61 protein-coding genes and 1 other annotated feature (2 of these 62 running past the window's edge) are annotated in these 57,671 nt (G+C 34.7%); of the genes, 41 read left to right on the top strand and 20 right to left on the bottom strand.

The window, feature by feature from the left end; all coding sequences use genetic code 11:
- The 3 genes from NBE98_RS11910 to NBE98_RS11900 form a co-directional block, all read right to left on the bottom strand.
- Positions 1-311, bottom strand: the 5' portion of a protein-coding gene (locus NBE98_RS11910) for a DUF3021 family protein (RefSeq protein WP_250815206.1). Its footprint begins 133 nt before the window's first position; the window shows 311 of its 444 coding nt (coding positions 1-311); the start codon lies at positions 309-311; its stop codon lies off the left edge, out of view.
- A gap of 19 nt (positions 312-330) precedes the next feature.
- Entirely contained in the window at positions 331-768 is a 438-nt protein-coding gene (locus tag NBE98_RS11905; RefSeq protein ID WP_250815205.1) for a LytTR family DNA-binding domain-containing protein, read from the bottom strand.
- Between the two features lie 166 nt (positions 769-934).
- Positions 935-1,636 (bottom strand): VanW family protein, encoded by a 702-nt coding sequence (locus NBE98_RS11900; protein WP_250815204.1) that lies wholly within the window; start codon positions 1,634-1,636, stop codon positions 935-937.
- Positions 1,637-1,909: 273 nt separating this feature from the next.
- Here NBE98_RS11900 and NBE98_RS11895 point away from each other — a divergent pair, with 273 nt between their 5' ends.
- From NBE98_RS11895 to NBE98_RS11865, 7 genes are all read left to right on the top strand, one after another.
- Positions 1,910-2,527, top strand: a complete 618-nt coding sequence (locus tag NBE98_RS11895; RefSeq protein ID WP_250815203.1) for a histidine phosphatase family protein — start codon at positions 1,910-1,912, stop codon at positions 2,525-2,527.
- Positions 2,528-2,568: 41 nt separating this feature from the next.
- On the top strand, positions 2,569-3,381 hold the full coding sequence (locus NBE98_RS11890) for a ZIP family metal transporter (RefSeq protein ID WP_250815202.1): 813 nt from the start codon (positions 2,569-2,571) through the stop codon (positions 3,379-3,381).
- A 191-nt stretch (positions 3,382-3,572) separates the two neighbouring features.
- Positions 3,573-4,232, top strand: a complete 660-nt coding sequence (locus NBE98_RS11885) for a potassium channel family protein (RefSeq protein ID WP_250817563.1) — start codon at positions 3,573-3,575, stop codon at positions 4,230-4,232.
- Between the two features lie 15 nt (positions 4,233-4,247).
- On the top strand, positions 4,248-5,234 hold the full coding sequence (locus NBE98_RS11880; protein WP_250815201.1) for an HD-GYP domain-containing protein: 987 nt from the start codon (positions 4,248-4,250) through the stop codon (positions 5,232-5,234).
- Positions 5,235-5,562: 328 nt separating this feature from the next.
- Positions 5,563-7,077, top strand: a complete 1,515-nt coding sequence (locus NBE98_RS11875) for a sodium-dependent transporter (RefSeq protein ID WP_250815200.1) — start codon at positions 5,563-5,565, stop codon at positions 7,075-7,077.
- 1 nt (position 7,078) lies between these two features.
- The gene (locus NBE98_RS11870) at positions 7,079-7,180 is read left to right on the top strand and encodes a MetS family NSS transporter small subunit (RefSeq protein WP_250815199.1); all 102 of its coding nucleotides are present in this window, start codon (positions 7,079-7,081) and stop codon (positions 7,178-7,180) included.
- Positions 7,181-7,324: 144 nt separating this feature from the next.
- Positions 7,325-8,419, top strand: coding sequence for an NAD(P)/FAD-dependent oxidoreductase (locus NBE98_RS11865; protein WP_250815198.1), 1,095 nt, complete (start codon positions 7,325-7,327; stop codon positions 8,417-8,419).
- Between the two features lie 76 nt (positions 8,420-8,495).
- On the opposite strand, the gene NBE98_RS11860 is transcribed toward NBE98_RS11865, so the two are convergent.
- Together NBE98_RS11860 and NBE98_RS11855 are read right to left on the bottom strand one after the other, a co-directional pair.
- On the bottom strand, positions 8,496-9,287 hold the full coding sequence (locus NBE98_RS11860; protein ID WP_250815197.1) for a VIT1/CCC1 transporter family protein: 792 nt from the start codon (positions 9,285-9,287) through the stop codon (positions 8,496-8,498).
- Positions 9,288-9,398: 111 nt separating this feature from the next.
- Positions 9,399-10,400, bottom strand: coding sequence for a sensor domain-containing diguanylate cyclase (locus NBE98_RS11855; protein WP_250815196.1), 1,002 nt, complete (start codon positions 10,398-10,400; stop codon positions 9,399-9,401).
- A 201-nt stretch (positions 10,401-10,601) separates the two neighbouring features.
- Positions 10,602-10,832, top strand: a binding site (T-box leader).
- Positions 10,833-11,162: 330 nt separating this feature from the next.
- Here NBE98_RS11855 and thrS point away from each other — a divergent pair.
- From thrS to NBE98_RS11815, 8 genes are all read left to right on the top strand, one after another.
- Positions 11,163-12,926 (top strand): threonine--tRNA ligase, encoded by a 1,764-nt coding sequence (gene thrS, locus NBE98_RS11850; protein WP_250815195.1) that lies wholly within the window; start codon positions 11,163-11,165, stop codon positions 12,924-12,926.
- Between the two features lie 744 nt (positions 12,927-13,670).
- Positions 13,671-13,982 carry a CD3324 family protein gene (locus NBE98_RS11845; protein ID WP_250815194.1) on the top strand — a complete coding sequence of 104 codons (312 nt, stop codon included), beginning with the start codon at positions 13,671-13,673 and terminating at the stop codon, positions 13,980-13,982.
- 163 nt (positions 13,983-14,145) lie between these two features.
- Positions 14,146-14,658 (top strand): DUF1648 domain-containing protein, encoded by a 513-nt coding sequence (locus tag NBE98_RS11840; RefSeq protein ID WP_250815193.1) that lies wholly within the window; start codon positions 14,146-14,148, stop codon positions 14,656-14,658.
- 84 nt (positions 14,659-14,742) lie between these two features.
- Positions 14,743-14,976 carry a hypothetical protein gene (locus tag NBE98_RS11835; protein ID WP_250815192.1) on the top strand — a complete coding sequence of 78 codons (234 nt, stop codon included), beginning with the start codon at positions 14,743-14,745 and terminating at the stop codon, positions 14,974-14,976.
- Between the two features lie 185 nt (positions 14,977-15,161).
- Positions 15,162-16,304: a glycerate kinase family protein gene (locus tag NBE98_RS11830; RefSeq protein ID WP_250815191.1), complete on the top strand. Its 1,143-nt coding sequence runs from the start codon at positions 15,162-15,164 to the stop codon at positions 16,302-16,304.
- Positions 16,305-16,413: 109 nt separating this feature from the next.
- Positions 16,414-17,448, top strand: a complete 1,035-nt coding sequence (locus NBE98_RS11825; RefSeq protein ID WP_250815190.1) for a CdaR family transcriptional regulator — start codon at positions 16,414-16,416, stop codon at positions 17,446-17,448.
- A gap of 40 nt (positions 17,449-17,488) precedes the next feature.
- On the top strand, positions 17,489-18,094 hold the full coding sequence (locus tag NBE98_RS11820; RefSeq protein ID WP_250815189.1) for a DNA-3-methyladenine glycosylase family protein: 606 nt from the start codon (positions 17,489-17,491) through the stop codon (positions 18,092-18,094).
- 152 nt (positions 18,095-18,246) lie between these two features.
- Positions 18,247-18,675, top strand: coding sequence for an N-acetyltransferase (locus NBE98_RS11815; protein ID WP_250815188.1), 429 nt, complete (start codon positions 18,247-18,249; stop codon positions 18,673-18,675).
- 98 nt (positions 18,676-18,773) lie between these two features.
- Here the strand turns inward: NBE98_RS11815 and NBE98_RS11810 are convergent, their stop codons facing one another.
- The 4 genes from NBE98_RS11810 to NBE98_RS11795 form a co-directional block, all read right to left on the bottom strand.
- Complete coding sequence (locus tag NBE98_RS11810) at positions 18,774-19,127, bottom strand: hypothetical protein (protein WP_250815187.1); 354 nt, start codon at positions 19,125-19,127, stop codon at positions 18,774-18,776.
- A 13-nt stretch (positions 19,128-19,140) separates the two neighbouring features.
- Complete coding sequence (locus NBE98_RS11805; RefSeq protein WP_250815186.1) at positions 19,141-20,055, bottom strand: ABC transporter permease; 915 nt, start codon at positions 20,053-20,055, stop codon at positions 19,141-19,143.
- A gap of 12 nt (positions 20,056-20,067) precedes the next feature.
- Entirely contained in the window at positions 20,068-21,024 is a 957-nt protein-coding gene (locus NBE98_RS11800) for an ABC transporter permease (protein ID WP_250815185.1), read from the bottom strand.
- Positions 21,025-21,135: 111 nt separating this feature from the next.
- The gene (locus NBE98_RS11795) at positions 21,136-22,863 is read right to left on the bottom strand and encodes a peptide ABC transporter substrate-binding protein (protein ID WP_250815184.1); all 1,728 of its coding nucleotides are present in this window, start codon (positions 22,861-22,863) and stop codon (positions 21,136-21,138) included.
- 282 nt (positions 22,864-23,145) lie between these two features.
- On the opposite strand from NBE98_RS11795, the gene NBE98_RS11790 reads away from it, so the two are divergent.
- From NBE98_RS11790 to NBE98_RS11780, 3 genes are read left to right on the top strand one after another with little or no spacing between them, the layout of a single operon-like run.
- Positions 23,146-23,523 carry a GntR family transcriptional regulator gene (locus tag NBE98_RS11790; protein ID WP_250815183.1) on the top strand — a complete coding sequence of 126 codons (378 nt, stop codon included), beginning with the start codon at positions 23,146-23,148 and terminating at the stop codon, positions 23,521-23,523.
- Positions 23,524-23,540: 17 nt separating this feature from the next.
- Positions 23,541-24,401, top strand: coding sequence for an ABC transporter ATP-binding protein (locus NBE98_RS11785; RefSeq protein WP_250815182.1), 861 nt, complete (start codon positions 23,541-23,543; stop codon positions 24,399-24,401).
- Positions 24,401-25,069 (top strand): ABC-2 transporter permease, encoded by a 669-nt coding sequence (locus NBE98_RS11780; RefSeq protein WP_250815181.1) that lies wholly within the window; start codon positions 24,401-24,403, stop codon positions 25,067-25,069. The genes NBE98_RS11785 and NBE98_RS11780 overlap by 1 nt, the downstream gene beginning before the upstream one ends.
- A gap of 118 nt (positions 25,070-25,187) precedes the next feature.
- Here the strand turns inward: NBE98_RS11780 and NBE98_RS11775 are convergent, their stop codons facing one another.
- The 9 genes from NBE98_RS11775 to NBE98_RS11735 are packed head-to-tail and all read right to left on the bottom strand — an operon-like array spanning position 25,188 to position 33,654.
- Complete coding sequence (locus tag NBE98_RS11775; RefSeq protein WP_250815180.1) at positions 25,188-25,823, bottom strand: V-type ATP synthase subunit D; 636 nt, start codon at positions 25,821-25,823, stop codon at positions 25,188-25,190.
- A 2-nt stretch (positions 25,824-25,825) separates the two neighbouring features.
- The gene (locus NBE98_RS11770; protein ID WP_250815179.1) at positions 25,826-27,205 is read right to left on the bottom strand and encodes a V-type ATP synthase subunit B; all 1,380 of its coding nucleotides are present in this window, start codon (positions 27,203-27,205) and stop codon (positions 25,826-25,828) included.
- A complete protein-coding gene (locus NBE98_RS11765) occupies positions 27,198-28,970 on the bottom strand; it encodes a V-type ATP synthase subunit A (RefSeq protein ID WP_284703633.1) in 1,773 nt (590 codons plus the stop codon). Before NBE98_RS11765 ends, NBE98_RS11770 begins: the two co-directional genes overlap by 8 nt.
- A gap of 21 nt (positions 28,971-28,991) precedes the next feature.
- Positions 28,992-29,300: a V-type ATP synthase subunit F gene (locus NBE98_RS11760; protein ID WP_250817559.1), complete on the bottom strand. Its 309-nt coding sequence runs from the start codon at positions 29,298-29,300 to the stop codon at positions 28,992-28,994.
- The gene (locus NBE98_RS11755) at positions 29,293-30,282 is read right to left on the bottom strand and encodes a V-type ATP synthase subunit C (protein ID WP_250815178.1); all 990 of its coding nucleotides are present in this window, start codon (positions 30,280-30,282) and stop codon (positions 29,293-29,295) included. The genes NBE98_RS11760 and NBE98_RS11755 overlap by 8 nt, the downstream gene beginning before the upstream one ends.
- A gap of 12 nt (positions 30,283-30,294) precedes the next feature.
- Positions 30,295-30,876: a V-type ATP synthase subunit E gene (locus NBE98_RS11750; RefSeq protein ID WP_250815177.1), complete on the bottom strand. Its 582-nt coding sequence runs from the start codon at positions 30,874-30,876 to the stop codon at positions 30,295-30,297.
- A 16-nt stretch (positions 30,877-30,892) separates the two neighbouring features.
- A complete protein-coding gene (locus NBE98_RS11745; protein WP_250815176.1) occupies positions 30,893-31,378 on the bottom strand; it encodes a V-type ATP synthase subunit K in 486 nt (161 codons plus the stop codon).
- A gap of 28 nt (positions 31,379-31,406) precedes the next feature.
- Positions 31,407-33,341, bottom strand: coding sequence for a V-type ATP synthase subunit I (locus NBE98_RS11740; RefSeq protein ID WP_250815175.1), 1,935 nt, complete (start codon positions 33,339-33,341; stop codon positions 31,407-31,409).
- On the bottom strand, positions 33,328-33,654 hold the full coding sequence (locus NBE98_RS11735) for an ATPase (RefSeq protein ID WP_250815174.1): 327 nt from the start codon (positions 33,652-33,654) through the stop codon (positions 33,328-33,330). The genes NBE98_RS11740 and NBE98_RS11735 overlap by 14 nt, the downstream gene beginning before the upstream one ends.
- 302 nt (positions 33,655-33,956) lie before the next feature.
- Here NBE98_RS11735 and NBE98_RS11730 point away from each other — a divergent pair, with 302 nt between their 5' ends.
- The 9 genes from NBE98_RS11730 to NBE98_RS11690 all read left to right on the top strand — a co-directional run bounded on the left by NBE98_RS11730 (position 33,957) and on the right by NBE98_RS11690 (position 40,187).
- Positions 33,957-34,475 carry a DUF6241 domain-containing protein gene (locus tag NBE98_RS11730; RefSeq protein ID WP_250815173.1) on the top strand — a complete coding sequence of 173 codons (519 nt, stop codon included), beginning with the start codon at positions 33,957-33,959 and terminating at the stop codon, positions 34,473-34,475.
- A 268-nt stretch (positions 34,476-34,743) separates the two neighbouring features.
- On the top strand, positions 34,744-34,941 hold the full coding sequence (locus NBE98_RS11725; RefSeq protein WP_250815172.1) for a hypothetical protein: 198 nt from the start codon (positions 34,744-34,746) through the stop codon (positions 34,939-34,941).
- A 127-nt stretch (positions 34,942-35,068) separates the two neighbouring features.
- The gene (locus NBE98_RS11720; RefSeq protein WP_250815171.1) at positions 35,069-35,653 is read left to right on the top strand and encodes a restriction endonuclease; all 585 of its coding nucleotides are present in this window, start codon (positions 35,069-35,071) and stop codon (positions 35,651-35,653) included.
- Positions 35,654-35,664: 11 nt separating this feature from the next.
- Entirely contained in the window at positions 35,665-36,249 is a 585-nt protein-coding gene (locus tag NBE98_RS11715) for a restriction endonuclease (RefSeq protein ID WP_250815170.1), read from the top strand.
- A gap of 155 nt (positions 36,250-36,404) precedes the next feature.
- Positions 36,405-37,088, top strand: coding sequence for a TraX family protein (locus tag NBE98_RS11710; protein WP_250815169.1), 684 nt, complete (start codon positions 36,405-36,407; stop codon positions 37,086-37,088).
- A 164-nt stretch (positions 37,089-37,252) separates the two neighbouring features.
- Complete coding sequence (locus NBE98_RS11705; protein ID WP_250815168.1) at positions 37,253-37,792, top strand: sigma-70 family RNA polymerase sigma factor; 540 nt, start codon at positions 37,253-37,255, stop codon at positions 37,790-37,792.
- Positions 37,773-39,089 carry a DUF4179 domain-containing protein gene (locus tag NBE98_RS11700; protein ID WP_250815167.1) on the top strand — a complete coding sequence of 439 codons (1,317 nt, stop codon included), beginning with the start codon at positions 37,773-37,775 and terminating at the stop codon, positions 39,087-39,089. Before NBE98_RS11705 ends, NBE98_RS11700 begins: the two co-directional genes overlap by 20 nt.
- A gap of 79 nt (positions 39,090-39,168) precedes the next feature.
- Positions 39,169-39,654, top strand: coding sequence for a permease (locus NBE98_RS11695; protein WP_250815166.1), 486 nt, complete (start codon positions 39,169-39,171; stop codon positions 39,652-39,654).
- Positions 39,651-40,187 (top strand): permease, encoded by a 537-nt coding sequence (locus NBE98_RS11690; protein ID WP_250815165.1) that lies wholly within the window; start codon positions 39,651-39,653, stop codon positions 40,185-40,187. The genes NBE98_RS11695 and NBE98_RS11690 overlap by 4 nt, the downstream gene beginning before the upstream one ends.
- An 80-nt stretch (positions 40,188-40,267) precedes the next feature.
- On the opposite strand, the gene NBE98_RS11685 is transcribed toward NBE98_RS11690, so the two are convergent.
- Positions 40,268-40,981, bottom strand: a complete 714-nt coding sequence (locus NBE98_RS11685; protein WP_250815164.1) for an HAD family hydrolase — start codon at positions 40,979-40,981, stop codon at positions 40,268-40,270.
- 197 nt (positions 40,982-41,178) lie between these two features.
- On the bottom strand, positions 41,179-42,555 hold the full coding sequence (murC, locus tag NBE98_RS11680; RefSeq protein ID WP_250815163.1) for a UDP-N-acetylmuramate--L-alanine ligase: 1,377 nt from the start codon (positions 42,553-42,555) through the stop codon (positions 41,179-41,181).
- 353 nt (positions 42,556-42,908) lie between these two features.
- On the opposite strand from murC, the gene purR reads away from it, so the two are divergent.
- From purR to NBE98_RS11610, 14 genes are all read left to right on the top strand, one after another.
- Positions 42,909-43,724, top strand: a complete 816-nt coding sequence (purR, locus tag NBE98_RS11675) for a pur operon repressor (RefSeq protein WP_250815162.1) — start codon at positions 42,909-42,911, stop codon at positions 43,722-43,724.
- A gap of 101 nt (positions 43,725-43,825) precedes the next feature.
- Positions 43,826-44,107, top strand: coding sequence for a septation regulator SpoVG (gene spoVG / locus NBE98_RS11670; protein ID WP_250815161.1), 282 nt, complete (start codon positions 43,826-43,828; stop codon positions 44,105-44,107).
- A 192-nt stretch (positions 44,108-44,299) separates the two neighbouring features.
- Entirely contained in the window at positions 44,300-45,670 is a 1,371-nt protein-coding gene (glmU, locus tag NBE98_RS11665; RefSeq protein ID WP_250815160.1) for a bifunctional UDP-N-acetylglucosamine diphosphorylase/glucosamine-1-phosphate N-acetyltransferase GlmU, read from the top strand.
- Between the two features lie 25 nt (positions 45,671-45,695).
- Positions 45,696-46,655, top strand: coding sequence for a ribose-phosphate diphosphokinase (locus NBE98_RS11660; protein WP_250815159.1), 960 nt, complete (start codon positions 45,696-45,698; stop codon positions 46,653-46,655).
- A gap of 171 nt (positions 46,656-46,826) precedes the next feature.
- Positions 46,827-47,825: a GNAT family N-acetyltransferase gene (locus tag NBE98_RS11655; protein ID WP_250815158.1), complete on the top strand. Its 999-nt coding sequence runs from the start codon at positions 46,827-46,829 to the stop codon at positions 47,823-47,825.
- Positions 47,826-47,903: 78 nt separating this feature from the next.
- Complete coding sequence (locus NBE98_RS11650) at positions 47,904-48,605, top strand: PIG-L deacetylase family protein (RefSeq protein ID WP_250815157.1); 702 nt, start codon at positions 47,904-47,906, stop codon at positions 48,603-48,605.
- A gap of 73 nt (positions 48,606-48,678) precedes the next feature.
- The gene (locus NBE98_RS11645; protein WP_250815156.1) at positions 48,679-49,743 is read left to right on the top strand and encodes a serine hydrolase domain-containing protein; all 1,065 of its coding nucleotides are present in this window, start codon (positions 48,679-48,681) and stop codon (positions 49,741-49,743) included.
- Positions 49,744-49,758: 15 nt separating this feature from the next.
- Positions 49,759-50,910, top strand: coding sequence for an exo-beta-N-acetylmuramidase NamZ family protein (locus NBE98_RS11640; protein ID WP_250815155.1), 1,152 nt, complete (start codon positions 49,759-49,761; stop codon positions 50,908-50,910).
- Positions 50,900-52,474, top strand: a complete 1,575-nt coding sequence (gene nagZ / locus NBE98_RS11635; RefSeq protein ID WP_250815154.1) for a beta-N-acetylhexosaminidase — start codon at positions 50,900-50,902, stop codon at positions 52,472-52,474. The genes NBE98_RS11640 and nagZ overlap by 11 nt, the downstream gene beginning before the upstream one ends.
- Before the next feature lie 27 nt (positions 52,475-52,501).
- Positions 52,502-53,476, top strand: a complete 975-nt coding sequence (locus NBE98_RS11630) for a hypothetical protein (protein ID WP_250815153.1) — start codon at positions 52,502-52,504, stop codon at positions 53,474-53,476.
- 190 nt (positions 53,477-53,666) lie between these two features.
- Positions 53,667-55,346, top strand: coding sequence for an ABC transporter substrate-binding protein (locus NBE98_RS11625; RefSeq protein WP_250815152.1), 1,680 nt, complete (start codon positions 53,667-53,669; stop codon positions 55,344-55,346).
- Positions 55,347-55,490: 144 nt separating this feature from the next.
- On the top strand, positions 55,491-56,432 hold the full coding sequence (locus NBE98_RS11620; RefSeq protein WP_250815151.1) for an ABC transporter permease: 942 nt from the start codon (positions 55,491-55,493) through the stop codon (positions 56,430-56,432).
- A gap of 14 nt (positions 56,433-56,446) precedes the next feature.
- Positions 56,447-57,346, top strand: coding sequence for a carbohydrate ABC transporter permease (locus tag NBE98_RS11615; RefSeq protein WP_250815150.1), 900 nt, complete (start codon positions 56,447-56,449; stop codon positions 57,344-57,346).
- A gap of 78 nt (positions 57,347-57,424) precedes the next feature.
- Positions 57,425-57,671 carry the 5' portion of a GNAT family N-acetyltransferase gene (locus NBE98_RS11610; RefSeq protein WP_250815149.1) on the top strand. Its footprint extends 944 nt past the window's final position, so the window shows 247 of its 1,191 coding nt (coding positions 1-247); it begins with the start codon at positions 57,425-57,427; its stop codon lies beyond the right edge, outside the window.

The raw sequence follows: 57,671 nt of genomic DNA, 5'->3' as shown, positions 1-57,671 counted from the left end.
AGGTCCTTAAGCTTTTTCATATCAAGCCAATGAAAAAGCTGACAGAAAATAAGCAAGGTTACATAGCATAATATTAAATGCATAAATATCTTAAGCTTGATACCAACAGAATTTAATATAAGTTCACCAAAGAATAGGTAATGATAAAGCGAGATAATCATTGATAAACCTACAAGCTGCCAAATAACCATAAGATTCATAGATTCATTTCCAAGTATCATACTTACTATGGTGTATATCATAATTGCTGCAGTGAAAAACACACTCCATACAAATTTAAATTGAGTTGTTATTTCAATAAAATTTTTCAATCTTATCTCTCCTTTACTTTTATAAGCCTAATATTTCTTTGATGATAGGCACGTACTGCCTTGATATAATTAATTTTTCATGATTTTCAAGAAGTGCTTCAAGTCTACCGTTGAACTTCGGGGAAAGCTTTTTAATTTTTGAGATATTAATTATTGTGGATTTGCTGGCTCTAAAGAAATCTAGATTGCCAAGCTTTTCTTCTAATTCATAAAGTCGGAAAGGGGTTTCCAGCACCTGTTTTTCGGTATACATAAAAGTTTTCTTATCCACGCTCTCAAAATAAAAAATATCCTTTGGCTCTATGAATTGATTTGCATTGTCCATGATGCCAAGAATTCTCTCCTCTGAGCTTTTGAGCAGAAGGATAAGTCTTTGGATTTCTTCATTAACTGCTTTGCACTTTATTACTATTTCTGTTTCTAAGTTGTCTTGTGCTTGGTCTATTATTATTTTCATCCTAAGACCACCTCCTGTTCTATCGTTACTCAAAAGAAAAATAACCTTTAATAACAATATAAGCTTTAGTACTTATTAAGTAAATAAGTATAATACTAAGCTGCATTTTGGCAATACTAAGTTGCAAAAAAATAGTTTGACGCAAAAGTAAAGCGTCAAACTATTTTTATCTTGCTTTATATATATAAACCTTAAGTTTTTTATCTTCAACCTTAGCTTTTAACTCAACAGTATACTTTTTGCTATTTTTAAATTTTAAGTCTAAATATCCATAGCTTACAGCAGCATCTTTACCTTGAGGAACATATCTCACGCTCCTGCTATGAGAATGTCTTTCTAAGATTTCCATACCAGCTCGCTCTGCAGCGTTAAAAATTGTGCTGCTCAGCTGGCATACACCGCCACCCATATCTTCTCCATATTCTCCATTTACTATTATCGCAGCAACCTTAAAACCATTACTTGCATCTCTCTTACCTACTACATCGTTAAAGGAAAAAGTATCTCCAGGTTTAAGTTTATATCCATTTATTTTTTTAATTGCCAGACCTATATTCTCCATTCGCTCTTTATCTCTATTTAAAAGAGGTGTTTGATAGCTTCCTATTGGCTTTGGTTCGGAGGACTTTTTTTGTGTTTTTGGTGGCGAAGAAGCAGGTGGTGCTGGCTGAACGGGAAGTGTTTGTTCTGTAGAAGCATCTTCAGGTATAGAATATTTTGGTTCCTGAGCATTATATATTTGCTCTGTTCTTTGAATTTGTGGTGATGCTTCGTTTTTAATTGGGCTTGGAGTTTGTCTAGTTCGGCAGGAATTTAAGAAGCTTAAAATAATAACTGAAGCTAATAAAACAGAAAACTTTCTTTTCATTCTCTCCCTCCTTTTAACCATTTAGGTTTTAGTAGTTCATATGTAAATAGTATTTGTTGTTTTAAGTCAAACATCCTAAGAAATATATTAAAGTATTGGTAGTTTTTTTAAAATAAATAATAATAATTTTCTGTTAAAACTATATATTAACAAGCTAAAATATCATATAATAAAATAGACAAAGTAGATTTGTAAAAATATATAGAGTTGATTTTGGCTGATGTGGTATTATATACATATTGATTTAATAATTGGCTTACATGGGAGGATTTTATGCTTAGACTTTATATAACTAGACATGGAGAAACTGAGTGGAACATTCAAAAACGTATGCAGGGTTGGAAAAATTCCAATTTAACGAATAGAGGCATTAGGAATGCAAAAGCGCTTGGAGATGCTTTGAAAAAGGTTGAATTTAAAAGAGTTTACTGCAGTCCTTTAGATAGAACAAGACATACCACAGAACTTATTTTAGATGGAAGAGATATAGAAGTTGTGTATGAAGAAAACCTTAGAGAGATACACTTAGGCGAAATTGAAGGAAAGAATCAGGAGGAAGCAAATATAATATATCCTGATTTTAGCACCCACTTTTGGGAAAAACCTCATTTGTATAAAGCAAAATCAGGAGAGGACTTCTATCAAGTTAGGGAAAGAGTTTTAAAGGCCTTGGAGAGAATAATAAAAGAGAATCCATCAGGAAATGTACTTATAGTAACTCACGGAGTTATTCTAAAAACAATACACTCCTATTTCAAAAATCTCTCTATGGAAAGACTTTGGGACCCGCCATTTATATACGATACAAGCTTAACTATTGTTGAAATAGAAAATGGTGAGTTTAATATAGTGGTTGAAGGGGATGTTTCCCATATTAAAGATATTGAATAGCAAGGTAGCTTTAGAAATGTAAGAAAGGAAGGATGTTTAGAATGGATTGGTTTACAAATTTAGATCCAGTTCTTCAGGCGCTTTTAGCCACACTCTTTACTTGGTTTGTGACAGCTTTGGGCTCAGCTTTGGTATTTCTTTTTAAAAGCATAAATAAAAATGTTTTAAATGGAATGTTAGGCTTTGCGGCAGGCGTAATGATAGCTGCAAGCTTTTGGTCTCTTTTAGCTCCGGCCATAGAAATGGCTGAGGAGGCGAATATGATAGCCTGGGTTCCAGCGGTTATAGGATTTTTAGCCGGAGGAGCCTTCTTATGGCTAGTAGACGTACTTTTACCTCACCTTCATATTGGAGCGCCCATGGAAGAAGCTGAAGGGGTTAAAACAAGCTGGCAGAGAAGTGTTTTACTTGTGTTAGCTATAACCCTTCATAATATACCAGAAGGTTTAGCTGTAGGTGTTGCCTTTGGTGCCGCAGCAGCTAATTTTCCAGCAGCATCCTTGGCAGGGGCAGCGGCTCTTGCTATGGGTATTGGACTTCAAAATTTTCCAGAAGGTGCAGCAGTTTCAATACCTCTGAGAAGAGAAGGTTTTTCAAGAACTAAAAGCTTTTTATACGGTCAGGCTTCAGGAATAGTAGAGCCTATAGCAGGTGTGCTTGGTGCTGCAGCCGTTATAGCAATGAAGCCTATTCTTCCCTATGCATTATCCTTTGCTGCGGGAGCGATGATATATGTTGTAGTTGAAGAACTAATACCTGAATCGCAACAGGAAAAGCAGCACTCAAATATAGGAACTATAGGTGCAATGCTTGGGTTTGCTGTTATGATGTTATTAGATGTAGCTTTTGGCTAATATAAAGAAATAGCGGGAATGAAGTATATTGCCCTTCATTCTCGCTATTTTTATTTTGAAAAAAATACCTAGGCTATGACTTAACCTCTTCTATAAAGAAAAATGAGGGGAAGTAACTTTAGAATTTTTAATATTATTCGTTTAGACAATCTATACAAATGATGATAAAATAATTTAAAAGAAAGGAAGCGATAGGAATGAAGCAGTTTGCTGTTATAGGACTCGGAAGGTTTGGTTCAAGCATAGCTAAAGTACTTAGCTCATCAGGATATGAGGTTTTAGCTGTTGATAAGGATATGGAGAGAATTCAGGGAATATCTGATGAAGTTACTCATGCTATTCAAGCAGATGTAACCAGTGAAAGTTCAATAAGATCTCTTGGTATTAGCAACTTTGATGTAGTAGTTGTATCCATTGCTTCGGATTTAGAAGCTTCTATACTTGTAACTTTGATGGCAAAGGAATTGGGAGCAAAATATGTAGTTGCTAAGGCTAGAAGTGAATCACACGCAAAGGTGCTTTCAAAAATTGGTGCAGATAAAATTGTGTTTCCAGAAAGGGATATGGCAGAAAGAATTGCTCATAATATAATATCATCCAATATACTTGATTATATTGAGTTATCTCCTGAGTACAGCATAATGGAGCTTGCTGCTTTAGAGGAGTGGCAAAACAAGTCTCTTGGACAGCTTACTATGAGAAGACGATACGGAATTAATGTGCTTGCAATAAAGCATAATGATAAAATAAATGCTTTCCCAAATGCAGATGATATCATTAGAGAAAAGGATGTTATAATAGCTGTTGGGCACAATGATGACTTAGATAAGATTAGAGACAGAAGAAAATAGAAGGATGTGCATTAAATGAGGCTTATGGTGCTTTCTAAAAAACTAGTAGGCAAAATTCTTGCAATGCCTATTTATACGCATATAGGTACAACACTTTTAAACAAAGGAAGCATGCTTACAGAAGGTGCGATCGAGAAGATTCAAAACAGAGGAATTGCAACTGTATATATTGAAGATGATTCCTGTGAAATTGAACTTCAGGAAATGTTAGACTCAAAGATAAAATTAAAGGCTATATTTGATATTAAGGTTTTATTTGATGAGGCTGAAAAGAATAGAAAGCTAAATACTGTTTTGGCAGAAAATATTGTAAAAAATATTATGGAAAATATAAACCTTTCAGAAAATGCTTTTTTATATAATAACGTAAGCTTTGGAAAAGAAACAGGGCTAGAACTTGCTATGCACTCTTTTGAGGTTTTAATTTACTCCTTAATTGTTGGACTTAATAGAAAATATGATGCGAAAAAGGCGCTCAACCTAGGCCTCGGCGCACTTCTTCACGATATAGGTAAGGTTTTTGGAAGTGGCAGGGAGCATGCTATTCTAGGATATAATTTTGCAAAAGCTCAGATGGATATACCAACGACAACTTATTTATGTATATTGCAGCATCATGAATATGAAGACGGAAGCGGCTTTCCTAAGCAGTTAAAAGGTAATAATATATATGAGTTTTCAAAAATAGTTGCAATGTGCAATGATTATATTAACCTTCTGCATAACCAGGAGTCGCATCTTCCAAGTCAAGCTATTGAAACAATGATTGCTAGAGCTGTAACAAAGTTTGATAAAGATATATTTAAAACCTTCATAAATTCGATATACTGTTATCCAAATGGACTAGAAGTGAAAATGGATAGTGGAGCAAGAGGAATTGTTATAAGGCAAAACAAGGAGCTGCCAACAAGGCCTGTTGTAGGAGTTATTCGAGAGAACACACCAATTTTAATAGACATGACCAAGGAATTAACTGCTTCTATAGAAGAGATTGTTTGGTAGATATTAGCTAGGAAGGTTGCAAAACAAACTTAAAGAATGTTAAGAAATATGCAATTTCATGTTATGAAAGTTGCAAAAAAATATTGTAAACCTATAAGAAGCCTGATATAATGATAGATAAGAAATTGAGTTATTCAGAATCTTTGGTTATGGGGAATCGGGAGCAAGCACCACAAAGTCTCTCGTCTCTAGAACATATAATTGTATTGTGTTTTAGAGACGGGAGATTTTTATATCTCTTACAATTTAGTACAAGCTATTTATTTTAAAGGGGGCTTTTCTTTAAAAAATGGCAGAACAAAATTAATTAAAAGGGAGAAGTGATGTCATGGAACAAAAAAGAGACCAGTGGGGATCAAAAATGGGATTTATTCTTGCAGCGGTAGGCTCGGCAGTTGGCCTCGGAAACATATGGAGATATCCTTATCTTCTATACTCTAATGGTGGGGGAGCATTTCTAATACCATATTTCTTTGCTATCATAACAGCTGGTATACCTCTAATGATACTTGAGTATGGAATGGGACATAAGTTTAAAGGCTCAACACCTATTGCAATGTCTAGAGCAAACAAAAAGTTTGAATGGCTTGGCTGGTGGCCTAGCATAAATTCCTTCATAATTTTAACATACTATTCTTTAATACTAAGCTGGGCTACAATTTATATGTTTAAAAGCGTTAATCAAGCCTGGGGAGCAGATCCGAATGCATACTTCTTTAAAACTTTCTTAAAACTATCAGATGGACCTTTTAATATTGGTGGAATAAATTGGATGGTATTTATTGGGATAACAGTAATTTGGTTAGTCAATTGGTTTATATGCTTTAAAGGTGTATCAGGTGGAATAGAAAAGTTAAACAAGGTATTATTACCAACACTTATCGGTATTATGATTATTATAGTTATTAGAGGTGTAACTCTTCCGGGAGCAAGCCTAGGATTAAATAAGCTTTTCACACCTGATTGGTCTATGGTTATGAAACCAAAGGTTTGGATTGCTGCTTACGGTCAAGTTTTCTTCTCCTTAAGCTTGGCAATGGGAGTTATGATGACTTATTCAAGCTATCTTCCAGAGAAAACAGATATAAACAACAGTGCTTTCATGACTGCTTTTGCAAATTGTGGTTTTGAATTCTTAGCTGCTATAGGAGTATTTGGTATTTTAGGCTTTATGGCAAGCAGTCAAAACATACCTATAGATCAAGTAGCAACGCAAGGTATAGGGCTTGCCTTTGTAGCTTTCCCTAAGGTGTTTGGTTTGATGGGTTCTTTAGGAACGGTATTTGGAATACTATTCTTCGCGTGTTTAGTTTTCGCAGGCTTAACTTCATCAGTTTCTCTTGTTGAGGCGTTCTCAGCTGCAGTGATAGATAAAACAGGAATGAACAGAAAGAAAATGGTGACTATTGGAGCCATAGTAGGTTATCTAATAAGCGTGCTCTATGCGACAGGAGCTGGCTTGTACTTCTTAGATATCATTGATAACTTTGTTAATTCCTATGGAATAGTTGTTGTTGGTCTTCTTGAAGCTGTTGCCATTGGGTGGTTCTATGGTACAGAAAAGATTAGAAATCATACAAACTCCATGTCCTATTTCACTATAGGAAAGTGGTGGGATGTTATGATTAAGTTTGTTACTCCTGTTATCTTAACCTTCATGCTTGTTCAAAATATAATAAATGAGATACAAAAGCCTTATGGAGATTATTCAAGAACTGCACTTTTAGTATTTGGTTGGAGTGTTATCATAATAGGAATAGGAGGTTCTCTGCTATTAAGTAGGAGACGCTTAGGAGAAAGAGATTTTATTGCTCCTATAAATACAGTAGGGGAGGTGGATTAATATGACACCTACTGCAATAGCATTTTTTCTATTTGGTGCATTATTCTTGTGGGGCGGCTTAGCTGTTACCTTAAGAATAGCAATTAAAGGCGATAAAAAATAATATAATTATTATAATTAAGAGGATAGATTTTGTTCTCTTAATTTTTGCTTTTAAAAATTAGGTTGTCTTTTATAAACATTAATCATAGTATAACTATGTTTTGCTAATAATACTAAATAGCAAAACATGAAGGGAAGAATTAGAATGAAGGTTGCTATAATGGGAGCTGGATTAGCTGGACTGACCTGCGCAGTTACCTTGGAGCAGAACGGAATAGAACCTGTTATTGTTGAAAAAAGAAGGATGCCTGGAGATAGGTTTATTAATGGTGAAGCTATTTTCAATATTTCTGATAGACCGATTAACAACAGTTTGGATTTTTTAAAAGAAAAGTATAGTATTGAACTTGAGCCTATAAACAGGATAAGAGAGATAACTCTCTATTCTCCTAATGAAAAAACAATACTTAGAGGGGAATTAGGCTATACAAATTATAGAGGAAGGCATCAGGATTCATTTGATAATCAGCTTGCAAAGCGAGTGAAAACTAAGATTGTTTATAACTCTGAATATAAATATGAAGAACTAGTAAAAGAGTATTCTCATGTAGTCCTTGCAACAGGTGATGCTGCATATGCTGAAAAGTTAAATAACTTTAGGATTGATCTAAAAGTAAATCTTAAAGGTGCTATTGTGAGAGGAAGCTTTAATACTGGTCGTATCGCCTCCTGGTATAATAATGATTTTTCACCTATGGGATATTCATATTTAATACCTCTTTCAGGGCGAGAAGCAAATATATCCATCGGTTATCCTTACTATGATGAAACAAAGGATAAAAATATAGAGATACTATGGGAAAAATTCTATAGGAGAGCTCAAGAAGACTTAGGTCAAGAATTAGATATAGTTGACAGCTTTGAAATAGAGCATTATTTGCTGGGCATATGCAATAAGGCTAAGATAGGAAATACATATTTTGTTGGTAATAACTTTGGCTGCATCATGCCGGCGTACGGATTGGGACAATTTGTTGCAATACTGACGGGAATTTATGCAGCACTTGATATATGTGGAATAGGAGATTATGAAAAATTAGTAGAACCTTTAAAAATATCCTACGAAAATTCTTTAACTATTAGAAGAGCTCTTGAAAAGCTAGATAATGATAAATTAGATATGATGGTTAAGATGCTAAACACAAAGCTTGCAAGTAAGATATTTAGCGATGACACTGAGTTCGATTTGTTTAAATTAGCAAGCAGCTTACTAAGGCCATTTATAGATACAAAGGAATAGTCTATTATATATGAAAATAGACTGGGCATATAGAAGATAAATTCTAATGAACCAGTCCATTTTGTTATATATTTATTTATGCAATTCCGCCAAGAAGTATACCCACGCCATAAGCAGCACCTGCAGCAAGCCCGCCTACAATAAGCATTTCAAGCCCAGATTTGAACCAGTTTTTGCCTGTAACTTTAACCTTTAGTGCTCCTAAAGCGAACAAAGTCAGCGAAGTCAGTATACAGGAAAGTGTAAAGGTATCTATAGGCATATTAGGTATAAATCTAGAAACTACGTAAGTAACTACTGGAATAAAACCAAAGGTTATAAAGGAAAAGAAGGTGACTAAAGCGTTTTTAAGAGGAGATTCGTCCTCTTGAATTATTCCTAACTCTTCTACCATCATTATATCAACCCAAGCAGTCTTGTTTTTTGCTATTATATCTACCACTGTTTTTGCATCTTCTTTGTCCATGCCCTTATTTATATAAAGCTCCATAAGTTCATGTTTTTCTCCTTCAGGATAGTGTTCAACCTCCCAAGCTTCTCTAACCCTCTCCGCTTGTTGAAACTCTGTCTCAGCTTTTGTACTTAGATAGTCGCCGATTGCCATAGAAAGCCCGTCTGCAATTAGATTTGCAAAACCTAATATAAGTACAACTCCAGGAGATAAAGCTGCACCAGCAACTCCTGCAACTACAGCAAAGGTAGTAATAATCCCATCTAGACCACCGTATATAAGACTTTTTATGTATTGCCCAGCAGAGCTGTGAGCTTCCTCAGCTTTTGATATATCAATTTGGTGGGCTTTTATAGAAGCCTGTATATCTTTATTTTTGTAGGCCTCTCTCGCTTTATCTAAATTTCTTGATAACATATTTAATCCTCCTATCTATAAAACTATTGCATACTATATTCTAGTTTATTGTTATATGTATTGCAGGTATTTGTTAAATATAACAAACTGCGAGGGATTTAACAATATTCCTTAATAAACGCAGTTTATATTATATACACTATACCTGTCCCTGCCTTGCTGCTTAGCCATATACAATGCCTTATCAGCCTTGCCTATAAGTTCGTTAAGGTTTGAATGCTTTCTTGGAATCATAGTAGTAACCCCTAAACTTATAGTTATAAAATTATCTACCTTAGAAGATTTGTTAGGAATTTTAAGGCTTTTTATTCCAGTTCTTAAAATCTCGGCTATATATTCAGCACCAGACTCATCAGTATTTGGAAGAATCACAGCAAACTCCTCGCCACCATAGCGGGCTGCAAAATCCCCAGGACGCATTAGTAGATTATCTATTTCACTAGCCACCTTTTTTAAGGCAGCATCTCCATATTGATGTCCATAAGTATCGTTATATCTTTTAAAATAATCAATATCTATAAGGATTAAAGATATAGGCTTACCTTCTCTATAGCTTCTTTTCCACTCTTTTTCTAAATATTCATCAAAGGAACGTCTGTTATTTAAGCCAGTTAAGCCATCGCATAGAGATAAGTGCTCAAGCTTCTCGTTAAGCTTTCTTAGCTTTTCGTTTATATCCAACACGGTTTCTCGTGACTTTTCCAGCTCTTCCATAGCTTTTTTAGCTTCAGTTATATTTTCTATCATAGCCACAACATATTGAGGATTGTTAGAGGCATCTCTAATTAAGGATACAGTAAGCTTGGCCCAAATAATTTTATTAAACTTTGTAATATATCTTTTTTCCAGTGTATAAGAGTTTATTTTATTATCTATAAGATCCTTAATTAATGCTAAATCTTCATCAATATCTTCTGGATGCGTAAATTCTGCAAAGCTATGATGTATTATTTCTTCTTGTGTATAACCTAACATATCAAGCAAGGCTTTATTACAGTCTATGGGTATCCCGTTTAAGTCTGATATACCGATTCCTATTGCAGCATTATCAAATATAGCCTTAAAAAATATATTTTGTTGATCTGAAAATTTCATGAAATCAGGTTGCTGCATATTCCTTCATCTCCTGTATAACAACAAGTTACTTAATTTGTGTTTACATATTATTCTAGCATAAAACATGTGTTAGTAGAATATTTAAAGAGGTAATTGGAGTACAAATATTTATTGATAAGAAATGACAAAATTCTAATTTTAAGAAAATTTTTAATATAGTATTGACAATATTGTTTTAGGGGAATATAATATCAATAAATAAAGACTGTGAAGAGGAAGAGTAGATAAACAACTGTTTAACAGAGAGAGGAGCCCACCGGCTGAAAGGCTTCTTAAAATAAGTGTTATTGAAAACCACCTCTGAGTTGAAGGCTGAAGTCCCATAAGGATATAAGCTTATCCGTTTGCCAGCGTTATTGGTTTTGAGTGACAGTGATAGTAATTTATTTGCTGTAATTTGGGTGGAATCGCGATAATCTCGTCCCTTGCTTAGGGAGGAGTTTTTTTATTTTAGATTGCATTTTAAATTTGGGCAATGCTTTATTTGCTATACCTGTAATTTGGGTGGAACCGCGAGTTAACTCGTCCCATGTTTAGGCATGAGACGAGTTTTTTTATTTTTCAAATTTTACAAAAAGATAAATTTATAAAAATATAAAAAGTTAACAATAAAAAAAGTTAACAATTTGTAGTTGTTATGTATTATTAAAGAATACAGGAGGCGTAATAATTAATAATTATTACGTACTATAAAGGAATACAGGAGGCGTGACAATTAATAATTGACACGTACTATAAAGGAATACAGGAGGGTTTAAAATGTTAAAGGTTATATTAAAAGATGGAAGTGTTGTAAGTGCTGCAAACGAGGAAGATGGAAGAAGAGCGTTAAGACATACTGCTGCTCATATACTTGCTCAGGCTGTAAAGAGATTATACCCAGAAGCACAATTAACTATAGGACCTGCAATAGATACTGGTTTCTATTACGATTTTGATATAGATGAACCATTTACTTCTGAGATGCTTGAGAAGATTGAAGAAGAAATGATGAAAATTGTTAAAGAGGACTTGAAGCTTGAACGCTCCGTACTTTCAAGAGAAGAAGCCTTAAAGCTTATGGAAGAAAGTAGTGAAAAATATAAAATAGAGCTTATTAATGATTTGCCAGAGGACGAAGAATTAAGCTTTTTTAGACAAGGAGAGTTTATAGATTTATGTGCCGGCCCACATGTGCTTTCAACTGGCAAGGTTAAAGCTATAAAGCTTTTATCAGTTGCAGGTGCCTATTGGAGAGGCAGCGAAAAAAATAAAATGCTTCAAAGAATATACGGAACAGCCTTTGCTAAGAAGAGTGAGCTTGACGAATATTTAAATATGCTTGAAGAAGCTAAAAAAAGAGATCACAGAAAGCTTGGAAAAGAGCTTAAGTTATTTGCACTTATGGAGGAAGGACCGGGTTTCCCATTTTTCCTACCTAAGGGAATGGTTCTGAAAAATATTCTTATAGATTACTGGAGAGAGCTTCATAGAAAAGCTGGCTATGTTGAAATAGAAACTCCAATCATACTAAATAAACAGCTGTGGGAAACTTCAGGACATTGGTATCACTATAAGGAAAATATGTACACTGTCAATATAGATGAGGAAGAATATGCAATAAAGCCAATGAACTGTCCAGGGGGAATGCTTGTTTATAAATCAGAAACTCATTCCTATAGAGATTTGCCTATAAGAGCAGGAGAACTTGGAAGGGTTCACAGACATGAACTGTCTGGAGCACTTCATGGACTAATGAGAGTTAGAGCCTTTACACAGGATGATGCTCATATATTTATGCTTCCTGAGCAGATTAAGGATGAGATTAAAGGAGTAGTTAAGCTTATAGATGAGGTTTATGGAAGATTTGGCTTTAAGTACAGCGTAGAGCTTTCAACTAGACCAGAAAACTCAATGGGAACTGATGAGGAATGGAAGATGGCTGAGGAAGCACTTCAAGGAGCGCTTGAGGATATAGGAATGCCTTTTAAATTAAATCCTGGCGATGGCGCTTTCTATGGTCCAAAGATAGACTTTCATCTTGAAGATAGCTTAGGAAGAACTTGGCAGTGTGGAACTATTCAATTAGATTTCCAGCTTCCTCAAAGATTTGATTTAAACTATATAGGAAGAGATGGAGAAAAGCATAGACCTATAGTAATTCACAGAGTTATATTTGGAAGTATTGAACGCTTTATTGGAATATTGATAGAACACTTTGCAGGTAAATTCCCAGCTTGGATAGCTCCAGTTCAGGTTAAGGTACTTCCTATTTCCGATAGGTTCAACTCCTATGCTGAAAGCGTAATTAAAGTACTTAAGGATAAAGGTATTAGAGTTGAGCTTGATGACAGAGCGGAAAAGATAGGCTACAAGATTAGAGAAGCAAGAAATGAAAGAGTACCTTATATGATTATCCTTGGGGAGAAAGAGCAGCAGGAGGCTACTATTTCTGTTAGAAGCAGAAAAGGCGATGAGGGCAGCTTTGTATTATATGAGTTTATTTCAAAAATCAGAGAAGAAATAGAAAACAAAACTTTATAAAAAGCACTAAGACTTATAGTCAGCTCTTCAGATAGAAGAGCTGATTTTTTTGGGAAAAATTAATTATAACTATTCTTTACCTTGAGAGTAAAAGGATATTTATGGGATAATAAACTTGACCGGTCAATATGGTAGTAAAGGAGTTGATTGTTTTGATCATAACTAAGAGGTGGCTTAGAGCCTAAATACAAAGTATAAGCTGAGGAGGCCTAAAAACCTCCTCTTTAACAGAGGGATTTATAGAGGTGAATATTTATGGTTGACAATAATAGTATGTTTCTATATTATATAATTAGAGGAAAATTATTCAAGAAACAAGATGTGATGAGAGGTGGGGTTAATAATGATTACAATACTAGAGGTTTACGATTACTAACTAAATATTGGGTAAAATATTAACCATCATCTGAATTTTCGTATATGATTTTATGAAACAGCAGGAAGATGTCCTGTTTTTTTAATGTCTTTTTTTAAAGATAATCTTGTAGTAAAGCTGCAAGTTATTTATCCCGCAGATGGTTACCTTCTGCGGGACTTTTGCGTTGTTAAATAAACATATATTTATATGTTTAAATATTTAAATATTTATAAGGAGGTTAAAGTCCTGAATGGACTTTAACGAGCAATCTTTAATTGCTCCGTGCTCCGACAAAAAGGAGGAGTAATAATGATTAATCAAGTTTTTAAGGGATTTTATGAGGTAGTAAATAAAGGTGAAGTAGTGAGTTTAGGGAGGGCAAACAATTGCAGTACAAAAACGGAAAGGAAATTTTACCTGCGGAGTTACTGAAGGAGCTTCAGAAATATATACAGGGTGAATTAGTTTATATACCAACCTTAGATACGGAGAGAAAGGGTTGGGGCGAAAATAATGGGACTAGAGAAAGCATTAAGAAAAGAAATGCTGAAATATACAGATTTTATAAAGAAGGCTTTACAGTATATGAGCTTGTAAGTAAATATAACTTGTCTGAGGATAGTATAAGAAAAATTATATGTAAGCTTAACAAGGATATGAACCGACATAGCTTTGAGGGAGAAGTAGCTGTTATATAAATTAATAGATATATGTTTTAATACCGCTGTTTAGATTAAGCCAGCGGTATTTATTTTAAGGTATAAAGACTATAGAGTAAGAAATATGTAAGGAATGTATTTTGTAAATATATTCAACGTATGGTAATATATTAATATAATATTACAGATGGGGGATTAAAAAATGTATAATGTAAATGGGTATAAAAATCCTAAACTTAAAATACCGTTTACTAGATTGGAAAAGCTGATTGAAATTGTTGCAGCTTTAGGAATAATCATAAACGTGATTTTGCCAGCTGTTTATTGGAGCAAGCTGCCGGTTAGGTTTGCAACACATTTTAACATTGAGGGAAATCCAGATGGATGGGGTGGGCGCGGCACTCTGCTGCCAATACCGATAATATTAATGATTTTATACTCTTTACTATCTCTCTTGGAAAAGTATCCAGAGATATATAGTTATGCTAGAGAAATAACGGAAAAAAATGTAGAAGCTCAATATAAAAATGCAAGAAAGATGATAATTTTTTTAAAAGCTGAATTGGTCTATTTGTTTGTATATCTCCAATGGAGCATTATTCAGGGAGCTTTTAATAATCACTTTCCAATGGGGCCGGCTTTTATATTTGTGGAACTAAGCGTTATATTTGGCACAATAGCATATTTTATATATAAATCTATAAAATTAAAGTAAATTATAGATTTTTGTTGGATTAACAAATATGCACCATTTTGCATTTAATATATTATAACAAGTTAATTCAAGGATTGAGGCTAAATGGGATTTACGAACTCTGTTTCTCCAGGTGAGCTTACTATACTTGCTAATGCTGTTGCTTTGATACTTTCAAGCGATAGAACAGCGGATGAAGTAAATGTGCTTGGAAATTTTATTACTGCTGTAGGGGCACTTATGCTGGTTATTGCAGCTCAGCAGGCATCTTTGGAAAGTATCCAAAATAATCAGCAGCAAGCACAAAGCTCAAACAAACAGTCTGTGAAAAGCCGATAACTGTTAGAAACAAAAACAACTGTAGAAAAAAATCTGCAGTTGTTTTTGTTTCTAAATTTAAAATTGTGCATTTGAACAAAAAAATACATTAAATAGACAGTATTAGTAATATAATAAAAATATTATTATGTATTATATAAGGCAGGAAAATAGTAATCTTTCTATAAATATAGGGGGGATAAGCAATGAAAAAAGATTTTGTTATTGTATTGGCGCCGGATTCCTTTAAGGAAAGCATGACTGCAAAAGAGGCTTGCGAGGCTATGGAAAAAGGGATAAAAAAGGCTAGCAGCAGCATAACTTGCATACATGTACCAATGGCTGATGGTGGAGAAGGAACTATGCAGTCTTTAGTAGATGCAACTGAAGGTAAAGTATATTCACTAAAGGTAGTTGGACCGCTTGGCAATGAAGTAGAAGCGAAGTATGGTATTCTTGGCGACGGTGAAACTGGAATACTTGAAATGGCCAGCGCAAGTGGAATTCATTTGGTTCCGCCTGAAATAAGAAACCCTTTAATAACAACAACTTATGGTACGGGTCAGTTAATTAAAGCTTGTCTAGATCATGGAGTTAAAAAGCTTTTAATAGGAATAGGCGGAAGTGCCACTAATGACGGTGGTGTTGGGGTTGTTCAAGCATTAGGCGGAATGCTTCTAGACAAGGAAGGAAAAGAAATTGGCTTTGGGGGTGGAGAACTAGGGAAGGTAGCAAAGATAGATTTATCAAGTTTTGATGCAAGACTAAAGGAAGTCTCCATAGAAGTTGCCTGCGACGTTACAAATCCACTTTGTGGAGAAAAAGGAGCATCAAGAGTGTTTGGACCGCAAAAGGGTGCTACTCCTGAAATGGTTGAAGCTTTAGATAATAATTTAAGTCATTATGCGTCAGTTATAAAAGAACAGCTTGGCAAAGATGTTTTAGAAACTCCTGGTGCTGGGGCAGCAGGGGGGCTTGGTGCTGGTCTTATGGCCTTTTTAAACGGTACTCTTAAGAAGGGTATAGATATGGTTATAGAGTACTCAAAGCTTGAAGAAAAAGTTCAGGCTGCTGATATGGTTTGGACAGGAGAAGGAAGTATAGACTTCCAAACTCAATATGGTAAAACTCCTCTTGGGGTTGCAATTGTAGCTAAAAAGTACAATAAGCCTGTTATAGCTTTAGCTGGTAGAATTGGCGAAGGAATTGAACCGGTATATGAAAAAGGCATTGATGCCATATTCGGAATTATGAAGGGTGTTAGTCCTATAGAAGAAGCTCTAGCAAAAGGTCCGGAAAATATTGAAAAGACTGCAGAAAATATAATAAGATTAATAAATATATTGTAGTAGAAAATATCCGTATAAGCTTGCTTGTACGGATATCTTTTATTATCATTAAATAAGTATAGATAAACAGAATGAAAAAAATATTTATTGTTTATCAAGTAGGTGTGAGATGATGAAATTATCAAAAAGGACTGCACAAAAAATTGCAGAAGAAATGATGAAGGTTATTCCTTATAATATAAACGTTATGGACGAAAAGGGAATTGTAATAGGAAGTGGAGATAAAAGTCGTATTGGGATTATTCATGATGGAGCAATAAGAGCAATTGAGAGTGGTGTTATAAATGAGATATACCAGGAAGCTGAAGGGGTTAAGCCAGGGGTTAATGAACCTATCATTGTAAATGATAAGGTGATTGGGGTAATTGGAATTACAGGTAATCCTGATGAGGTTAGAAAGTTCAGCAAGCTAGTGGGTGTCACTGCGGTTCTTCTTATTGAGCAGGCAAAGAAGGATTTAGAAATTCAAAATAGTAAATTAGATAAACAGAAGTTTTACAACGAGCTTGCCCACAGGAAAACAGATTATGATACGGACTTTATTCAAAAGGCAAAGAATTATGGTATTGATCTTTTAAAGAAAACAAAGGTTGTACTTGTTGAAGGTAATATAAGGACGAAGACGTTTAAAACACTCTCTGAGCAGTTTGGCAATTATTGCGAGTTGGAGTGCAATAAAATTATATTTTTTATTTCGAATACCTACAGCTATAGTACCTTAATTGAGAAATTAAAGGAAAGCAGCGATGTTGAAAAAATAGCCTTGGGACAAGAACACGAAAATGCTGCTATAGCTCTTGAAAAAGCAGAATTAATCTTGAGATGTGGTAGTAAATTAAAGCCTTTTACAAAAATATATAGCTATGAAGAATTAGAGTTTTTTATAAACTTATCCAGCAAAAATAAAGAGTCGTTTGTTTCGCTATTTTCTAATCTTGATACAGCTGGAAACAAAATTGAGCTGCTACAAACTTTGCAGATTTATCTTGAGGAAAATGGAGATATTAATGCAATAGCACGAAGGATGAATATACATAGAAATACTTTAAACTATAGGCTCGAGAGAATTCAGCAGCTTACAGGTAAAAATCCTAAGGTGTTTTTTGACTTGTTTGAGCTATTATGCGGGCTTCTCTGGAGATAATTATTGAGGTACATTAAAACAACAATAGGAGCGTAAAAATATGATAATATTTGAATATGGGGAAAAAGAAATAAATTATTTGAAAAAGAAGGATAAGAGGTTGGCTGAAGCTATAGACAGAATTGGAAGGATAGAACGGGAGGTAATGCCTGATTTATTTACGTCCCTCATAAGAAGTATAGTAGCTCAGCAGATTTCATCTAAGGCTGCGAGCACGGTATGGAATAGAATAATGGAGCGTTTTGGAGAGGTTACTCCTGAAAGGCTTGCCAAAGTTTCAATAGAAGAGATACAGCAATGCGGTATTTCTACGAGAAAAGCAGGCTATATAAAAGGAATAACTGAAGCTGTAATTAGTAGAGAGCTTAATCTAGAAGAACTTTTTGAGCTTCCTGACGATGAGGTGTGCAAAAGATTATCTTCTCTAAATGGGATTGGCGTTTGGACAGCTGAGATGCTTATGATTTTTTCAATGCAAAGACCTAATATAGTGAGCTGGGGTGATTTAGCCATAAGAAGAGGTATGATGATGCTTTATCACCATAAGGAATTAACTAAGGAAAGATTTGAGAAGTACAGAAAAAGATATTCTCCCTATGGTTCGGTGGCTTCTCTCTATCTTTGGGCGATATCTGCTGAAAAGTAAATTATTTGAGCATATATACAATGCGAAAGTTCTAATACATTAATGATGTCCTAAAAATCCTTGAGGACTGGATATTTTATGACATCATTAATGTAAGAATTTTATTGCATTGTATATATATAAATAAGATCTTTGTGAAAGAGGGATGAAATATGATTAAGAAACTAGAGGTTTCACATATAAAAGATATTATGGATATTTGGCTTAAAACCAATATTACTGCTCATAGCTTTATACCTGAAAAGTATTGGATTAACAATTATGAGGTGGTTGAAAATGAATATCTACCTATTGCTCAAACCTTTATATATGAAGAAGATGAAGAGGTAAAAGCTTTCATAAGTATAATTAATGATTCTTTTATAGGAGCATTGTTTGTTTCAGAGAAGCATCAAGGGCAGGGAGTTGGAAAGAAACTAATTAATTATTGCAAGGATAAATATGCAAGTATGGAATTATGCGTATATAAGGAAAACACTAACGCAGTTAATTTTTATAAAAGCTGCAGCTTTGACATTGTGAAGGAACAGCCTAATGAGGATTCTGGTTTTACTGAATATGTAATGAAGTGGGAAAAATGATGAATTATTTAGTGTATTAATAAAAATAATCGTAGTTATATAAGCCATAGCCTATATAACTACGATTATTTTTTCGGTGGACTATAGGTTTTCTTATTTTAAAACAGCTTGTATATTAAAGAGTCTAGAACACCACCGGTAATAATAATTCCTATAAAAAGTATCAGCAGCACATATCTAAAGCTTAGCGACTTAAAATGCTTTTTCCATCCAGCTTCATTTTCTAGGGGAGTTTCACCATTCTTTTTTATGAAAAATGCTGATGAAACCAGAAGCCCTAAGCTGCCAACAATAAGAATAGAGGCTCTGCCAACATACAGAGCGTCTAGCAGCATACCCTTATGGGACAGTAAGCCTATTAAGGTGAATATAAGCCCTGTTATACTTCCAGATAAAATTCCTATTGAAAGTGCTTTTATTATATCCATTATTCCAAGCGTAACCTTTTTCATGTGAGGCCTCCTGTTAGCGAAGTTTTGGATCAAGTGCATCTCTTAAGCCATCACCTAATAAGTTAAAGGCTAGAACCATTATGCAAAGCACTAGTGATGGGAAAAATACCTGATAGGGGAAAAACTCCATGCTTTGCTGCCCTATTGATATAAGAACTCCTAAGCTCGTATTTGGGGGCTGAAGACCCATTCCTAAAAAGCTTAAGCCTGCTTCTGTAAATATATAGCCTGGAATGCTTGAAGCAGTATTTAATAACAATATTCCCATAGTATTTGGAATTAAGTGCTTAAATATGATTCTTCCAGGGGAGGCTCCAAGAGAGGCCGCAGCAAATACGTATTCTGATTCTCTAAGCTGTAGAATTTGCCCTCTTATTTGCCTTGCTATACCGCACCAGGAGGTTACACTCATGGCAACAAGAAGAGCAAACATGCCATTGCCTAAAACCAGCATTAATAATATTGTAATAAGAAGGGAGGGAATAGAATTTATAACTTCAATAATTCTCATTAAAAGCTCATCAACCCATCCACCGAAGAAGGCCATAATGCCTCCATAAATGCACCCAATAACCACCTGTATAGCCGTACAGACTAATGCAACTGTTATTGAAGTTCTGCCTCCGTACCATACCCTGGAAAATAAGTCTCTGCCTAAATTGTCTGTTCCGAACCAGTACTTTGAGTTAGGAGCTATATTCTTTTGCGTTGGATTTATGGTTATAAAATTATAACCTCTTATATAAGGACCTATGATAACTAAAAGGATAACAATTACGAGAGTAACTAAAGAAACTATAGCTGTAGGATTCTTTTTTAATCTTCTCCAAGCATCCTGCCAATAGGTTATGATGGGCCTTACTATAAGATTAGAATCAGCATCGTCGGAGCCGATGATTTTAAACATATTACTATTTAGTTCTGTCATAGCCTATCCCCCCTATCTATTTTTCCCATGAACTCTGATTCTTGGATCTACAACTGTATATAGAAGGTCGGTAATAAATATTAGTCCTATATACATAGCGGCAATTATCACTGTCTGTCCCATTATTATAGGCAAGTCTCTTCCGTTAACAGCATTTATATAGTACATTCCAATGCCGGGTATGGAAAAAATCCTTTCAATAAAAAAAGATCCGGTTATACACATACCTATGCTCATAGGGAGAATTGTAATGACAGGTATAAAGGAATTTCTCAGTACGTGTTTTAGTATAACCTGCTTTTCAGATAAACCCTTGGATTTTGCAGTTAAAATGTAATCTTGGTTTACAACATCCAGCATGGAAGTTTTTAAAAGCCTTGCATAGGAAGCTATATATCCGAAGCAGCCTGTTAATGTAGGAAGAACGGTATATTTCCACCCTCCAAGCCATAAGTCCTTTCCTTTTGGCCAGCCTATTACAGGGAATAATCCAAGCTTTCCTGCAAGTATTTTTTGAAGTCCAAGTCCAAAGATTAGATGTGGTATAGAAATAAGAAGGATAGAGAGGGTAACAATGGAATAATCTATCCAGGCACCTTTCTTCATAGCTGCAATTATCCCAAGCAGCAAGCCTATAGAAACACCTAGTGTCATCTGTTGAAGACCAAGCCTTGCTGAAGCTGGCAGCTTGTCTCTTATTATGCTTTGTACTGTTTGTCCAGGATACAAAATGGACTCCCCAAAATCTCCCTTAGTCAGACCTTTCATTGTAATAACATATCTTTCTAAAAGTGGTTTATTCAAGCCGTATTTTTTATACAGATTTTCTCTTATTTGTGGAGGAAGCTTCTCCGCTCTTTCTACCAGAGGATCACCAGGAACTGCAGCCAGCAGAAAGAAAGTTGCCGTAGCTACTATAAACAAAGTAAAAAGCATTTCGAAGAATCTTCTTACAACATATTTTCCCATACCGTACCTCCTTGTTTTAAATTTCAAGCAATATATTGCTAAGTTTATACAGTATTGAATAGTGCCTTTAAAATCCGTTCAATACTGTATAAACTATAGTAAGGCTATTGTTTATCTTCCTGCAGTATATGCTCTGCTAAATTCAATAGGAGGACCAAACATTGGTATGCTTAAATTCTTAACGTAGTTGTGAACAAAGTTTCTTGAATCTTCATACATGTATGGTGCTATACCAGCATCTTTAACTACTAATTGATTTTCAAGTTCTGCATAAAGTGCATCTCTCTTTTTAAGATCAGCTTCACCATCCAGCTTCTTAAATAATTCATCATACTCTTTGCTGCCATATCCACCGAAGAATTTTGCAAAACCACTGTTAGTTATCCATAAGTCTGCAAAAGTCATTGGATCGTTATAATCTCCATGCCAGCCATTAGTGAGAATATCATACTGACCTGCATTTCTTGCAGCTGCAAAGGTTTTTGAGTCTCCAAAAACTTGCATGTCTATTTTTATGCCTAGCTTATTTTCCCAGGTTTGCTTCCAATATTCCTGAGTTGACTTACTTAAGGCTGAACTTCCTGTTGTTATAAATATTAATTTTACTTGGCTTATGTCTTCGCTCTTTCCTAGTTCCTTTAAACCTTCTTTAAATAAGCCTTGGAGTTTTTCTTTGTTACCTTTATATTGATCATATTCAGCTTTAAGGGCTTCTTTGTGAACAGCTCTGAATTCATCATTTCCAATAGAAATTCCCTTTGGAATTAAACCGTACCCAGGATAATTTTTACCATATAGTGTATTTGCAAATTCCTCTCTGTCTATTGAAAGAGATAATGCCTTTCTTATTTTTGCATTTCCCATCATGCCAGAAGCACCATTTGTTTTTTGGTTGAAGCCTACAAAGCTCATAGTAGGAACATTGCTTTGTATATACTGTAGCTCGCCCTTATCAGCCATTGCCTTCCACTTAGCTGAGTATTCCTGCTGAGCCTCTATAACATCCATTTGCTTTGATTCAAAAAGCTGAGCTTGAGTTGAAAATTCATCAACTATAGTCATGTTAACCTTTTGAAGGCTTATATTTTTCTCGTCCCAGTAGTTTGGATTTTTCTCAAGAACTATGCTGTGCTCCTTTACCCATTCTTTTATAATGAATGGACCATTAAATACATGCTTAGTATGGTCTGTAGCCCAAGTTTCTCCACCAGCCTTTATAACGTCAAGTCTTATTGGGAACAAGCAAACAAAACCTAATTTCTTTTCGAATTGAGGAGCAGGTTTCTCCAATGTTATTTGAAGTGTTTTTTCATCTACTGCTTTTGCTCCAACCTCTTCAGCTTTTGCTTTCTTATTGTAGTAAGCTTCAGCATTTTTTATATCATAGGCAAAAAAGGCATAGGAAAAGGCTTTTTCAGGATCTAGAAGCCTTATAATAGAGTCAACATATTGCTGAGCTGTAACTGGCTTTCCGTCTGACCATTTATGATCTCTTATATGAAAGGTCCAAACTAATCCGTCTTTGGATACTTCCCACTTTTCCGCACCTGCTGGTTCTAATTTTTCATTTCCGCTCTTATCTGTAAACACTCTTGCAAGGCCTTCTTGAGTTTCAGTAATTATTTGAAACTCGCTTGTGTTTCTAGCATCGTTAGGATCTAAGGTAAGTGGATTTAGTAAAAATAAATTCAGATACTGATCCTTGTCCTTTTCTACAGTTGTTGGTTTTGTTTCTTCTGGTTTATTAGAGGAACTACTGTTGCACCCCGCAAGCGAAATAGCGCTTGTAAATGTAAGTGCAACTGCCAGTAAAGCGCCTAATAATCTTCTAGATTTCATCAAATGTACCCCCTTTTAAAATGTAATTTGATAATAAAGATATATAAATATTCATATATTTTTATTCTTATTCATTTAGAAGGAGATAAATGACAGAAATAGTGATAAAGGACTGCTTTTCAAGTTTGGAAGTGCATCTATTCTGAGAGAAGGTTAGCTTGTATTTAGTATTAGATTTAATACTACAATTTTTTATATCTATTGTTGACAACTGTGTATGTGGAGTATATACTGTATATATAGTACATATACAGTATGTACTCCATGAAGAAGGAGCTAGCTATGAATATTATTATTTCAAATTCAACCGGCGAACCTATATATGAGCAAATAACAAATCAAATCAAAAGCTCAATTATGAAAGGTGAATTAGAAGAGGGAGAGCTTCTACCTTCCATTCGTCTTTTGGCAAAGGAACTTCAAATTAGTGTTATTACTACAAAGCGGGCTTATGAGGAACTTGAAAGAGAAGGCTTTATAGAAACAATGCCTGGTAAAGGTTCTTATGTGTCAGGACAAAATAAAGAGCTACTAAAGGAAAAAAGATTAAAAGAGCTTGAAGGTAAGCTGATTGAAGTGATTACAGAGAGTAAGTTAATTGGACTAAGTATTTCAGAGCTAGAAGAAATGCTTAGACTACTTTTTAATGAAGAAAATTAATATGGGGAGGGATTAAATTGGAAAACATACTAGAGCTTAAAAATTTAAATAAGCAGTATAAAGAATTTTCACTTAAAAATGTAAGTTTTTCTTTAAAACCTGGTTATATAATGGGATTTATCGGACCTAATGGGGCAGGGAAAAGTACTACTATTAAGCTTATTATGAATTTAATTAAAAGAGATAGCGGAGATATTAAGATTTTTGGTAAGGACAACATTAAGCATGAAAAAGAAATAAAATCTAGAATTGGCTTTGTATATGATGAAAATTTTTATTATGAAGATTTAACAGTTAATGCAATGAAGGGTATTATAGCCCCTTTTTATAAAAATTGGGACAATAATGTTTTTTCAAAGTATATAAAGGAGTTTAATTTGCCAGCGAACAAGAAAATAAAGGAGTTATCCAAAGGAATGAAGGTTAAATTCTCATTAGCAATAGCACTTTCCCACAAAGCTGAGCTTATAATTATGGATGAGCCAACAGCGGGATTAGACCCAGTGTTTAGAAGAGAGCTTCTAGATATTCTTTATAACATAATCCAGGATGAAAGTGTAAGTATATTCTTTTCCACTCATATAACTACTGATTTGGAAAGGATAGCTGATTATATAACTTTTATTAATGAAGGTCAGATTATATTTTCAGAAGCTAAGGATGAGATTTTTGATAACTATGCTATTGTTAAAGGAAAGAGGGAAGTCTTAGATTTTGATTTAAGAAATGAACTAATTTCTGTACGAGAAAACAGCTTTGGATTTGAAGCCTTAACAAAAAGGGTAAATGGTGTAAAAAGACTTTTTAATCAAGATGTTATAATTGAAAGGCCAACCTTAGAAGATATTATGGTATATACAGTAAGGGGGAATGCTTAATGTATAATTTAATTCTAAAGGAATTTTTAGTACAGAAGAAAACTTTGCTTTATGGTATTGTCTATACTATTGTTTGTGCCTATGCTTTTGGTGATATAGTGCCAAATGGAGGCGCTATATATACAGTCGCACCTTTTGCTGTAATCTATCTGTTTGTTAACTATTCGGGCGGCTTTGATGATAAGAGTAAGGCAGATATTGTGTTTAACAGCCTTCCAATAAAGCGGGAAGATATAGTTATATCAAAGTATCTAGCTATTGTTTGCTTTGGTACCTTTGGAATTTTATGCTCTGCATTGCTTAGGTTAATTGGCTTTTATACAGGTTTTCCAAGGGTATCAAGACTTATTTCAGTTAATGATATTATAACAGTATTAGTTGGGGGAGGTATTTTTGCAGCTGTATTTTATCCTCTTTACTTTAAGTATGGTATGGTTAAAATGAAATTTGCAAATATAATTTTATTTTTGATTTTTATGTTTCTTCCTAGCTATATTGTAGAATATGCAGAAAAGAATCCTAATAGTGTAGTGGTAAAGCAGGTTATATCAGTGGTTGCTAACGCATCTGAGTGGAAAATTAATATGCTTCTAGCCGTTGTTGCCTGTATTATTGTACTTATATCTCTATTGGTATCCATGCGTATATATAAAAATAAAGATTTTTAGTAATTACAATTGTTTTATAAGGAAAAACAAAATAATAAAAATAATAAAATAAGAAAGTCAGCAGCCATAAACTGCTGACCTTTTTATTGGTTTAATTTTGACTTACAAGTCGATAGCACTATTTTTGAATTATGTCCTTAACCTTCATAAGTCTTACTAAGGCTCCTCTTTCATTCTCATCAAGCTTCATTCTAATGTACTTGATGGTTTCCTGAAGCTGAGGAATTGTCATGTATTCAAGAGCATTAACTCTTCTTCTTGTCTTTTCAATTTCATCTGCCATAAGCTGAGTGGATTTCTCTACTTCAGCTAGCTCAAGAAGCAGAGGAAGGGTTTTATAAAGTCTTCCAACTACATGATCAAGCTCTGGTGATGTATTGGCAAAACCATAAGGGTATATGCTGCCTTCGTCACCTTCAAGCTTTCTCTTAAATTTCATGACAGGAACGTTAACGCTCATTACATTTTTAGTATCAATTTCAACTGATATGCTTTCCTTTGGGAAGCTTAAGGCTTCTTCAACGACCTCAGAGCTTAGGATTGCTCTTGTGAGCATAAACTCCTTAAGAGTGTCATCAAGGTTTTCTTCAACCTTAGCTCTAAGTTCATTGTTGTGCTTAACAAGGGCTATAAACTGTCTTACAAGCTCATCCTGCTTATCTTTAAGGAGCTTATGACCTCTTACAGCTGTAGCAAGCTTTTTCTTAAGCCTTGAAAGCTCCATTCTAGTAGGGTTTACATTTAGCTTAGCCAAGGTTACTCACCTACTTTGTTAAGATACTTTTCTAAATACTCATCTCTAATTCTCTTAAGCTCTGTCTTTGGAAGTATTCTTAGAAGCTCCCATCCAAGCTCAAGAGTTTCTTCAATATTTCTATTTGTAGTGAAGCCTTGATTTACATATCTCTTCTCAAACTTTTCAGCAAACTCAGCAAACTTCTTATCTGTATCTGAAAGTGCTGATTCACCAAGGATTGCAGCAAGCTCTTTTGCCTGTTTACCTTGAGCATAAGCTGAGAACAGCTGGTTCATTGTATCAGCATGATCCTCGCGAGTCTTTCCTTTGCCTATACCCTTATCCTTAAGTCTTGATAGAGAAGGAAGAACGTCTATTGGAGGAGTTATTCCTTTCTTATAAAGCTCTCTAGAAAGAATTATCTGTCCTTCTGTTATATAACCAGTAAGGTCAGGAATTGGGTGAGTCTTGTCATCCTCAGGCATTGTAAGGATAGGAATCTGAGTTATAGAACCCTTCTTGCCTTTAATTCTTCCTGCTCTTTCATATAAGGTTGCAAGGTCTGTATACAGATATCCCGGGTATCCACGTCTACCTGGAACTTCCTTTCTTGCTGCAGAGATTTCTCTTAGCGCATCAGCGTAGTTTGTCATGTCTGTCATAATAACAAGCACGTGCATATCTTTTTCATATGCAAGATACTCTGCTGTTGTAAGCGCCATTCTAGGGGTTGATATTCTCTCAATGGCTGGGTCATTTGCAAGGTTTAAGAACAGAACAGATCTATCTATAGCACCTGTTCTATTAAATTCATCTATGAAGAAGTTAGCTTCTTCGAAGGTTATTCCTATAGCTGCAAATACAACTGCAAATTTTGAATCAGAGGATAAAACTTTTGCCTGTCTTGCAATCTGTGCTGCAAGCTCAGAGTGTGGAAGTCCTGAAGCTGAGAATACTGGAAGCTTTTGACCTCTAACAAGTGTGTTAAGATGGTCTATAGCTGAAATACCAGTTTGAATAAACTCTGATGGATAGTCTCTAGCATAAGGGTTTATTGCTTCTCCAGTTATATCAAGCTTTTTTTCTGGAAGTATTTTAGGACCGTTGTCCTTTGGTCTTCCCATACCATCAAAGGTTCTTCCAAGCATATCTTCTGATACACCTATTTGAAGAGGTCTTCCAAGGAAGCGAACCTTGGTTTCAGCAAGGTTTATTCCAGAAGAACCTTCAAAGATCTGCACCATGGCCTTGTCGCCGTTAACTTCAAGCACCTGGCCTCTTCTTTTTTCTCCGGTTTGAAGTTCAATATCAACAAGCTCGTTGTATTTTACTCCTTCAACACCGTCTACAACCATAAGAGGGCCTACAACTTCTCTAACTGTTTTGTATTCCTTAAGCATGCTTTTTTAGCCCTCCTTCTTCAATAAGTTTATCTACGGCTTCTACAAGTTCAGCTTGTATAGCATCTATCTTAGCTAATTCTTCTTCAGCAGTATATTTGCTTCTTGCTATTCTGTCTCTAACTTTAAGGTCTAAAATGCTCTTTAGGTATACGCCTTTTTCAAGAGCTCTTTCACCCTCTCTGTAGAAGGAAACTATAAGTTTAAGCATTTTATACTGCTTATTAAGTGAGGTGTAGGTGTCAATTTCATGGAAAGCATTTTGCTGAAGATAGTCTTCACGAATAGACTTTGCAGCTTCAAGCTTTAATCTGTCTTTTTCAGATAAGGCATCTATACCTACAAGTCTAACTATTTCATCAAGACTGGCTTCTTCTTGAAGAAGTGTCATTGCTTCAGTTCTAAGCTCTGACCAATCCGCAGCAGCGTGCTCGTTTATATAGGCATCAATTTTATCTTGGTATAGAGAATAGGAGTTTAACCAGTTTATAGAAGGGAAGTGTCTTCTATAAGCAAGCTGTGCATCCAGTCCCCAGAATACTTTAACTATTCTAAGTGTCGATTGAGTAACTGGCTCTGAAAGGTCTCCACCAGGAGGGGATACCGCACCGATTGCTGTTACTTCTCCAGTTCTAGTTTCATCACCAAGGCATATAACCTTGCCTGCTCTTTCATAGAACTCAGCAAGTCTTGAACCAAGGTATGCTGGGTAACCTTCTTCACCAGGCATTTCTTCAAGTCTTCCGGACATTTCTCTTAGAGCCTCTGCCCATCTAGATGTTGAGTCAGCCATTATAGCTACTGAGTAGCCCATGTCTCTGAAATATTCTGCTATTGTTATACCTGTGTATATAGAAGCTTCTCTAGCTGCAACAGGCATGTTTGATGTATTTGCTATAAGAACAGTTCTCTTCATTAGTGATTCACCAGTCTTAGGGTCTTTAAGCTCTGGAAACTCCATAAGAACGTCTGTCATTTCGTTTCCACGTTCGCCGCAGCCAACGTAAACAACTATTTCAGTATCTCCCCATTTTGCTATCTGGTGCTGAACAACTGTTTTACCAGCTCCGAAAGGTCCTGGTACAGATGCTGCTCCGCCTTTAACAACAGGGAAGAAAGTATCTATAACTCTTTGACCAGTAAACATTGGCTCAGTTGGGCTAAGCTTGCTAGCGTATGGTCTTCCACGTCTTACAGGCCATTTTTGAAGCATTGTAAGCTCCTTAAAACCAATAGCTGTCTCAACTACGCAAACAGTTTGCTCTATTGTAAATTCGCCAGCTTTAATTTCTTTAACTGTTCCCTCAACTCCGTAAGGAACCATTATTTTATGAAGCACAACAGGAGTTTCTTGAACTGTTCCAATAACCATTCCTGCTGATATCCTATCGCCCACACTAAGGGCAGGCTTAAAGTCCCATAACTTATCTCTATCTAGGGCAGCTACCTTAACCCCTTTTCTAAAGAAGGCGCTGTCTGCCGCTTTCAAATACGCATCAAGTGGTCTTTGTATTCCATCAAACATGGATTCTATAAGTCCAGGAGCAAGCTCTACTGAAAGAGGCTCGCCTGTAGTTTCAACAGGGTCTCCAGGGCCAAGACCAACGGTTTCTTCATAAACCTGAATAGAAGCCTTGTCGCCTCTCATTTCTATGATTTCACCGATAAGCCCATGCTCGCCAACTTGACAAACGTCATATACATTAGCACTCTGCATCCCTTCAGCAACAACCAAGGGACCAGCTACTTTGATTATTCTTCCCATGCTTATCTTGTTCCGCCTTTCTTACAATATATTTATACCTATAGCTTTTTGAACATTATCTTTAACTCGTTTTTTACCAACTCCAAGGCTTCCCTTATTGCCGGGTATTAAGATAATTGATGGAGTAATCATTTTATTGTAGCGCTCTATTGTTTCTTCGATTTCAACAGCTGCCTGTTCAGTTATGAAAATTACTCCATAGTCATTGTAAGCCAAGGTATCTACTGTTTTTCTTGCTTCCTCGCTGCTTGAAACTGAGAAAACTTCAATTCCAATTGCCTTGAAAGGCAGTACGGAATCTTTGTCTCCAACAACTGCAACCTTATACATAACTATCACGCAGCCTTTCTCTTACTAGATTTTCAGAAACCTTGTTAAGCTTACCAACTAAAATGATTCTTAAGTTTCTAATTTCAGTTTCTCTAGCAAACATATAAACAATAATTGGCTCTGGTCCTAGATTTATAAACTTAGCTTTTTTCATATAGTTCATGAGATAATTGTCAATATTCTTCTCTAGGCTCGCAAAGGAATCGGTTTTTGCATAGTATTCCATGCTGTCCTTAAGCATATTTCCATATTCTGAAGAGGAAAGCTTGTGAGAAATTCCTTCAAGATCCTCGCTGTATAGCTCATTAAAGGTCTTTTTATCTATACTTCCGCCTTCAATTAACAATTCTCTGAAAAAAGCAACCTCTTTGTTTAATTTTTTAACTCTTAATAAGGTTTTTATATTAGTTAAATCAATTAAAACATTTAAGTATTTGTTTATAAATTCGTTGTTTATATCTTTTACAATCCGTTTCATATGAGAAAACATATATTTATCTAAAATAATGTCTATTCTTTGAGGGTCTTTAGTTTCTTCATAGTCTGCAAGTACAGCTTCGATGGCTTCATTCATTATAGAAGGAAATTCTTTAACAGCTGCCCCATTGATAACCGCTTTAAGCTCATCAATATTTATAATTCCATTAGGAACTAATATGTCAGAGAAGTCTTTTTCAAGGATTTTTCCTTTAACTAAAGCCTTTATATTGTGATAGTCGTACTTAACTCTCATAAAATCCACTAGAATTTTATAAGGGCTTGCTTTGGCTATATCGCTGTACATGTTGCTTGCAGCAGCATTTAGTGCAGTTTCAAAATTATCGCCCTCCAAAAAGCTGCCATAAGGTGTTTCAGAAAGAAACTTTAAAGCCTCGCTTAAATTTTCAGAATCAATCATTCTATCATATTGATTTCTGCCAAGGAGTTTTGATTCCCATACTCTTATTAGAGAAACTATAGAGGCAAATTCTGTGCTTTTCACGGGATCATCCTCCTATTCAAACAGAATTTTTGTAACATCAAATATTAAATCTTCCTTTAATGATTCAATTATTGATTCAAAGGTGCAGTTTATTTGAATGCCCCTCTGCTCAACTATAAATCCATCAACATTTCCTGAAAGCGGCTCGCCAAGATTTAAATGAGCTCCTGTAAGTCTTGTTAAATCGCTTAGAACTTGAAGCGTTATAAGCTGAGCTCTACCAGGATTAACACGAAGCAAGCCTTCACCAGTTATTTTATAGGCTTTAATTGCATTTTTTAAAAAGCTTATAAATTCCGTTCCATTTAGGTTCTTTAAATTTTCCAAAGCATAGTCAAAGGTTTTTTCAATAACTTCATGCTTAGCACTAAGCTTTTCATTTCTTACTCTCAGCTCTGCATTTTGGAGTATTCTGCTTTTTTTAGCCTCGGCTTCTTCCTTAGCCTTTTTTATAAGGAGAGCTTCCTGGGAGGATGCCTCACGAACTTTACTGTTGACTAGAGTCTCAGCCTCCTGTTTTGCAGCAGCTAATATTTCAGCAGATTTTTCCTTAGCATCGCTAAGTATTTTATCTGTAATATTTTTTACTGACATATAATCACGTCCTCAACTAAAATACTCTGTTAACTAGTAAGAAGCCCATAACGAAGCCAAGCAATGCATAAGTTTCAACCATTGCAGCGTAGATAATACCCTTAGTGTTGTGTTCTGGCTTCTTAGCAAGTATTTGGATACCACCAACAGAAACTCTAGCTTGAGCTATTGCTGAGAAATATTGAACAAGACCAACAAGTAAACCAGCTATAAGGTAGTAAAGTCCTTGACCTAATGGAAGGTTGTTAGTTATCTTTGTCATCATTAAGAAACCTATAACGAATCCGTAAAGACCTTGTGTACCTGGTAGCAACTGAAGAACTAGCGCCTGAACGAATTTTTCTGGCTGTTCGGAGATAAGTGATGTAGCGGATTCACCCACCATACCAACTCCTTTAGCTGAACCTATACCTCCAAGCATAACTGTAAAGAGTATCCCAATAACTGCAAAGCCTATTCCTCCATAAGTTTGTAACCAAGCTCCTAAAGTAAGTGTATTCATAATAAAAAGTTCCTCCTTAAATATTAAATTACTTTATTTTTATATAATTATTTTTCATTTTAAATGGTTCAAAGGGTCTTCCGCCACCTGAGTAGAATTTACCGAAGAATTCAACATACTGAAGCCTTAGAGAGTGAACGTAAGCTCCTAGAAGACTCAATAACAGGTTGAATATATGAATAAGAACAAAGAGCAGTGGTCCTACAATAAAGAAAGCCACTCCAGGTATATAGCCTATGATGAGGTTCATAGCGCCCGCTATAGAAGCACCTGCCATACCTAAGGCCATAAGTCTTATATAAGAAATTAGATCTCCTATATATCCTGTGATTCCGTATAAAGCATAGAGCCCGCTAGCTAGCTTTCCACCAGTTGATTTTGCATCTCTTCCGTTGGTTAGGATAATTACTATCATGCCAAAGAACATAGCGTATTTTGCAATTGGTGAGCCTGTAGCAAGCAATAAACCAACAGAAACTAAGGTTATTATCCAAGCTCCTGCATCATAAAATGCATGAAGCCAACTGTCAGACTTTCCTATTATATAGGCTTTAGTTAAAAGAGCAACTAGTATTTGAAATGCTCCAAAGCCGATAGATAAATAAACAATCATAAATATATCTTCGGTCTGACTTATAAGTGCAGGTATTTTGACAGCATCGCCAAATACTGAACCAAAAATTAGTCCCCAAATGGTAGTGGAGATTCCAAGATACATGAAGAAGGTTAAGAAGTTTTTGGTGCCTTCTTCAAGTTTGAGTTTCTTTAGTGCAAACCAAGCTATCAAAAAGGTTATTAAACCATAGCCTGCATCAGCCACCATCATTCCAAAGAAGATGAAGTAGAAGGGAGCAACTAGTGGCGTTGGGTCAAATCCATCATATCTAGGCATGCTAAACATTGAAGTAATTGACTCAAAAGCGCTAACGAACTTACCGTTCTTAAGCTTAGTTGGAACATAATCCAAGTCTTCTTCTTTAACCTCAGAGAAGCTTAGAATATAATTATTTCCTACTATTTCTCTTATACAGCTTTCCATAAATTCGGTTTTGTCAGCAGGAATCCATCCAGAGATAATAACAGTTCTGTCACTCTTTAAGAAGTTCTCACTGGAAGTAAGCCTTATTAGCTTGTTTTCATAATACTCGTGAGCTCTCTCAAGAGTAGTCAGTTTATCAGAAAAGGCGCTAAGCTCTTCGTAAATTGCTGGTTTTTCCTTTTGGAGATTTTCTAATTCCTTATTAAGCTTGCTCATAATCTCTGAAGGTTTATCTTTGTAACTTAGTTTTACCTCTGAAAACTCAAAGCTTTTTAAAATTTCCTCGGCTTCCTTGTGTTGATCTTTGTGAGCAAACACTAGAATATAAGCATTTGCAGCGTCTCTGTCGATAGCCTCTATATGATGATACTGAAGTTTATCATCCAGTTCAGTTCTGAGTTTATCTTCCTGCTGAGTTGGTATAGTCCCAATAAAATAAGCTACATGTTTCATACCTTCTAAATTATTGAAAGGTATATCAAGCTTTCTCCAAGGATATAGTTCATCAAGCTCAGACCTAAGCCTTGATGAGCTATTGTCAATTGCGCTTAGACGTTCTTCCTTGCTTTTTATTGAGTAATAAATATCCTTCCATATCTCATCATTTCCATATTCCTTCAGGTCTTCATAGGTTAAAACAGGTTTTCCTTCTTTTAAAGCCTTCAGGCCTGATTCCTTAGGAACATAGTTTTTTAGAAACTCAATGGCAGTTCTTAGTTTAGACAGATTGTCTTCAATATCCCTAGCAGATGAATTAACTACATCTTCCTTTAAAAAACTTAAAGCTTCATTCTCTTCTTCTAGCCTTTTGCTTTGTAGATTGATAAATTCAACTTCTCCAAAGGCCTGAAGCTTCTTAAGAATTTTATTCTTATGCGCTTCAAAGGCTACAAGAGTAAATTTATTCATTCTAACTATTGCCATTGCTATTTACTATCCTTTCAATAATTAATTTTGAAGCTCTATCAAGCTTCACTTTGGGTAAATTTAAAATGTCTGAAATATTGGATCTACCTTTTTCAATAATTTCTGCGGCTTCTTTTTCTGCTGAGGAGACAGACTCATCAACTATTGCTTTAGCTCCAGCTTTTATTTCTTCTAAAGTAGAATTGTACTTTAGGGCTGCTTCGCTATTTGCGTTCTTAAGCATGTCCTTTGCTTCGACCTCAGCAACTCTTATTATATCTGCTGCTTCCTGCTCTACTCTTTTTATTTCCTGTATTTCCTCTAATGCCAAAGTATCACCTCCTTTTAGTTTGATTATCGAGAAGTTAAGACATCTCTTTAAGATAAAATGTAATTGAACAATTAATAATATTATTAATTAATAATTATTAAATTGGGTACAATATTCTAAAAATATTTTCAACATGATTATATCATATAAAGCTTTATGTTGTAAAACATATGGCTTAAGCTATTAGTGTTTATTGGATTGGGCGTTTACGGAAAATTGGGTAATTGCACAATTGTAAAAATATTACAGTTTATGGTATTATATAAGAACAAGAACTAGTATATGAAGAATGGAGAGAAAATATGAAATCACGTGCAGCTTTAAGTATAAAGAGTTTGATTGTATTATCTGTAATAGGAACTGTAAGCTTTAATATTTATACTAAAACTCATGGCGCTAGTTTTGAATATAATACTAACACTGAATTGGTTCAAGCTTTTAATAAGGAAACTGAAAAGGCAGCTTTAGTAGAAACTACAAACAAAGTTTTTAACAATGAAATTAAGACGCAGGAGTATAAAATAGAAATGGGCGTATACGAACAGATGCATAAACTTGCTAATAGTCTAATAGTATCTGTAGATGGCGAAGTTTGGGGCGAAGAGAAAATAACTAAAGAAAGTGTTAGAGTTTTAAAAGAAAAAGTTGAGAAAAATAATAATTTGTTTGGCAAAGCGGCTTATTCAGAAATAATGAATATTATATCAAGATGGGAGAAAAGCGATTACTCACAAGGTGTTGAAGATCATAATTATGTTTGGAAACAGCTCGGAGGTTCTATAGGGAGGGCTAAGGAGCTTAGAGAAGAGTATAGGAAATAGCTTCTTTTGAAAATATATTTAAATAATTTACTTGTTTAGGTTTAAAAACTAATTACTTGTCCATAATTTTATTGGAGGTATGTATAGTTTCGGATGCAGGTTATAAAAAGTAAAACCTCATACTATAATATTGCTTAAGAAAATTACAAAGTGATACAATTTAATTTCTTAAAAAGCTATATAAAGTGTAACAACTTTTAAACAACTTACATACTATAAATAAGTAATTTACATGTAGAAGCAATTATGGATTAATGGGGGTATAATTATGGATTTAAGTGAAAGAGACATGGAGATAATTGAAAAGGGTACCAAAGCTTTAATTGCCGAATTGGGCTACTCTGGATTTTTAAAGTATATTTCTAGAGTGCAGACGTTTAATGGGGACTATTTTAGAGCAAAAGAAGAAATTTGTAAGGGAAGTACCGGAGAAAACAATAAAATAAAAATATTAGCCAAGGAGTAGCCATATATAGGGTTGCTCCTTTTTATATGAAAAGATTTAGCATCAGTATATAAATGAAAATAGTGGAAAGATTTATTAATATAAAAATATAAGAATATATAAATATTTAAGGAACGGTGAAAATAGTATGACTGCACTGCTTGTATTTGTATTAGTGTTAATATTTTCAAGTAAGCTCGTTAAATTTATTGAGAATAAAATAAATAGTAAATTTAATTCTGAATATGTTAAGTATGGCTTTTTATCAAGATATTATTTAAGCAGCAGGTTCACTGATAGAGAGTTTCAGGAATGGTGTAAGTATTTTCTAAAAAACATGCATTATAGAAACTTAAAAAATGTTTCTGAGAATTTTGAGGGTGGGATTAGTTTTATATCAACAAATAATAAAAATCCAACCTATATAAGCACAAGGCTATATCAATTGAAAGACAGTGAGAAAAACAAACAGAAAAAGAATGTAGATGATAGCTATAAAGCTATAGGCAGACCTGAGGTTCAAAAATTTGTGGGTGCATTGGTGCATGACAGGGTCAAAAGCGGCGTTATTATTACCACTGGCGATTTTACAAAGGAAGCAATTGAATATGTAAGGTCTTTATCAAAGGACTACTTGATAGTCTTAATAGATGGTGCAGCACTAACTAAAGAACTGCGAAAGATAAGAAAAAGAGAGATAACATCAAGAGTAGCTTCAGGCTTAATAGGTTGAGGAGAAAAAATATGAATATTATAGATATTATTTTCAATGACGTATCCAATTTTTTAAAAGCTACATTAACAGTTTTGGTTATACTTTTATTTGTTCAAAGAGTTTATCAAGCTATAAATGTAATAAAGGAAACCAGAAGAAAAAAAGAGTATATTCAGGACTTAAAGCTGGGAGTTTTAAGTAAGGAAGATTTATATAATTATACTCCGCGTGAGTTTGAGGAATGGTGTGCAGAATTTATTGCGGCGAAGGGCTTTACAAATATTGAAATAAGTCAGGCTGGACCTGATGGGGGAAAAGATATAGTTTGTAAAAGAGGAACTGAAACCTATTATGTTGAATGTAAAAGATATAGCTATGATAAAAATGCGGAACATAAGGTGGAACTTGAGACAGTTAGAAAACTAGTAGGGGTTATGGAGGCGGACTGTATAAAAAATGGTCTTATAATTACTACAGGCTGTGCAACAAGTGAAGCTATTGAATATGCAAATACCCTCCCAAGCCAGTATAGTATTGGAATAGTAGAAGGCGATGATTTAATTAATCAATATACAAACATAAAGCATCTTATTTATGTACCGGAAAAGAACTAGTTATTAAAAACTCATCAGGACTTAAATCAATGTCTTGTTGAGTTTTTTGTTTAGCTTATATATAGTATTAACATAAACATTTTAAAATGCTAATAAATATGTTACCATAATTACATATGGAATAAAATGGTTTGCATCTAAAGGGGGATAAATTCATGAATTCAGCTCAGTTAAAACTCTTTGCTTGCGTAGTTATGCTTATAGATCATATGGGATATATATTTTTTCCTAAGGTTATATGGCTGAGGGTAATAGGAAGGCTCGCCTTTCCATTATTCGCTTATTTTATAGCAGAGGGCTATAGAAAAACAAAAGATTTAACGGATTACCTTGGGAGACTAGTTTTATTTGCTCTTATATCTCAGCTGCCATTTATGTATGCCTTTAATACTAAAAGCTTGTACCTAAATGTATTTTTTACTTTAGCCATGGGGTTGTATGCGGTTTACAATTATGATAAAAACAAAAGGCTTCATATGGTAATTATAATAGCTGCAGCCTGCCAAATGATAAACACTGATTATGGAGCTTATGGGGTGCTGTTAGTATTTTTCTTTAATTTAAATCATGATAATTTTAAGCTTATGGCTAGGAATGTAATACTGTTAACTATCCTTGCTCAGCTTGCCCAGGCTGGCATAGCTTACCTTAATACTCCTGCAATTTATCTGTCGAGAAACCTTTTATTTACTTTAGGAGTACAGCCGTTATGTCTTTTATCGCTAATACTTATTAAGATTTATAATGGAGAAAGAGGACCAAAGCTTAAATATCTATTTTATGCTTTTTACCCTGTGCATTTGATTATCTTAGGTTTTATTAGAGATATGCTTAAATAAGATAAGAGAGCCTTAAGCAAAACTGCTTTTGGCTCTTTTGTATTTTATATATAATAATTAATATTGCGTGAACCAAATTATGCTAAGCTTTATCTAATAGATGTAAACAAAACTTCGAAGTATATTTGTTTAAATAAATATGACCGTAGAAAGGAGCTGTCAACTTGGATTTTGAATATGAAGTTGGACTAGCTATAAAGGGCAGTAAGGATTCTTTTGCAAAGCTAATTAAGTATTTGGAGCCTTCTATGTATAGAGTGTCTAAAGCCATTTTGCAATCTGATAACGATTGTGCTGATGCAATGCAAGAAACTATATTAAAAGCCTATAAAGCAATAGAAAGCCTTAAGGAACCACAGTTTTTTAAAACCTGGTTAATAAGAATCTTAATCAATGAGTGCAAAAAAACTAATATGCAAAAGGGTAGAATTATACCCATGGAAGAAATCACTTCTGAAAGAATAGTGAATGATATTGAGGATAGTCTTTCTGTTCAAGAACTACTTAACACTTTAGAGAATGATTTAAGAAGTGTAGCATCCTTATACTATTTTGAAGATTTGCCTATTAAGGATATTTCGGGAATGCTAAGTATTCCCGAAGGTACGGTAAAATCAAGACTTTCCAGAGCTAGAAAGAAATTAGCGGAGGTATTAAAGCCAAATTTAAAAGGGAGTGAGCTTTATGGACGAACAAGCATTTGATATGGAAGTTAAAAATATAGCTAAAAATTTTGATACAGAAGTACCTAAAATGATTTCAAATAGAGTAGATGAAACCTTAGCCTTTTTAGAACCAAAGGGACATAAACTTATTGACACAACCACAAAAAAACGCATCGCAGCTGCGCTAATCTGTTTGGCAGTTATTGGTTTTGGAGCACCTAGTTATGCTAAGAATATACAGTCTCTACAAGGTGTGCTTAAATATTTTAATATAGGAAGCGGTTACGAAAAAATTATTACTGATTATGGAATTTCTAAGGAAAGCAATGGGGTTAAGGTAACTATTGACAATGCTATTTATGACGGCTATGAATTATTAGTTTCCTATACAATAGAAAGCGAAAAGCCGTTTAAGGATAATATTTTATTAAATCCTAAAGCTTTGATATCAGAAAAAGGAGTAAAAGGGATACTTAAGGGAAAGAGTAATCTTTTCTTTAATAATTGGTATGGAGAATTTAAGGATAAGGATAGAAAAATATATTCAGGTGCTATGAGCTTCAGCATCTCTGCAAATAGCGTTCAGCCAAATGGCAAGCCCGTTGATAACAATAAAATAGCAATCTCTAAGATTCCGAATAAATATGAGCTTGACCTTAGCTTAGATAAATTAGGAGCATTAGAAGGTAAGTGGAACTTTAATTTAACGGTAGAAAGTGAAAAAGCAAAGGGAAATGTTAAAGAGTATGCTATTAATAAAGACTTAAGCAGCTTATTTCCAAATACTAAGCTGGAAAGCATAGTAATTACTCCAATCAGAATTTATCTTCAAGGCACAGGTTCCAATCAGAATTTATTCTTCAATTATATAGTGCTAGATGATCAAGGAAAACCTTTAAAGGGTGAAGGTGGTTCTACTATAGAGGACAAAGGCCTTACAAGATACACTCAAAGTGTGAATAATTATGAAAAGTCTTTTAAATGGCTCACTTTGATACCTTATAATTACTATCAAGGTGAGAATAAATTTGAAGCTCCTCTAAATTTAGAAGGTAAAACAAGAATTCCTATTGGTTCTAATAAGTTTTTAACTATAGCAAAGGTTGAAGAAAAGGAAGGTAAAACTTACGTTTATTATGATGCAGAGGCTCCAGTGAACGTTTTTCCATTTTACTTAAGAGATGAAGACGGAAAAGAGTACATGAAGCATGAGAACTCAATCATTAATGGACAGTCTGTATTAGTCTATGACGAGGCTCTGTTAAGTAAAAAGCTTACAGTGATAAACAATACAGTAATATTTTATGATGCCGCTTTTAAGGTAGGCATAAATTAAAAGCACAAAATCATTCCTTCAATAATATATTGATAATAACAACAAAGAATTTAAGCATTATGTTATTGGAGGGTGCTTTGTGACAACATTAATTCTTTACGGCAGTGCACTGGCACTGCTTTTATTATCTTATATAAAGGACAAAGGAAAGACAAAAAAAGCACTTAAAAAAGCTTGGAAGTCTTTTGAAAATGTACTTCCTCAGTTTCTAGGGATAATTTTTATAATTGGATTAACTCTTGCGGTATTAAAGCCAGAGGTTATTTCTAAAGTTATCGGAAATGAATCTGGAATAATTGGGGTAATTATTGCTGCAGTAGTTGGTTCTGTGACTTTGATGCCTACCTTTGTAGCTTTTCCAACAGCCGATATGCTGCTAAAAAACGGTGCAGGCTTTGCGCAGGTTGGAGCACTTGTATCAACTTTGACTTTGGTTGGAGTAGTTACTTACGGACTTGAAGCGAAATATATTGGTAAAAAGGCTGCTTTTTATAGAAACTTCATAGCCTTTATTTTTTCGTTTATAGTAGCTTATGTTATAGAAAAGGTGGTAGGTGGCGTATGATTAATAACCTAGTAAAGAGATATAGCTTCTTTATTGCAGCTTTCTCTATCACTTTAATTATTACTTTGATAAGTAAGGATATAGGCTTTAAAACTTTTAGCTTGGCAGGTTCAAGTCTTAGGCAGATGCTTTCAGTATTGCCGCCTATTATGCTTTTGTTAGGACTTATGGATGTTTGGGTTCCAAGGGAAAGAATGATGAAGTACATGGGGGAGGACTCTGGAATCTTAGGAATTGGGTTATCCATACTTATAGGTTCTTTAGCAGCTGGACCAATGTACGCTGCGTTTCCTTTTGCTGCAGTACTTTTAAGAAAAGGAGTTAAGTTTAGCAACTTAATAATTTTTATGAATGCCTGGTGTGTAACCAAGATACCAACTGTAATGTTTGAGCTTACAGCACTCGGATATAAATTTACATTTGTAAGGTTTGCAGTAAATTTGCCAGGTATTATCTTGATGGGATTTCTGGTGGAGTGGCTGCTTACTAAAGATGAACTGAGAACTGTTTATTTAAACGCGGAAAAACAATAATTTATATTTTGTAAAAAAGTGCTGATATGTAGCAGGTCAAATTCCACCCACTATATCAGAACTTTTTTACAAAACAGCTCCTATTTCAGTGAAGGAAGTCCTTTTACAAATTCATAGAAACCTTCATAATCTCCTTGATAGTCTGCAGCGATTTCATCTTCTGTTCTATGAAGCAGGCAATCTTTTATTAAAAAGGTCTTTAGTCCAAGTTTTCCAGCAATCAAATCTTCCTGCACATCATTTCCTACCATCATGCACTCCTCTGGAGTTTTCTCTATTTCTTTTAGAATTTCGTCGTAGTATTTTAATTGAGGCTTGCAGTAGTGATTTTGCTCGTAGCAGGTTATGTATTGAAACTCTGATGGTTCAAAGCCTGCCCAGCGAATTCTATGATGTATAGCCTTTAGAGGAAATAGTGGATTTGTTGCTATAACAAGTTTATAACCTTTTTCTTTTAGAAGCTTTACGCTTTCCTGCATAAGCTTGCTTTCATAAACAGCAGCTTTTGCCTTAATAAATTCTTCATCATAAAACTTATCAAAGCGTTCTTTATAGGTAACTATATCTCCATCTATTCTAGTCTTAAAGTCTTCCATAAAGATTTCTTCGTTTGTTTTATACTCAACATTTGCAATCATCGCATTCGTAGAAGCCCATATGTTTTTAACAAGCTCCTTTGGTCCGATTAGGTCTTTTAAGTACTCAGCCATAGCTCCAAAATATAACTTTTCAAAAGCCTTCATATCCATAGGAAGAAGTGTTCCATCCAGGTCAAATAAAATTGTATTTATCATATAATTTTCAATCCCTTCATTAGCGTTACTAAAACATTTTACCACATAAAAGAGCAGATTAACTTTCTTAGCAAAAATATATTTACCAGCACCGTAGAAGGCCTTAAGGCTAAAGGTTCAGCACAAATAGTTTCTAAGTATGTTCAGACTTTAAAGTTAAATAGTAAAAAAGTGTAGGAGCTGCTCCTACACCTTTTTTATGAATTTAAATACATTTCCCCAATTTTATAAACATCTCCAGCGCCTACAGTCAAGAGAAGATCTCCATCCTTAAGGTTTGCTTTTAGAAAATCAACAATTTCTTCAAAGCTGTGGAAGTTATGACAGGATTGACCAAGCTCTCTAATCTTATCCCCAAGCATGTCAGAGCTTATAAGTTTAGTGAAATTCTCTCTTGCAGCATAAATGTCTGCCAGGATAATTTCATCAGCATTGGAGAAACAACGTGTAAAATCATCAAATAAAGTTAAAGTTCTTGTATAAGTATGAGGCTGGAACACGCAATAAATCTTCTTGTGAGGAAAGTTTTTAGAAGCATCAAGAGTAGCTTTGATTTCAGTTGGATGATGAGCATAATCGTCTACAACTGTAACTCCATCCTTAACTCCTTTTATCTCAAAACGTCTGTGTGTTCCGTAGAAATTTGCAAGGCCTTCTATTATATCGGCGTTAGGAACATTGAGGCTTAAGCCAACACATATACTAGCCAGACCATTAAGTACATTGTGTATTCCAGGCACATTTAAATTTGCAGCAAACAGCTTTGTTCCGTTTCTGTATACATCAAAATCTGCACAGCCTCTATCATTAAAGGTTATGTTCTTGGCCTGAATCTCTCCGGCATTAATTCCATAGGTTATTACATTGCACTCTGCAGAAGTAATAACAGCTTTAACTTTCTCATCATCAGCATAGGCAACTAAATAGCCGTCCTTTGGAATAAGCTTTGTAAATTCAATAAAGGTGTCTTGAATATGATCTATGTTTCTATAAAAATCAAGATGGTCTGCTTCTATATTTGTTATAACTCCAACATAAGGGAAAAACTTTAAGAAGGAGGCTTTATATTCACAAGCTTCTGTTATAAAGTACTCACTTTTGCCTGTTCTAACATTTCCATCGATTATATCTAGTTCTCCACCTACCAATATGGTAGGATCTAAATTAGCGTGAAGGAATATGTGTGAAACCATGGAGGTAGTTGTAGTCTTTCCATGAGTTCCTGAAATAGCTACATTATATTTGTGTCCCTTCATTATATGACCTAAAAACTCTGCTCTATCCATTATAGGAAGCTTTAACTCCCGAGCTTTGCGAAGCTCCGGATTATCCTCAGAAACTGCAGCGGTATAAACTACTAAGTCCACATCATTTATATTTCTTTCGTCATGACCAATAAAAACTTCAGCTCCTTGCTTTTCAAGCTTATCTGTTATATTGGAGGCCTTCATATCAGAACCAGAAACTCTATAGTTGTTTTCTAAAAGAATTTCTGCAAGACCGCTCATGCTTATCCCACCAATACCAATAAAGTGTATCTTTTTATGAGTATCTTTTAAAAAATCAAATGACAAAGTATCAACTCCTTTCACTCGTTGCACTGGACAGTTTACTCGGCAGACATTATTCAAACCCAGTATTCTGACCATAAAAATACCATTTAGACCTTTTATATCATTGAAATTTCACTCTATTATATCATTATATACAAATTTCCTTGAAAGAAACACCCTGACCCTACATAAATATTGATAATATTTATGAAATGGAATACAATATGAATAATAACTACATTTATAGCTTGGAAAGTTCGTATATTTTAAAAGAACAATAGAATTGACAGGCCTTGTGGGCAAATAAGGAATACAAAGGGCATAAGGATTGATAATCTTTATGTACGAATAAGGAATACAAAGGGGATAATATTATGGAAAAGTTCAGCAGAAATACAAGAATAGCTGCCATTACAAAGATTCTTATAGAAAATCCAAATAAGGTTATAAATTTAAGTGAATTTACGGAAAAATTTAATGCTGCAAAATCTACAGTTAGTGAGGATATACTTGTTGTTAAGGAAACTTTAAACAAATTTGATATGGGAAGAATAGATACTGTTGCAGGTGCTGCAGGTGGTGTTAGATATGTGTGCGGGGTTTCAAAGGAAGAGAGAAAGAGCTTTATAGATGAGCTTTGTTCTGTTTTAAGGGAAAAGGATAGAATAATACCAGGAAATTTCATATATATGACAGATATAATGTATAACCCAGAAATAATAAGGAAAGCAGGAATTATCTTAGCTTCCGAATTTCACAATAAATCAGTGGACTGTGTGGTTACTGTTGAAACTAAAGGTATTCCATTAGCTTATGAAGTGGCAAGCATGCTGGGAGTTCCTCTTGTTATAGTCAGAAGAGATAATAAGGTTACTGAAGGAACAACAGTAAGTATAAATTATGTAACAGGTTCCAGTAAAAGAATTCAAACCATGTCACTGTCAAGAAAGGCTTTAAGAAATGGAAGTAAATGTATTTTTATAGATGACTTTATGAAAGCTGGAGGTACTGTAACAGGCATAATTAATCTTTTAAAAGAATTCGACAGCACTCTTGTTGGGATAGGAATTCTTGTTGAAGACGTTGAAGATACTAAAAAGTTAGTAGAGGAGCGCATTTCTCTAGTAGAGTTTAGTGGTATAGATGAAGAAGAAAGTGCAATAGTATTTCCATCCAGACACTTCAAATAGTAAAATATTCAAAAAAATATTAAATATTTTGAAAAATAAGCAGGAAAAATAAAAAATATGGAGAATATTATATTGACATAAGCATCGTGGAGGTGGTTTTTATGCAAATTACAGATGTAAGAGTTAGAAAGGTTGCTGCAGAGGGAAAGATGAAGGCAATTGTTTCCGTAACTTTTGACAACGAGTTCGTCGTTCATGACATCAAGGTTATAGAAGGACAAAATGGCCTTTTCATTGCTATGCCAAGCAGAAAAACTCCAGACGGAGAATTCAAAGACATAGCGCACCCTATTAATACTTCAACTAGAGAGAAAATTCAACAATTTATCCTAGCTGAATATGAAAAAGTGAAAAGTGAAGAAATAACTAGCTCGGAAGAGTAAATAAAAGGGAGTTTAGACTCCTTTTTATTTTTTGACAAATTTCGCTGTAAGGTTGCAAATTAATGACGTATAAAATATAATATAAGAGGCGATTTTGTTATGAATAATAGAATGTGATATACAATTTATATAATAGTTAAGCAGAAATGCTAAGAACAATTCTACATAGTGTGATAATTAAGGAGGGTATTTATGTATAGATGCGCTGCTATACTAGCTGCTGGTGAAGGAAAAAGAATGAAATCTGAAACTCCTAAGGTACTTCACAAAGTGTGCGGTAAGGAAATGGTTAATCATGTTATCGACATCATGAGGAAGGCTGGAATTGAAGATGTTAATGTAATAGTAGGAAAAGGTTCAGAAAAGGTTAAGGCTGGAACCGCAGATAGAAATGTAAGTTATTCACTTCAAGAGAAACAGCTTGGAACAGGCCATGCAGTTATGTCTGCTAAAGACTTCTTAAGTGGCAAGACAGGAGTTGTAGCAATTTTTACAGGGGATGCCCCTCTTATTAAAGAAGAAACAGTTAATAAGTTCTTAGCTTTCCATGAAGAAGGAGAGTTTAAGGCTACTATACTTACTTCTGTTATAGACAATCCTGCTCATTATGGAAGAGTTATAAGAAGTGCCCAAGGTGAAGTTTTAAAAATAGTTGAAGCTAAGGATTGCAGTGAAGTAGAATATAAGGTTCAGGAAATAAACGCAGGTATGTACTGCTTTGATATAGAGTCTCTTTTAAGAAGCTTAGAAAAGCTTACAAACAATAACGCTCAAGGTGAATATTACTTAACTGATGTTATAGGAATTTTAAAGAATGAGGGTTTTAAGGTTGGTGCAATGGTTACTGACTTTGAGGAAACTATAGGGGTAAACTCAAGAGTTGAGCTTGCAGAAACTGAAAGCATTTTGAGAAATAGAATAAATAAAAAGCACATGGAAAATGGTGTTACTATTATTGATCCAAACAGCACTTATATTGGAAGTGATGTTGAGATTGGACGTGACACTATAGTGTATCCAAATAATATGCTTGAAGGAAAGACTATTGTTGGTGAAAACTGTATTCTTTATCCAAATTCAAGGATAGCTGACAGTATTATAGAAAATGAAGTTGAAATTCAAAGCTCAGTTGTTATAGACAGCAGGGTTGGAGAAGGCACTACAGTTGGCCCATTTGCCTATATAAGACCAGAAAGTGTTATAGGCAAGAATGCTAGAATAGGTGATTTTGTTGAAATTAAAAAGTCTACAATAGGAGACAATACAAAGGTTTCTCATCTTACTTATATAGGTGATGCTGAAGTTGGCAAGAACTGCAACTTTGGATGTGGTACTGTTGTTGTTAATTATGACGGAAAGAAGAAGCATAAGACAATTATTGGTGACAATGCCTTTATAGGCTGTAATACAAACTTAGTTTCTCCAGTTGAAGTTAAGCCAAATGCTTATACTGCTGCTGGATCAACAATAACCAACGAAGTCCCAGAAGGAGCTTTAGCTGTGGCAAGAGCTAAGCAGGTCAATATTGAAGGATGGGTTGAAAAAAAAGGACTAAAGAAATAGTCAAAAAATAGGAGGAAAATAACTTATGATAACACATGGCAAGGGAATAAAAATTTTCACAGCTAATTCGAACCCAGAACTAGCTAAAGAAATGGCAGATATTTTAGGAGTGCCAGTAGGTGCATCAGAGGTTGGAAGATTCAGTGACGGAGAAATTGCTGTTAATATCAATGAGACAGTTAGAGGCGCTGACGTTTTCGTTGTTCAATCAACAAATGCTCCAGTAAATGATAACCTTATGGAACTATTAATAATGATTGATGCCTTTAAGAGGGCATCAGCAGGAAGAATAACTGCTGTTATGCCATATTATGGTTATGCTAGACAAGACAGAAAGGCAAAGGCAAGAGATCCAATTACAGCTAAGCTTGTTGCTGATATGATAGCTGCAGCTGGAGCAGACAGAGTTTTGACAATGGATTTACATGCTCCGCAAATTCAGGGATACTTCAACATTCCTGTTGATCATCTTCTTGGCGTGCCTATTCTTGCAAAATACTTTATAAGCAAGGGTTTTGCAGAAAGGGAAGACGTAGTTGTTGTTTCTCCTGACCTTGGAAGTGTTACTAGAGCAAGAAAGCTTGCAGATAAGCTTCACGCTCCAATAGCAATTATAGACAAGAGAAGACCAAAAGCCAACGTTTCTGAAATAATGAATGTTATTGGAGACGTTAGAGATAAAATAGTTATACTTATAGATGATGTTATAGACACAGCAGGAACAATCTGCAATGGTGCAAATGCACTTTCAGATATGGGTGCTAAGGAAGTTTATGCTTGCTGCACACATGCAGTTTTATCAGGACCAGCTATAGAAAGAATTCAAGCTTCAGCTATTGAGGAACTTATAATGCTTAACACTATAGCGCTTCCAGAAAGTAAAATGATTGACAAGTTTAAATTCCTTTCAGTAGCTCCGGTATTTGCGGATGCTATTAGAAGAATTTACGAAGATATTTCAGTAAGTAAATTATTTGAAGAATAATATATAAAGATAAAGTAGAAGTGAGAATCTCACTTCTACTTTTTTGTTGCTCGTGAAACAAATTTTCTTAAAATAAATACTAATGTGAAAATAATTATTGAAAACTTTTTCTTATAGGTGTATTATATACTTAAATACCAATAATAAGTTCATATAAATAGGGAGGTTTTTATGATGGAAATTGTAAGATTTAATGACTCTCACATCGGAGAGGTTATAAGCCTTTGGAACAAATCCTGTGAAAACGAAATGCCTTATAAACCTTTTACTGAAGAGAGTTTTAGAGATAAGTTTATAAACAATATTCATTTTAGCTATGAAGGAACCTTTGTTGCTATTGAAGATGAAAAGGTTATCGGCTTTGCAAACGGTCTTTATAAAAAAGAGTATCTTCCGGGAGAAACCTTTGAAAATACACCAGGATACTTAACTTTTGTTTTAGTTGATAAAAATTATAGAAGCAAAGGCTATGGAAGTGCTCTTTTAAAAGCAGTTGAAGATTTTCTTATAGGCAGCGGAAAGAGAATGATTCAAATTATATTCTTTAACCCTATAAATCTTGAATGGCTTATACCAGGCTCAGAGGGAAAGCATGACCATCCAAATGCTCCTGGCGTTGATGTAGATGGCACAGGTTATCAATTTTTTCAAAAGCATGGTTATGTAGTTAGAACAAAAGAAGTCTCCATGTATCTTGATCTTGCTAAGTTTGAGCTTGATGAAAAATCTATTGCTAAGCTTAATGAGCTTAAAGAAAAAGGAATTAAAATAGGATATTATGATGAAGCTACGGATCATGGGTTTGATGGACTATTTGATGATTTAAAGCATGAGCTATGGAGAAAGGAAATAAACGACAATTTAGCATTACCAAAGCCTTTCCCAATTGTAGTTGCTTCAGATAATGGAAAGATTTGCGGCTTTACCGGTCCTCTTGAAATACAACCTAGCGGCAGAGGAAAGTTTTCAGGTATAGGTGTTGCTTCAAGCCACCAAGGCTATGGTATAGGAAAATTATTATTTTTCATGCTCTGTGAAAGCTTTAAGAAAGAAGGGGCAAGCTTTATGTCCATATTCACAGGAATTGAAAATAATGCTAAAAGAATGTATGATGCAGCAGGTTTTACTGTAGTTAAGACTTGGGCGGTTATGAGATTAGAGATTAAGTAAATTATAATGTGCAGCTTGCTATTGGCTGCAAACGATTTTAAGAAGAACAGTGCTTAAATAGAAAGGAGATTTAGTAATATGGAAAGAAAACAACTTCATATAATGGCAATTGGAGCTCACGTAGGAGATATGGAGCTTACAGCAGGAGGAGTTCTTGCTCAGCATGCAGCAATGGGTGATAAAATTACAATAGTAAATATGACACCAGGAGAAAAAGGAAATCCACCTCATTTAACTGTTGAAGAGTATGCTCAGCAAAAGATTAGAGAGGCAAAAGAATTTGCTGAAATATTAGGAGGTCAATCAATAGTTCTTGATTATAAGGATGGAGAGCTTCCAGATACTGATGAGCCAAGGTTTAAGGTTGCAGATTTAATAAGAAAGCATAAACCAAATATACTTATAACTCATTGGAAGAACAGTATGCATAAGGATCATGCCACAACAAGCAGAATAGTTGTAGATGCTCAGTTTTATGCCGGAATAAGAGGCTTTGAAAGAGAAAATCCGGCACATTTTGCAGCTGGGCCATACTTTGCAGAAAACTGGGAAGATCCATATGACTTTAAGCCATTTACTTATATTGATATATCAAAGGGTTATGAGTTATGGATGGAAGCATTAAAGAAAATTTGGTTTGTGACAAACAGCAAGTCCTTTAAATATTATGAGTACTATGATGCATTAAGCAAGGTAAGAGGCTGTGAATCAAGAAAAGAAAGAGCGCAGGCTTTTGCTGTAGACCCACTTTCGATTAAACAAATAAAGGAATCCTTTTAACAATATATGAATGAAGAATGAAGAATTTAGTTTTTAGGTTCTTCATTTTTCATTAAATTTAGGTGGTGATTTAATGTCAATTAACATGGATAAATTAAATTATGCCTTCAGCCTTGTTGAGGAAGGTGTAGATAAGGGGTATTTTCCAGGTGCTGCTGTTGTTGTTGGACATAAAGGTGGGGTATACAAGACAGCTCATTACGGAAACAGAAGCCTGATGCCTGAAAAGCTTCCTTTAGAGTGCGAGACTCTATTTGATATGGCATCTTTAACTAAGGTTGTAGCTACAAATACTTTGTTTATGATTTTTTTGGATAAGGGCTTAGTATCTGTATTTGATAAGGTGAGCCAATATGTTGAAGGTTTTAAAGGAGAGGAGAAAGAGGAGATAACTCTATCTAATTTATTAACTCACACCGCGGGGCTTCCTTCTTTTGGACCCCTTTACAAGCTTTGCAAAAACTTTGAGGATGCAGTTGAATTTATTTCAAAGGAAAAGCTTGTTTATAAACCTGGGACTAGAGTTGTATACAGTGATTACGGCTTTATACTTCTTAAATATGTCTTAGAGAAGGTAGGACAAGATAGTTTCGAAAATCTATGCAGGAAGTATGTGTTTGATTCACTAGAAATGCATAACTCCGGTTTTAACCCTGAGTCTAGTAATATTGCAGCAACAGAGCTTGATGCTGAGACTGGCAAAATTATCATGGGCATATGCCATGATGAAAATGGCAGGTTTTTTGACGGAGTTTCAGGCCATGCCGGACTTTTTTCAAATATTAAAGATATGACTAAATTTGCTTCAATGCTTATAAACCAAGGAAACTATAACGGCAAGCAGATAATATCAAGAGCAACTTTTAAGGCTATGATTCAAAACTATACAGAGGGCTTTGAAGAAAATAGAGCTTGGGGGTGGACAGTTAAGGGGAAAATTTTATCCTCTGGAGGAGATATAATTTCACCTAAGGCTTTTGGACACACAGGTTTTACAGGCACCTCAATTTGGATTGATATAGAAAATGATGTTTATATTGTACTTTTAACAAATAGAGTTCATCCAACAAGAGAAAATATTAACATTATAAGGTTTAGAAGAGTTTTTAACAATGCTGTAATGGCGGCTGTAGAGTAAACAATGGAGGTTTTTATGGAAAAGCTAATAGTCAGAAACGGTATAGATAATCTTGACAAATACACCCATCTTTTTGAAGGTAAGAGGATAGGACTTGTAAGCTGTCCTACAGGGGTAGATAAAAATCTTAAATCGACCATTGATATATTGAACGAAAAGTTTAACCTAACTGCACTTTACTCACCAGAGCATGGAATAAGGGGGAACCTTCAGGCTGGAGCAGCAGTGGATAATTATATAGATGAAGGTACAGGTATTACTGTATATAGCCTTTATGGCAATAATAAGAAGCCATCACCTGAAGTGCTAAAAGATATTGATGTGATGGTTATAGATTTACAGGATATAGGTTCAAGATACTATACATTTCTTTATACCATGTCCTATTGCATGGAAAGTTGTGCAGAAAATAATAAAGCTGTTGTGGTTCTAGACAGGCCTAATGTAATTGGTGGCCAGACTGTAGAAGGAAATATTCTTAATATAAGATTTAAGTCTTTTGTAGGAATGTATCCTATACCTCCAAGATATGGCTTAACAATAGGTGAAATGGCTAAGTTTATGAACAAAGAATTTAATATAAATTGCAATTTAGAGATAGTGAAGCTTGAGGGCTGGAATAGAGAAGCCTATTTTGATGATACTGATTTGTTGTGGATTAATCCTAGTCCCAATATGCCATCTGTAAAGACAGCGGTATTGTATAATGGAACTTGTCTTTTTGAAGGTACTAATATATCTGAAGGCAGAGGAACCACAAGACCTTTTGAATTTGTTGGTGCTCCTTGGTTAGATGCTTACAAGCTGGCGGATACAATGAATGAAAAAGGTTTAGAAGGAGTGATTTTTAGACCTATTTATTTTGAACCAACCTTTTCAAAGCATAAGGGAGAATTATGCAAGGGAGTACAGGTTCATGTAACTGATAAGAGAAAAGTTAAGCCTGTAGAGCTTGGAATACACCTGTTATATGAAGTTATGGATATGGATAGAGAAAAATTCCAGTGGCTTGCTCCATTTAAGGAAGGTGGCCATCACTTCATAGATTTTCTTTCTGGAACAGATGCGGTAAGGAACAGAGAATTAGAAGCAGAAGGATTTATTGAAAAATGGAAAAAGGAGAGCAACAATTTTAAAAGGTTAAAGGAGAAATATCATGAATATTAAAAGTATGACCCTTGAGCAAAAGATTGGACAAATGATAATTGCAGGCTTTCCTTCAAAGGAATATGACAGTCATGCTGAAGAACTTGTTAAAAATAATATAGGTAATATAATTCTTTTTCTTAGAAATGTTGGAAGCAAGGAAGAACTTGCAGAGCTTAACAATAAAATACAAAAGGAAATGATGAAAAAGACAGGACTTCCTGCGTTTATTACTATAGACCAAGAAGGTGGCATGGTTACAAGAATATATGAAGGAGCTACCTTCCTCCCAGGAAATATGGCTTTAGCAGCTGTTAAAGATTCAGAAGCAGTTAAAAAAGCAGCAGAGATTTCAGGAGAAGAATTAAGAGCTCTTGGTATTAATTTTAATTTGGCTCCCGTTCTAGATGTTAATAATAATCCTAAAAATCCAGTTATAGGTGTTAGATCCTATAGTGATAATCCTGAAGTAGTAGCAGAATACGGAATTAATGCTATAAAGGGGCTTCAAAGCAAGGGGGTTATAGCTACTGCAAAGCATTTTCCAGGTCATGGAGATACTGACGCAGATTCTCACTTGGCTTTACCATTGGTGTCTCATTCAATAGACAGGCTTAATAAAGTTGAGCTGTACCCTTTTAAAAAAGCAATAGAAAACGGAGTAGACGCTATTATGTCCGCTCATGTTTTGTTCCCAGCAATTGAAAAAGAAAAGCTTCCAGGAACTCTTTCTCATAAGGTATTAACAGGGCTTTTAAGGGGAGAGCTTGGATTTAACGGATTAATAATGACCGATTGCATGGAAATGAAGGCCATAGCAGACTACTATGGTACAGTTAAAGCTGCAGTTATGGCAGTTAAAGCTGGTGCGGATTTAATATGCATATCTCATCATTTAAACCTTCAGCTTGAAAGCTTAAAGCAAATAAAGGAAGCGGTGCTAAGAGGAGAGATTCCTGAAAGCAGAATAGATGAATCAGTAGAAAGGATTCTAGCTTTAAAGGAAGAATACAATCTATTTAGTAATCCTTATGCTGATATGGAAAAGGTATATGCTGTTGTTGGATGTAATGAGCATAGGCAATTTGCTGAAAAGATGAGTGAAAAGAGCATTACAGTGCTTAAAGATTCATCAGGACTTCTGCCAGTTAAGAGTAAAAACATAATGACTATATCTACTGAAGCAGTAATATTAACTGGAGCAGATGATAGTATAGCAAAAAACAGGTCTTTATCTAGGGCTGTTTGCGACGCTTTAGGCGGGGAGGCGTATTCTATAGGCCTAAAACCAGATGACAAAGAAATTGAAGCGTTGGTTGAAAAAGCCTCAGGCAAGGAATTGATTATTGTAGGTACGTATAATTCCTGCTTAAACAAGGCTCAAGCAGAGCTTGTGAACAAGCTTTATCAAGCAAATAAAAATATAGTTGTTGCAGCGCTTAGAAATCCTTATGATATAAATGATTTCAAGGAGATACCTTGCTGTATATGTGCCTATGAATATACACCGCTTGCAATTGAAAGCGTAATAAAGATTTTGTCTGGAGAAATAAGGGCGCAGGGAATTATTCCTGTAAAATTATGATATCTGCAAAAGAGGTGAACTATAGTTATGATAAAAGGTACAGCTTATTTTGGAAACAGGTTTGTTAATCATTTTGAAAAGGATGCAGAAGAAATAGCAGCAGCAGGCTGTGAAGTGGTTCTACATACTTTTTCAGAGAATGATTTTAAGTTTTATAAAGAGAGCATGAAAGAAATATCAGAAGTCTCGAAAAAACATGGTCTTGAAGTTTATTTTGGACCATGGGGAGTAGGTAAGGTATTTGGCGGAGAAGCTTTTTCAGACTTTCTTACTAACAATGTTGAAGAAATGGAGGTTATTGAAAACGGAGAAAAGCGTGGAATAGCCTGTCTTTATAGTGAAAAGTTTAGGGAGTTCATGAAAACCTGGGTGGATGGCGCTGTTTATGCTGGTGCTGATGTTATTTTTATTGATGAACCTCACTGGTATATAGCAGGTTGGTTTCAAGAAAAGGACCATTGGGGCTGTAGATGCCACAGATGTAAGAAGAATTTTAAACAATCATATGGCTATGAGATGCCTCTTGATCAAAATGAAGATGTGCTTAAATTTAAGGCTGAAGGGATTTATGATTTTACTAAGTTTATTTGTGACTACGCTAAAGAAAAAGGTGTAAAAACATCTGTATGTCTTCTTCCATCAGATAGAGAAAAAGATCTTCAGCTTTACGAAAGAGTGGCGAAGCTTGACAGCGTAGATATCATGGGGACAGATCCGTATTGGGTTTGGCCAAATGCAAACTTTGATGTAGTAGAATACGTTGAAAGATATACAAAAATGATTAAGACTCTTTGTGACAAATACAATAAAATTTCTGAGATATGGATTCAAAATTTTAGAATTCCTAAAGACAAGGAACAGGAAGTAAAAGTAGCCCTTGATATCTTTAAAAAGTATGGTATCGATAGAATATTATCCTGGGGCTATAGAGGAAGTTATGGAATGTCTTCTTTAAAGTGTGAAAATCCAGAGAATATATGGCAGATTTTTAAGGAGTTTTAAATAAAAAAGTCAATGGAAAACTTATGAAATAAATTTTTGAAATAATATTTAACAAATAAAAGAAACTATTGAAATTTTATTTCTCGTAATATATAATGTAGATATAAAGAGCAATGTAAAGCATTGCATTACAATGATTGGTAATTATGTTTATTCAATCTAACGTTACCCAAATAGTAGGAGGGGGATTATGAAAAAAATTGTTTCATTAGTTTTAACAGCTGTTGTTACTACTTCTTTATTAGCTGGTTGTACAACTAAAAAGACTGCTGAAGCTCCAGCGGCAAAAGATGACAAGTCACCAGTAACATTAAAAATGTTCATTGCAGATACCGTTATGCAGAAGAGATGGGAAGCTGCAAAAATGGAAGCTCCAATATCTAAGAAGATTAAAGATGCTACTGGAGTTAACCTAGATATAGAATTTCCTGTAGGTGATATTAAGCAAAGAATGGCACTTATGATTTCAAGCGGAGAGTATCCAGAACTTGTTTATGCTGGCCCGGAAACAGGTCAAATCATCGATGCAAAGGGCCTAATACCGCTTGATGAATTAATTGAAAAATATGGACCAAATATAAAGAAGCTTTATGGAGAGTATTTGCCAAGATTGAAGTATAGTAAGGATGACCCACATATATACTACCTTGGTAGAGATGGTGTAAGAGATCAGCAAACAGCTCCAACAAATGGTTTCCAAATACAACATCAAGTTGTTAAGGAAGCAGGTTATCCTAAGATAAAAACTTTACAAGATGTTGAAAACGTTGTAAAAGCTTATAAGGAAAAGCACCCAACTATGAATGGAAAACCAACCATAGGCTTCTCATTAGTTGGTGGAGATGAGTTATTCTCAATCTTTACATTATTTAATTCTGCAGCAGCAGCAACAGGTTCTCCTAGTGATGGAGATTGGTTTATAGACCAAAATACTTATAAAGCTCAATATAACTTTACCAGACCTGAAGTTAAAGAATACTTTAAGTGGCTAAATCATTTAAATGATATTGGTCTTTTAGACCCAGAAGCCTTTACTCAAAAAAATGACCAGTTCCAAGCTAAAGTAGCTTCAGGACAAATATTAGCGATGGCTGATGACACATGGCATTATGCAGCTAGTTCGAGAGGAGCTAGATCAACTTATGGAAATCAATTTGGTTATGGATTATATCCTGTAACAGTTAATGAAAACATAAAGCAAGCTAATTTTATGTCACCTGGATATCCTGCTATAGCTGGTGTAGGTATTTCAACAAAGGCTAAGGATCCTGTAAGAGCTATTAAGTTCCTTGACTATTTAGCTAGTGATGAGGCTCAAGTTTTAGTTAACTGGGGTATTGAGGGCGAAAACTACAAGGTTGAAAACGGCAAAAGAGTAATAGATGATGCTACTTGGACAAAGAGATTCAACGATCAAGAATGGTCCAATAAGCTTGGTCTAGGTTCATGGGGGTATCCGTTCCCAGCAAGAGGCAAGGGAGAAAAAGATGCTACCGGCCAATTATTCAGCCCTGTAACACCTGAAATAGCTGCTAGAAACTATACTGCAGAAGAAAAAGAAATCTTAGGCAAGTATGGGGTTCAAATGTGGAAGGATTTATATCCTGCAGCATCTGAATTTAAAGAAAGACCATATGGTGCAGCATCTGAATTCAATATACCTGCCGATTCAGATTTAGCTAGGACTCAGACAAAGATAAGACAGCTTGCACTTAAGAATATTGCAGGTATGATACTTGCAAAACCAGCTGAGTTTGATGCTAAGTGGGATACGCACGTATCTAGCTTAAAAGCTAATGGTTTAGACAAAATGGTAGAGGACTTTAACAAGTTTTTATCAGAAAAAATAAAGTTCAATACCGGCAAATAAAAATACAATAAGGCAGACCTATTAAGTAAGGTCTGCTTTTTCTCTTAAATTAGGTTGAAAATTCAATCAAATTACCTTTAACGGGTAACTTGCAAATGGAATTATAGCTTTTAAATTACACAGTGATTACAACTGAAAGGAGTAATGGTTACTATGCAGCATACTCATAAAAAGAAAACTACATGGAATACAATAAAAAATCAAAAATATTTATTGCTTATGTCAATGCCCTTTGTTGTATGGGTAATAATATTCGCATACATCCCAATATGGGGATGGATAATGGCATTTCAAAATTATAAGCCATCTGCAAACTCGAATATATTTCAACAAAAATGGGTTGGTTTAAAACACTTTAAAGATATGTTTGCTGATCCACAATTTTATAGAGCCCTTCAAAATACTCTTGGAATGAGTATTTTAGGAATAGTATTTGGCTTCATTATAACTATTTTATTTGCATTATTCTTAAACGAAGTAAAAAATATATTTTTTAAAAGAGTGGTACAAACATTTTCCTACCTCCCACACTTTGTGTCATGGGTTATTGCAGCCAGCATAGTTATCGAAATGCTTTCCCATGGAGGAATAGTAAATAGCTTGTTAATGAAATGGGGTCTAATAAGTGCTCCAATACAGTTCTTTGCAAAGCCTGGATACTTTTGGTGGATTGTAACCTTCGCAACTATTTGGAAGGACTTGGGCTGGAATGCAATAATATACCTATCAGCTATATCTGGTATTGATCCTGCTTTATATGAAGCAGCAACAGTGGATGGTGCAAATAGATTCAGAAGGATATGGCATGTTACACTTCCAGGAATAATGCCTACAGTAACTATAATGCTTATACTTTCTATAGGAAGTATACTAAGCGTAGGTTTTGAAAGGCAGATGCTTTTGGGAAATACATTGCTTTTAGACAAGGCAGACGTTTTAGACTGGTATATATTAAGAGAAGGTATAAGTTCCTTAAGATATTCCTATGGAACAGCTGTCGGCATATTTAAATCAGTAGTAAGTATTGCTATGGTGTTAGGTGCTAATTTTATATCTAAGAAATATACAGATAACGGTGTAGTTTAAGGAGGCGATAAAATATGAGAAGAAACAAAGTTAAGAATAGTGTTTATGAAAAAACTTTTGATGTATTTATACATTTGTTCCTTATAATAATCGCTATAGCTACTCTTTATCCATTTCTAAATGTGCTTGCAATCTCCTTAAATGATTCGACAGATGCCCTTAGAGGTGGAATTGGCATATGGCCAAGAATGTTTACAACTAGGAACTATTATGAAGTTTTTAATTACCAAAATATACCCATGGCTTTTAGAAACTCAGTGCTTAGAACTGTTATAGGTACTGCATTAGGACTTATTATAACTGCTATGGTTGCTTATACAATAAGCCGTAAAGATTTTGTAGCTCGTAAGTTTGTCAGCACGCTTTTTCTTATAACTATGTACGTAAGTGGTGGAATGATTCCTGGATATATGCTTATCAGAAGCCTTCATCTTATGGGAACCTTCTGGGTCTATATAATACCTATGCTTATTTCTCCCTTTAATTTATTCTTAATCAGGTCTTATATTGATGGAATACCAGAAAGTTTAACAGAATCAGCTATGATAGATGGAGCTAATGATATAACTATATTTTTCAAGATTATATTTCCGCTATTAAAGCCAGTTCTAGCAACAGTTGGCCTTATGATAGCCGTAGGACACTGGAATGCATGGTTTGATGTGTATCTTTATTCATTGAATAAACCTCAACTTTCAACACTTCAGTTTGAACTTCAGAAGATACTGCAAAATGCTTCAGCTACTGCTTCAGCAGCTGCCAATTCAAATCCTGAATTGGCTGGGGATATAGTATATCCTCAAACTATAAGAATGACCATAACTGTAGTAGCAAGCTTGCCTATAATAGTTGTATACCCATTTATTCAAAGATACTTTGTTCAGGGTCTTACAATAGGTGCTGTTAAGGGCTAAAGTATATTGTAAAAAAGGCGGCATGTGTTATGCTGCCTTTTTTACAATATAAATATTTGAACAAAAAGGAGATACAATATGGAAGTTAGAAAAATAAAACCGGAAGAGCATATTGAGGCGTTGAAGATTCTATCTATAGCATTTAGATGGAGCAGAGACTTTAGTGAAGCTGAAGTAAATCCTGAGAAATTCTATAAGGGATATGAAACCTGGAGGGCTGTTTTTAGTGATGAGGGAAAGATGTGTTCAGCCTTTGAAGTAACACCTTTTAAGATTAAGTTTGATGGAAAGCTTGTTAACATGGCAGGGGTAGGCGGAGTGATTT

The organism is Clostridium swellfunianum (assembly GCF_023656515.1).
Classification (GTDB): domain Bacteria; phylum Bacillota; class Clostridia; order Clostridiales; family Clostridiaceae; genus Clostridium_AT; species Clostridium_AT swellfunianum.
This window is presented reverse-complemented; position numbering and strand designations above follow the sequence as displayed.

Excerpts from the sequence above, each read along its gene's own strand:
- NBE98_RS11905 (WP_250815205.1), bottom strand. The coding sequence starts at position 768 with ATGAAAATAATAATAGACCAAGCACAAGACAACTTAGAAACAGAAATA.
- NBE98_RS11900 (WP_250815204.1), bottom strand. The coding sequence starts at position 1,636 with ATGAAAAGAAAGTTTTCTGTTTTATTAGCTTCAGTTATTATTTTAAGC.
- NBE98_RS11895 (WP_250815203.1), top strand. The coding sequence starts at position 1,910 with ATGCTTAGACTTTATATAACTAGACATGGAGAAACTGAGTGGAACATT.
- NBE98_RS11890 (WP_250815202.1), top strand. The coding sequence starts at position 2,569 with ATGGATTGGTTTACAAATTTAGATCCAGTTCTTCAGGCGCTTTTAGCC.
- NBE98_RS11880 (WP_250815201.1), top strand. The coding sequence starts at position 4,248 with ATGAGGCTTATGGTGCTTTCTAAAAAACTAGTAGGCAAAATTCTTGCA.
- NBE98_RS11875 (WP_250815200.1), top strand. The coding sequence starts at position 5,563 with ATGGAACAAAAAAGAGACCAGTGGGGATCAAAAATGGGATTTATTCTT.
- NBE98_RS11870 (WP_250815199.1), top strand. The coding sequence starts at position 7,079 with ATGACACCTACTGCAATAGCATTTTTTCTATTTGGTGCATTATTCTTG.
- NBE98_RS11865 (WP_250815198.1), top strand. The coding sequence starts at position 7,325 with ATGAAGGTTGCTATAATGGGAGCTGGATTAGCTGGACTGACCTGCGCA.
- NBE98_RS11860 (WP_250815197.1), bottom strand. The coding sequence starts at position 9,287 with ATGTTATCAAGAAATTTAGATAAAGCGAGAGAGGCCTACAAAAATAAA.
- NBE98_RS11855 (WP_250815196.1), bottom strand. The coding sequence starts at position 10,400 with ATGCAGCAACCTGATTTCATGAAATTTTCAGATCAACAAAATATATTT.
- thrS (WP_250815195.1), top strand. The coding sequence starts at position 11,163 with ATGTTAAAGGTTATATTAAAAGATGGAAGTGTTGTAAGTGCTGCAAAC.
- NBE98_RS11840 (WP_250815193.1), top strand. The coding sequence starts at position 14,146 with ATGTATAATGTAAATGGGTATAAAAATCCTAAACTTAAAATACCGTTT.
- NBE98_RS11835 (WP_250815192.1), top strand. The coding sequence starts at position 14,743 with ATGGGATTTACGAACTCTGTTTCTCCAGGTGAGCTTACTATACTTGCT.
- NBE98_RS11830 (WP_250815191.1), top strand. The coding sequence starts at position 15,162 with ATGAAAAAAGATTTTGTTATTGTATTGGCGCCGGATTCCTTTAAGGAA.
- NBE98_RS11825 (WP_250815190.1), top strand. The coding sequence starts at position 16,414 with ATGATGAAATTATCAAAAAGGACTGCACAAAAAATTGCAGAAGAAATG.
- NBE98_RS11820 (WP_250815189.1), top strand. The coding sequence starts at position 17,489 with ATGATAATATTTGAATATGGGGAAAAAGAAATAAATTATTTGAAAAAG.
- NBE98_RS11815 (WP_250815188.1), top strand. The coding sequence starts at position 18,247 with ATGATTAAGAAACTAGAGGTTTCACATATAAAAGATATTATGGATATT.
- NBE98_RS11810 (WP_250815187.1), bottom strand. The coding sequence starts at position 19,127 with ATGAAAAAGGTTACGCTTGGAATAATGGATATAATAAAAGCACTTTCA.
- NBE98_RS11805 (WP_250815186.1), bottom strand. The coding sequence starts at position 20,055 with ATGACAGAACTAAATAGTAATATGTTTAAAATCATCGGCTCCGACGAT.
- NBE98_RS11800 (WP_250815185.1), bottom strand. The coding sequence starts at position 21,024 with ATGGGAAAATATGTTGTAAGAAGATTCTTCGAAATGCTTTTTACTTTG.
- NBE98_RS11795 (WP_250815184.1), bottom strand. The coding sequence starts at position 22,863 with ATGAAATCTAGAAGATTATTAGGCGCTTTACTGGCAGTTGCACTTACA.
- NBE98_RS11790 (WP_250815183.1), top strand. The coding sequence starts at position 23,146 with ATGAATATTATTATTTCAAATTCAACCGGCGAACCTATATATGAGCAA.
- NBE98_RS11780 (WP_250815181.1), top strand. The coding sequence starts at position 24,401 with ATGTATAATTTAATTCTAAAGGAATTTTTAGTACAGAAGAAAACTTTG.
- NBE98_RS11770 (WP_250815179.1), bottom strand. The coding sequence starts at position 27,205 with ATGCTTAAGGAATACAAAACAGTTAGAGAAGTTGTAGGCCCTCTTATG.
- NBE98_RS11765 (WP_284703633.1), bottom strand. The coding sequence starts at position 28,970 with ATGGGAAGAATAATCAAAGTAGCTGGTCCCTTGGTTGTTGCTGAAGGG.
- NBE98_RS11760 (WP_250817559.1), bottom strand. The coding sequence starts at position 29,300 with ATGTATAAGGTTGCAGTTGTTGGAGACAAAGATTCCGTACTGCCTTTC.
- NBE98_RS11750 (WP_250815177.1), bottom strand. The coding sequence starts at position 30,876 with ATGTCAGTAAAAAATATTACAGATAAAATACTTAGCGATGCTAAGGAA.
- NBE98_RS11745 (WP_250815176.1), bottom strand. The coding sequence starts at position 31,378 with ATGAATACACTTACTTTAGGAGCTTGGTTACAAACTTATGGAGGAATA.
- NBE98_RS11740 (WP_250815175.1), bottom strand. The coding sequence starts at position 33,341 with ATGGCAATAGTTAGAATGAATAAATTTACTCTTGTAGCCTTTGAAGCG.
- NBE98_RS11730 (WP_250815173.1), top strand. The coding sequence starts at position 33,957 with ATGAAATCACGTGCAGCTTTAAGTATAAAGAGTTTGATTGTATTATCT.
- NBE98_RS11725 (WP_250815172.1), top strand. The coding sequence starts at position 34,744 with ATGGATTTAAGTGAAAGAGACATGGAGATAATTGAAAAGGGTACCAAA.
- NBE98_RS11720 (WP_250815171.1), top strand. The coding sequence starts at position 35,069 with ATGACTGCACTGCTTGTATTTGTATTAGTGTTAATATTTTCAAGTAAG.
- NBE98_RS11715 (WP_250815170.1), top strand. The coding sequence starts at position 35,665 with ATGAATATTATAGATATTATTTTCAATGACGTATCCAATTTTTTAAAA.
- NBE98_RS11710 (WP_250815169.1), top strand. The coding sequence starts at position 36,405 with ATGAATTCAGCTCAGTTAAAACTCTTTGCTTGCGTAGTTATGCTTATA.
- NBE98_RS11700 (WP_250815167.1), top strand. The coding sequence starts at position 37,773 with ATGGACGAACAAGCATTTGATATGGAAGTTAAAAATATAGCTAAAAAT.
- NBE98_RS11690 (WP_250815165.1), top strand. The coding sequence starts at position 39,651 with ATGATTAATAACCTAGTAAAGAGATATAGCTTCTTTATTGCAGCTTTC.
- NBE98_RS11685 (WP_250815164.1), bottom strand. The coding sequence starts at position 40,981 with ATGATAAATACAATTTTATTTGACCTGGATGGAACACTTCTTCCTATG.
- purR (WP_250815162.1), top strand. The coding sequence starts at position 42,909 with ATGGAAAAGTTCAGCAGAAATACAAGAATAGCTGCCATTACAAAGATT.
- spoVG (WP_250815161.1), top strand. The coding sequence starts at position 43,826 with ATGCAAATTACAGATGTAAGAGTTAGAAAGGTTGCTGCAGAGGGAAAG.
- glmU (WP_250815160.1), top strand. The coding sequence starts at position 44,300 with ATGTATAGATGCGCTGCTATACTAGCTGCTGGTGAAGGAAAAAGAATG.
- NBE98_RS11660 (WP_250815159.1), top strand. The coding sequence starts at position 45,696 with ATGATAACACATGGCAAGGGAATAAAAATTTTCACAGCTAATTCGAAC.
- NBE98_RS11655 (WP_250815158.1), top strand. The coding sequence starts at position 46,827 with ATGATGGAAATTGTAAGATTTAATGACTCTCACATCGGAGAGGTTATA.
- NBE98_RS11650 (WP_250815157.1), top strand. The coding sequence starts at position 47,904 with ATGGAAAGAAAACAACTTCATATAATGGCAATTGGAGCTCACGTAGGA.
- NBE98_RS11645 (WP_250815156.1), top strand. The coding sequence starts at position 48,679 with ATGTCAATTAACATGGATAAATTAAATTATGCCTTCAGCCTTGTTGAG.
- NBE98_RS11640 (WP_250815155.1), top strand. The coding sequence starts at position 49,759 with ATGGAAAAGCTAATAGTCAGAAACGGTATAGATAATCTTGACAAATAC.
- nagZ (WP_250815154.1), top strand. The coding sequence starts at position 50,900 with ATGAATATTAAAAGTATGACCCTTGAGCAAAAGATTGGACAAATGATA.
- NBE98_RS11630 (WP_250815153.1), top strand. The coding sequence starts at position 52,502 with ATGATAAAAGGTACAGCTTATTTTGGAAACAGGTTTGTTAATCATTTT.
- NBE98_RS11625 (WP_250815152.1), top strand. The coding sequence starts at position 53,667 with ATGAAAAAAATTGTTTCATTAGTTTTAACAGCTGTTGTTACTACTTCT.
- NBE98_RS11620 (WP_250815151.1), top strand. The coding sequence starts at position 55,491 with ATGGTTACTATGCAGCATACTCATAAAAAGAAAACTACATGGAATACA.
- NBE98_RS11615 (WP_250815150.1), top strand. The coding sequence starts at position 56,447 with ATGAGAAGAAACAAAGTTAAGAATAGTGTTTATGAAAAAACTTTTGAT.